This is a genomic window from Alistipes sp. An116 (genome assembly GCF_002161005.1).
In the GTDB taxonomy this organism is placed as follows: domain Bacteria; phylum Bacteroidota; class Bacteroidia; order Bacteroidales; family Rikenellaceae; genus Alistipes; species Alistipes megaguti.
In genome coordinates, this window is the sequence record NZ_NFLR01000003.1 from 1 (window position 1) to 57,671 (window position 57,671).

The window sequence follows — 57,671 nt, forward strand, 5'->3', positions numbered from 1 at the left end:
ACTCCCAAGTAGTACAAACTAGGTCCGACTTGAGCCAACTTTATACAAGTTGGACCTAGTCGGACCTAATAGTAATATTCTCTGTCAAATCAATACGGTATTCACCGGTTGCTTACGTTGATCTGAGAACAAGAATCACTTTTACCTATTGGGGAAGGTCGGCTCCACAAGCATATTAAATACAATCTATTTAATGGCGTAATAAATTACGAATGTGATTGGGTGTGGAGGCTAACCTTGAATTGTATTGGAGATATATCCATTTTATTTGCATTGATGAATGGATTTCTAATACGCCATATCTTGGGCCTTGTAGAGCGAATGTCATAAACTATATAGATGTAGTAATTCCTCCCTTTTTCTTTGGCTGTATTGAGTTCATTTATCGTGTAATAGAAAGACATATCTCCAACCTTTCCGGTTGTAGCTTTTACCTCTATGTATCGTTGAGAACCATCGTCATTTACAGAAAGAATATCATATCCACAACTGTCATCTGACCTTGACTTCTGAGCAAGTGCTTTATCAATTTGCTTATCTGTATATCCAAGTTCTTTTAGCCTTTTTCGTTCGGCAATCATTACTATATGCTCACCTCTTTCTCCGAGTTTTCGGAATTTTCTTGACTCTTTTTCATAATTGATCTTTCGATTGCCGCTTGTTGGTTGATGTGTTGGATCTTTTTCATCGGGTGTATTGGCTAGCCTTAAATTCTCGACGTATTCAAAATCTTCGATAGTAGGGAAATCTAGATCACCCTCTTTGCTATTGTTATCATTAGGAGCAAAATATGTGTATAGGAAATTGCTGAATATGTCATTACTCCAACTTCTCATGTCCTTATCCTCATTCTTAAAGCGTAGCAATGCTTCTCTAAGATAGACAGGGTCTTTTTTGATCAGTTGTTCAGTATCGAGATTAAATACCTTGAGGTAATGAATCAAGTGTTCCTTGGAGAAAATATTTAAGTATTTGTCTGGATAATATAATGATAGTATTTTTCCCTTAAACATCGTAGCTAGCTTGTTGCTTATGATGTTTTGGGTGTCATTGTTGAGGCCTGCATTTAGCAGGTCAAGAATTTGTGTTTTGATTGTTTCGAAAGCACGTTTGTAGTTATCTCCAAATTTTTTTGCAAACCAATAATCTCCGTTTTTAACAGAGTAATAGATCCCAAACATATAAGCGTAAGAGCCTCTGATTGAACCAAGACGATCAAGTTCTCGTTCGACCCAATAACAGAAACTATTCGTGTTGCCTTTTCCTTCGATATAATCCTCGATACTCATCCTTTGGATAAATTCAGGAGAAAATTCTGTAATGAACTGCTTTCTCAAGGAATAGAGTTGTGCCCGGCTCTTTTTAATAGCTTCAGGCGCATAGCAGGCTTTTGCTTCTTGAAGAGTTAAATCATTCATATCAATTTGAGTTTCATTCTTATAAAGATACATAAAAATTGATCTATTATCAATTCTCGGTTAGAGATTAGTCTGGAAAGAGACTGGTATTTCTTGATGTAGGCGCATGCTCGGGCGGAAAATCTTTGGATGGATGTTTAGGAACTGGTAATTTGGGGGTACTGTCTGGTATATAGTTCTCTGTTTTAGATTGTCGTTCGGAGAGAAATTTGTTGTTTGAGTTTGTGACAGATCCTTGAAATGAGACTTCCTAGTCTATGGATGCAGTTATGCATATAAGGTTCGTATTCTTTATATCTAAATTTGAGTTGCGTTTATTCAATTGAGAAATTGTGAGGAGTTTTAATCTAACGCTGCTTAAGAATAATTTTATCCTGTGTAAATAGATATATTTTGCGCAATATAGATTGTTGTTCGAATAAAAAATAGTAAATTGCATTAGAGCAATAATGTGAAACGGGGTTTTGTGTGATCGAAGCCTCTTCTTGGGCGATAAGGCGATCATTGGGATGACTACTTGAAGTTCAGATTTCTAGGGAACCTATACGCCGGTCAAATACGCAATAGTGAAAGTAAAATAGAGTCAATCTCAGAGTTGTAGATATATGGATGTCCTGACGCATTTTAGGAGCATAGAGGAGTTGACCAAAACGCTCTCACGTGAGCAAGGGTTGCTCAGTGAGATGTTTGAGAAACGGAAACTCATGAGGTTTCCGGTCGCACTTGCTATTGACCTAGTCGGAGGAAATGAAGCCAGGTTGCGGAAGTTGATTGACTATGGTGTGCTGGTGGAAGCTGGCAACATGGTAGAGATTGAGAGTGACTACCTGAACTTTTTCGAGGAGGTACTGAATGTCAACGAGGAGATCAGCGTGTTGAGTGTACAGGAGTGTATCAATACGTTGAAGGAGAATATCGGCTATTTTCTGCAGGAGACCAATCCCAGCCGTAAAGCGGGATATCAGGATAATGTCCGGCAGCTTCTCAAGAAGACCGGCTTCAGAACCTTGAAAAATGTGGTGGATTTGAAGCGTAATATGGATCATGCCTATAAGCAGGAGCCGAATTATGTCATCAAAAAGAAGAAACTGCAGAATCTGGACGAGAAGAGTCATAGCATTCGCGCCATGATACGCGAGTGTGAGAAGCTGATGGATAATGAGCATGCTTTTTTCATCATGGCCAATGACCCGCACATGGCAAAGACTTGTAGCGATGTGAAGCATGATTTTGTTGAGGCCTACCATGCGCTGATGGAGATTGACCGGCAGATCATCTCGTACATCAATCAGATAGACCAGCAGAATGAGCTCTACAGAAAGATCCGGAAGCTGAAATATTTGCAAGATCAGCTGCTTATCAAGAGTGAAACGAACCTCTCGAAGGTGCTGGAAGAGCGGAATCCGGTTTGGATGGAGTCCCGTCAATACAGCCGGATCCGCCTCTCCCTGGAGATGTTGCGAGGAAACGATCAGATTATCAAACTACTGAAGCGCGTCGCCGAGCGCAATGGAATCCAGAAAACGGCAAGAACAGCGGCCGAGCCTTTGACGGATGATGATTTGCAGGACCATGTCCAACTGTTGAAAGAGGTGAATCTTGCCGAAATATGGAATGCGTTCCTGGCATCAAGCTATAATCTGTTCGATTTCATCTTGAGATACGACTATAAGGTAAAACATAATATTGAGGAGTATGCCGCAATCTTCTGTCAGCTGGTTATTCTGCATCCTGATGAATGCCGGATGACCGGAGAATATGCCATCTACCAAAATATTGAATATCCAATCATTTATGCGAAATAATACCCAAAGAATATACGAGCGTTTAAGCCGGGGCGAATTCCTCTCGGTCGACAGCATCGACGCCTCTACCCGCCATCTGTATGAGGATATAGAGGAGAATCTGGAGGATTATACGGATTATTTTCGGGAGATTGGGCTGCAACTCGAAGCGGGGAATGGTTACTTCTATTTTTCCCGAATAGGGGAGAGTAAACAGTCCATTGAGCAGAAGTTGGACAGCTTCTCCAAATGGCTGGACTATCTGGACTTTCTGAAGTGTTATAACCAGTCCTTTACGGCCGGGTATCAGTTCCGTAAAAGCCATTTGATGGAGCAGATCAGCCTGGATATCGAGATGAAGGAGAAGGCGAACCATCTTTTCAAGAAATACGGTGCGGGGTCTCTTGTCGAGATTGTGAACAAGCTGCTTCAGGAGATGCAGAGTATGGGCTTTGCGGAGTGTGTCAATGAGCTTGACGAGACCTATAAGGTCACTTCGGCATTCCGTTATGTAGAGGAGTTGGTTGACATCATTCAAATTGCAAACGAAGATGAAGTACCTGAATAAAGTCATTTTTATAAATAGCGCGAATATCCCCTATGCCGAGATCGCTGTAGATGGGAATGTGCATTTTACGGGAACGCAGGGTGTGGGTAAAAGCACCGTGTTGAGAGCGCTCTTGTTTTTCTACAATGCCGACAAGCATCGTTTGGGCATTCAGCAGGGACAGAAGCCGTTTGATGAATTCTATTTCCGCCAGTCAAACTCGTATATACTTTATGAGGTGATGCGTGAAAATGGCGCATATACGATCCTTGTCGGTCGCTACCAGGGACGTGCTTCGTGGCGGTTTATTGATGCACCGTATAAGCGGGAATGGCTGATCACCGAGGACAAGCAGGTGTTGAGTGACTGGATCCGGATTCGGGAACGCATCGACAAGAATGTGGCAGTCTCCGCAAGAATCGAATCCGGTGCCATGTTCAAGGATATTATCTTCGGCAATACCCGCGATTCCAAATACGCACGTTATGCCCTGGTGCAGAGTTCGCATTATCAGAATATTCCACGAAGTATTCAGAATGTTTTTCTGAATACGAAGCTGGATGCCGACTTTGTGAAGAACACCTTGATACAATCCATGACAGAGGAGGATCTGCCGATTGACTTGCAGACCTACAGAAGACTTGTTACGGACTTCGAACGGGAGTATGATGAGATAGACTGCTGGTTCCGTCAGTCCCGTGATGGTAGTTTCCCCGTGCGTCAGCAGGCGATGAAGATTGCAGACCAGGGGCGCAAGATTATCGCGCTCGATCAGCAATTGCTGGACGTGTGGCATATGTTGAATGAAGCGGTTGCATATAGTGAACAACAGATTCCGCTTCTGGAAGAAAAAGCGAAGGAGGTAAAGAGCAGCATTGAGAAAGAAAGGACTCGGGAGCGGGAATTGACGGCAGACTACGACAAGGAGAGAGCCCTGCTCAATCAGGAACTCGGGGCCAAAAAGGGTAAATTGGCGGATATAGTGAAGGCGAGAAAAGAGTTTGATGCACTGGGGATTGGCCCGATCCTCGCTCTTGCCGACCGAGAGACCGCTATCCGACAGGAGACGACGGATAAACAGACGCTGTTGGATGGTTTACTGAGGACCCATGCATCGATAGAGGAGAAATACAAGGTATTAAAAGGGAATCTGAAGAATGCCCGACAAGCATTTGAGAACTCCCAGAAAGAGGCATATTATAACAAGCAGGCCGAACTTCAGCAGCAGCGCGTTAAGCTGGATGAGGACCGCACCCAAAAACGGAACCGGGTCATCGAGGTTTCCAACAGCTGGAGGCATGACTCGGACGAGCGGTGGCAAATGTTGCTGGCGGACCAGAATCGGGCAGAAGCTGTGCTGCGGGAGCTTCGTCAGTGGCACCCCATGGCCGATGCAATCAAGCAGGTAGATGAACAACTCCTGCAATTGAATCTGAAGGAGAGCGAGAATTCCGCCCAGCAGCGTGCGGTGAAAAGTCAGATTGAGCAGCTCGCCGCCGAGTACAAGATGCAAGAAGCGGATGTAAAGCAGACCTTTCAACGTGAGCAGGAACATCTTGAGGCGGATCGTTCCAAAATCCGCGAACAAGTTGCAAGAATTGATGGCTTGCTTGCTCACCTGGACGGCTCTCTTTACAAGTGGCTGTGTGAAAATACGGAAGGCTGGGAAAATACGATTGGTAAGGTCGTTGATGAGGAGCGGGTTTTATACGCTGAGGGGCTTGAGCCTCGGCTGTCCGGTGCCAGCGATGGACTGTTCGGCATCCAGTTAAACCTGGATAATATTGACTCGGTCCATCGTACTCCCGACGAGTATAGGGCGGAGAAGAAGCGGTTGGAAGAACAGGTGCAGCAGTTAGAGCACCAGTTGGCACAATTGCTTGCTACGCATGAGGATGAAATAGGAAAACTCCGTAAAAAATATGCTGCGTTGATTAATCCTCTTCGTCAAAGTGCAACCTTATTGAAGGTGGAGGAGGAACAGATCCCCGGCAAACGTCAGGAATTGCAAATCCAGCGGCATAAACTGGAGATGGAGGAACAGGAAGAGATTGCTCGGGAGACCGAAGTCCGTCAACGTGCTTGCAATGAGGCAGTTTTGAAGGTACAATCGGAGAAAGAGGCCCGTGAGAAGAATGAGCTGAAGAACAAGAAAGATTTGAAGGACCTTGATTCGGCATTCGACAAGGCTTCCAAAGCTCTTGATGCGGAGTTACGTGCCTTCAAGGCGTCACAAAACCTGGAGGCCGCCGCGCGCAATCAGGAGTTTGCCGATCAGAAGAAGCAACTTGACAAACAGCAGAACGAGGAGCTTGCCGGGAAAGGCGTTGATACGCACCTGCTTGAGCAATATCGTAAGGAGCTGGAAGATTTGCAGGGACTGTTAAAAAGAATTGATAAAGAACGACCGATAGTTATCAGATATCGTGATGCCGAAAAAAATCTCTTTGCCGTGGAACCGGAAATCAAAGAGGGCATGAAAGCTATTGAACGGCAGCTCTCCTCGATCCGGCAACACTATGATGAAAAACGGGAGCGTATTTTGAGGCGGTGCGCGGAGTTGGACGAGAGTCAGAAAAAACTCCTCAAGGAGCTGGAGCATAGGCGAGAGGGGCTGGAGCGTTATCGTCAGATGCTCGATAATGAGCATCTGGTGCCTGACGCATATCTCACGGATGACAGGAAGATGAAGACGCAACAGGATTGTCAGCAGCTCTTGAGCCAATTGCGGGGAGTTGTCAATCAAAAACGGGAATCAATCGAGAAATTGAAATCCGTCGTTGTCAGCTTCAATCGGAACTTTAAGCCTCAGAATGCTTTCCACTTCAACACAATGCCGGTGACGGATGCTGACTACATGCAAATTGCGGTTGATCTGCAGGACTTCATGGACAATAACAAAATCGAGGAGTTCCGCCGACGGACCAGCGAGCATTACAAAGACATCATGGGGCGTATCTCGGCCGAGATTGGGTCACTTATGAAGCGAAGAGCGGATGTGGATGGTGTGATACAGGATATCAACCGGGATTTCGTGGAGAAGAATTTTGCCGGAGTCATTAAGAGTATTGAGCTCCGGGCCGATGCATCGAGCGACAAGCTTATGCAGTTGCTGATCTCTATTCACGATTATACGATGGATAATGCGCTCACCATTGGCGAACTGAATCTTTTCTCGGATAATAACCAGGATGAAGTGAACCGTAAGGTCGTCGATTATCTGAAGAGTCTGTCGCATCAGTTGCAGAACGAGCCCAATCGTGCGACGGTATCCTTGGGAGATGCCTTCCGGCTACAGTTCCGTGTCAAAGAGAATGACAACGACACGGGCTGGGTGGAACGTATCAATAACGTCGGATCGGATGGTACGGATATTCTTGTGAAGGCGATGGTCAATATCATGCTCATCAATGTCTTTAAGAAAAAGGCGGCCAAAAAGAGTGGTGATTTCATCGTCCACTGCATGATGGATGAGATTGGACGCCTGCATCCCAACAATATAAAGGGGATCCTGCAGTTCGCCAACTCACGCAATATCTATCTTATCAACAGCTCACCTACGTCGTATAATCCTTACGACTATCGCTATACATACCTCCTCAGTAAACATGGCGTGAAGACGAGGATCGAGAAATTGTTGCAACGAATCAATTAGTCGGATGATATGGCGATAAATGCATCTATACAGGCATTGTTGGCCGGTGAACAAGTTGCAGGTTCGAAGCTAAACAGCCGGCTGCTTGACGAGCTGCTGGCGGAAGGCCTGCTATTGGTTCTGTCTCGCGGCTCAAGAAAATCGTATCGGGCTCGTGACCCGGAGGCTCTTAAACGGTTTCTCATAGACCGGGATGAAAGCTATCGAATCCTCGAAGTGGATCAACCGAATTCCCGTGCCTCAATGGCTGCGGAAACCGGGAACTCCAAACTTGTTATGGTTCGTTCCTGCCCGGGGTTCCCGGTGAATAGCTATGAACCGATTGCGTGTCATCTTGACGGGAAGCCTTTCGTGGTAAATCCGCAGGAGGGGAGTTTCCTCTTTGTCGCCGATTGGGAGCGTTTTGCAATTCCGGAGGATGTGGTGGTGATTGGTGTCGAGAATATGGAGAATTTCCGGATGATTCGTCAGCAACGAGTATTCTTTGAACAATATCTTCGGGCGCACGACCTCTCAACCCGCGTGCTCTTTGTCTCCCGATATCCGCAATCCACGGATCTAAGGAGATGGCTATGCGCTATCCCGAATCATTATCTGCATTTTGGCGATTTTGATCTGGCTGGAATAAATATATTCCTGGTTGATTTTCAGCAGTATTTGGGGAAAGAGCGTTCTTCGTATTTGATCCCGGACGATGTAGAATCGCGCCTGGAATCGGGCTCCAGGAAAAGATATGATGAACAGTATAACCGATTTAAGAGTATTAAATCCGAAGTGCCTGAATTGCAGCACTTGATAGATTTAATCCATCGCGAGCGAAAGGCTTATGATCAAGAGGGGTACATCTGTGAGAATCAGCCCTCTTAATCTCTGACAATAGGTCTTTTGTTTGAAGATTGACTTCAAATCTGAAATCGCCTTGTTGCTCAGAGCTATTCCTCGTGTTCGCAACGGGCTCGGAGGTCGCTCAATAGCTCGCCTTTATAGGTGAAATACTTTGCTCCTTGATATGCCCCCGAAGTATTGCGGCGCTCTTCGGGCATAAAGGTCCCGACGAAGGGCGAGAGTTTGTAGAGGCGGCCTTCGTATTCGATGTGGTCGTCGTCCGCGACCGTTACTTCAATTCCGGTCGGCACGAAAACCAGAGTTGCTCCAATCGGAATATGAACCATGCTGAACTTGAAACGAGCTCGTTTCTTCCCGTTCTCGGTGGGCTCCTCCGGCTCCTCCGGCTCCGCTTTCTTATTCCTAAGATGAACTTCATCAATCTCGGCATCGTCGAGCGTGGTCGATATGTCGCGCAGGATGTCCAACGCTTTAGCAGGAGGCACGTTGAAGAATTCCCGATTCTGACGAATCCGCAAATCGGTCAGCCGGTCGATGGTCTTGTGAATCAACTTCTCGACCTCTTCGTATTTCGAGGTTTTGAGTGTCGCATAAATCTCGAACGGCATAGGCACGGCCGTATTGTCCAACTCTTTCGAGCGAACATCTACTGGGCGGGAACTCTTGCCGATCTTCACCCAATCCTCCTTAAAGCTCGGATTGGTCAGAATATATACGTATCCTGCTTCTTTTTTCATTTGCATGATTTTGAGGATAAAGATACAAAAGAACGGGGATAGATACAATACCCTGTTCCCTGTACTGGCTTCCAACTTTACATCACAGCTCGCACCCTGGCCATTCAAAAGAAATGGCGAAAACGAGAAAGCCTCGTAAACACATCGTCTACAAGGCTTTTTTATCGCGTATCCCGACCCTTTATCGGTCTTTAGCGGAGCGTAGGGAAAATCAACGGACGTCAGCACTATGAAGATTCTCAGATGAGCGGTTGTAAAGCGTAGTTCCCCGATTAGGGTCATCACAATCGCATTAAATTATGTCTTGCTTGCCATGCGCTTTTTTACGGCATGAAAATAATCGTTCGAGAAAATGAAGATCCGTCTTTTGCCCTGCATACTTGCGATTTTTCGATAGAACATCCTTTCCTCAGGGGCACAGCATGGCTATATCGCTTTGGAATGCACTTCTCGCTGCAGCATGCTGATTACCAGTATCGTTCTGCCCTCATTCTTTTATCGGGAGAAGAGACTGAACGTAGTAATTTCATATCTATACAACCCAGTATCATATATATTCCATAACTTATTTCTATTTACTCTCTTCTTTGTTTTTCTATTCTGTTGAGAGGAAAACTTTTTACATAGACTCTTTGTGAATTATACGGGCTGCATAATCGGAATGTCTAACTATGATTCAAATATTAAGTGTACGCCGTAGCCATAGATAGATTTGGAGACTATAAAAATTTTATCATATTCGCTTTTAAAACCAGGAACCAATTGATATAATCTTGGATCCATATACGCGTCTTCCGGGATTTCTATACACAGCCACCACTGAGAAACAGAATCATTATTGCTTTTGTAATTTGCTATTTTTTTCTCTTTATCACTAATACACCGTCGAATCGGATCAATTTCTTTAATATTTACTGACTTTTTTTGGGGATCTTTGTTTTTTTGTTCGCTCCCTTCTGTTGTTGTCTCTTCTTTTTTAGCATTGCCCAACATCTCTACAACGGCATCAATTGTAGGTATCCAATACATCATGTCCGAATTGACTATGATTTTCGGATCATTTGGCGAATATATTCCTGAATGCCAGGTTTTTATATCTCGTATATATTCTCCGCTTGTATTGTTTCCATTGAGAATGAACAATTGAAACTCTTGTTTTAATTTTTGTTTGTCGTATCGCAAGTTGCCAGTCATTATGTCATGAGAAAATATCACCTGAATATGATCTATCCCTTTAATAGAATTTGCGACTTTCTCATCCTCCGTAATGGCTGTTTTGCATAATTTGATTAAATCAGAGTTGATTTGCGGACTATTGTATTTTTTTGTTGCATAGCATTGAGTTATCTCTAAACCTATTTTCGCAGACGATACATCATTTAGACTTATAATAAAATCAGGTTCTTCACAAAACGTGACATATAAATCCTTCTTTCCTGCAAATAGCTTTCTAACAAGAGGATTATTTAAGAAAAATGAGACTATATCAAATTCTCCTTCTTTCTTCTTTTGCTCCCTATCGCTATATTGATCCCAGTTATGAGGGTATTCACAATGAATATTTAATTCACATTCCTTTTTCATATTCTTCGCGGGTGATCGGGGTTTGAGGATCGACAATCAACACTTCATCGTAGGTTAAGCCATAGAGATGATAAACCATTTGATCAATCTGGTATTCTTCCAATGTGGTGTCAGCATTCCGATCCTTGTCCTTTGCGATCATAATTCTATCTACGTATGATATGATGCTATTACAAATGTCTTTATTTGACGGTTCGCAGATTGGAATTGAATCCAAAGGCTCTTTCTTTATTTTGGGAAATGTCTTTTTTGAATCACTATATTTTAGAGACCAATAATAATGTATTAATTTACTATTAATTAAGCCTAAAATATATTTGAGAGAGAGTCGGTTGTTCCATAAATATATGTTATAAATAGTATTTAAGGTATATAATCCTGAGGGACATATACACCCTTCAGGAAATGCTCCAATTTGGCGAACAACTATTCTTTCTTGATTGTATACTTGTGACTTTCCTCCACTTTTTATTGCAGAAGGAATAAAGTTTACAAATTCAGAACTTGGAATTAAAATATATGGCAAAATATTTACTCCATCTATAACAGGCAAATAATGTTCATCTTTTTTAATGTGTGAAACATATGCTTTCCTATCAATCGTTTGAATTCCAAAGTATGATTTGGCAAATAATCTTAAAGGGGGATTTTGCTCAACCTTATTTATTATAGTATTTCCTTTATTTATGTCTATTTCAAAATTATAAGACGGAGGCAGAATCGTATTTTGATATACAGATCCTGTTATTTCTTTTTTATATATAAGATTACTTAAGCAGTCTTTAATATCAATATAATTGATTTTAGATTTGGGCCTTATACCTTTTTCGCATATTAGAATAACATTGTCAACAGAAGCTTCAAATATAGGAATGAAGAATCGAACCAAAGTGCAAATTGTTGATTCTGAAACCAATTTGTGCCTTAGCCTGTTATTGTATTTATTTTTAAGAAATGAGATCGGTGTGATATATGTTAATATACCATTTTTATTCAATAGAGCCAACCCTTTCTCGTAAAAAAGATGATATAAATCAATCTTATATTGAGCAACATAATAATTGTTTGCGATATATTCTTTATCGGCAAATGACATTGGCATATTCTGAAGAAGAACGTAAGGCGGATTGCCAATAACAATATCGAATCCCTCCTTTACATCGAACATCCATTCGGAGTCGAAGAAGGGCGAAGAGGCGTTTTGGTCGAACATATCCCAGGAGGCCAGCACCGCAGCTTCACTTTCCCCAATGGCGCCCATCGAGCGGAGCAATTCGGCAATCTCTTGCCGGATGCAATTGACCGCCTCCTTGTATTTCCGTTTGGTTTTCACGGTTTTGGCCCCGAAGATCTTGTGCTTGGCAATCTTCAACTCCTCCTTCTTGGCAAGAATCTCGGGCGTGTCGAACAGTGAGGAATCTTTCTTGTCCAGTCCAATCAGCGTATTGGCAGCCACAAACTTTGCTTCGAGGTTCGGGAGCGGACGGATACCGAAATTCTCGGCCGGATTGTCGTTGGCCTTCTGATCGACCACTAAGGAGATAAAGAAACGCAGCTTGCTGATTTGAATGGCGATAGGCTGGATATCAACTCCGTAGATGCAATTCTCGATGAGATAGAGTTTGCGGGCATAGTCGGGGCGGTTGACACTTTCGTCGAAACTTCGCTCGATGTCAGCAATCATCTCCCGACGCTCATCGGATGATGCCGTGCGGTAAGCCTCCGAGGTTTCGTCGATAGCTACGTTGAGCATCATCTCCTTCCACATCTCGTTGTCGGGGTCGATACGGTTGAGGATATGCACCATCTGTTGCAGCATGCCCATTGGAAAGGCTCCCGAACCACAGGCCGGGTCAAGGACCTTGCAGTGGTAGAGCGACTGCATGATTTGTTTGCGCTGCGCGTCGGTCAGGAGAACCTCTTCGTCGGTATAGCGCATCAACTGGCGGTATTGTTCCTCGAGTTCGTCGCCCACGGTGCGTTTGAGGTGGGCCACCAGGCTCTCGTCGACCATGTATTGCACAATCTCACGCGGCGTGTAGAACGAGCCGGTCTGTTTGCGGGCCGTGGTCTGTGTCTCCGGGTTGTAGGATGCCAGCAGGTTCTCGAAAACCTTGCCCAGCAGCTCCGGGTCGAGCGAGACCTCCTGATCGAACGGCGTATTCTCCTCGACGGTGAAGTTGTAGCGTTTCAGGATGTCGATAATGCCGCTTGCGCAAACTCTCTTTTTCTTGTTATCGCCATACCAGCCGGAAAGGTCGAGGTTCTTCCCAACCTCCTCGCCAAAAAAGAGGTAGTCGGGGACGATCAATGCCTTTTTCACGGTTTCGCGGTCGGAGAATCCATCGATATAAACTCCGTTGTCCTTCTCGTCGAGGCAATCGAAAAGACCTCCGTTCAGGAAAGGAACGGTCCGATTGGCCAACTCCACGAAGAGTTGTGGATTCTTGAACATGGACTCGTAGCGCATGAGCTTGTTGTTGTCATAATCGCTGCGGCCGTTTCTGAAATGCCTCTCTGAAAGTTCCGTACTCCCTTCCGGGGTGATCGGGCTGTTCAGCATGGCAAAGAACAGATTCTGAAGAATGGCTTTGTAATATTTGCTCTCGTTGGATTTGGAGAACAGGTCCACTTTCGTATTGGGATTGAAGTTCTCGAGCAGATTCTCCCGGATATAGGTCTCGTCGAAAAACTCCTCGGGAATCAGGTGCTTCTGTTTGAGGAACCATACGAAAATCAATCGGGTGACCAATCGAATGGTACTTTCGGCATTGAACTTGTCGTCGTCGGTCGGGTCGTTCAGTTTGTTTGGGAAACGGACCACGTCGACGGCCCAGGCATACCAGTCGGACAACTCCTGGTAGAAGGCCTTGGTCAGTACCTCGACCGAGAAACGGCCAATCAGGTCCTTTTCATCTTTGACACGTCCTGCCTCGTTCAGGTACTTGTTGGGGGTATACCAGGCGATGCCCTCGCCCAGATAATAGGAATAACGCCGTGGGTTGGAGTAGCGTTTCAGCGTTTTCCCCTTTTCTGTCATATCCAAGTCGATGGTAATCAGCGAAAAACGATAATTGGCATCGTTATTCTCGGGGACAAACAGCACCAAAGCTCGTCCTTCCCACTCGTTGGCCAGAAAACGGAACGCCTCTTTTGACAGCCCGACACGGGCATCGTTCACGGAATTATGCCGCATCTCATAGACCAGCAGGTCGAGCGATTGGCACCGCCCCAGGCGGGTTACCAGACGGATGTAGGTTGTCTTGTGGTCGAAATGGACCTCTTCGATCTTTTCGGTAAAATCCTCCGGAAGGAAGGAACCCAAAAAACGAAGGAACTCGTGTCTGTCGTATCTCTTGTCAAAATTCATGGTATCAACTAATTAAATTGTTCGGCGAGAATCAGCGTTTCATCGCCCTCTTCCACTTTGTTCATTTTGTTTACCACCCGATTAAGGTACTCTTCGGGGATTCGTTCCAGCAGGTGGTTGACGTTTTTGGGTGTCAACTTGTTGATGAAGCGAATCTCCTCGCCGGTCAGACCGTCATTCTGGATGATTCGCAGCAAATCCTCCAGATAGTCCTGCGGCAGGACTTTCCCCTTCTTCCAGAATTTCAGTTTGTCGACGGCTTCGAGACGCGACTTCTCTTTTTCGTCGGTTGTCCCATTTCTGAAGAGGTGTTTCTTGACGTGCTGATAGATTTTGTCGAACTGGTCGTTTACGGCGACCGAGGCCTCCTCAAGCGTAGCCTCAAACAGATTGAGTGCCTCTTCAGAGGTCAACATGATTGGTTCACTAACCGTGTCGCTCCCCATCTTGAAGACAAAGTCGTTTCCTTTTTTGCCGAAGAGCAGAACTCCCGATTTCGGCTTCTCGACGGAGCGTCCGATGCGAGCCCGATGCGGGATTTGCAGCGCCTCGGCATAAACCTCCGTTCCTTTCAGTTCGTTCAGCAGATTCCGGTATCGGGTATCCCAGGAGCGCTCTTCGCTTTTAGCCAGTTCGGCCTGGTATCGCTCCTTGAAGTAGGCGTGCAATTGCTCATCGCTCGTCAGCGCCTTCGTATCCTCACCCATAATGGCGTGAATCATCGCCATCTTGAGGGTAGAAATCTGTTTAGTTCGCGTTTCAGCCTCGCCGATGTCCGTCGGGAAGTAGTTGTAGATATACAACTTGTCGAACATCTTCTTGTTGATTCGGTTGATACGCCCAATACGCTGAATCACGCGGGTGGGATTGTAGGGAATGTCATAATTGATAATCGTCCCGGCCCGATGTAGATTATATCCCTCGGATATGGCGTCTGTCGCAATCAGAATCTGATAATCGTCCCGTTGGTATTGAGGTTTCAATCCGGCGTCAAAGTTGGCGCGGATTGTCTCTTTATTGGCCGAAGAGGCCTCCTTGGAGGTGTATTTGAAAACGCCCAGATTGTCATTCTGCAACGCCGTGCCCAGGTAATTGGCCGTATCGGCAAACTCGGTGAAGACAATGATTTTGCGCTTCGGATCCTCCGTGCGCAACTTCTTCAGCAACTTGCGGAACGCATCCAGTTTATAATCGAATCGGATTTGAGGCTTCTCACCAAACCATTCGATTCGAATATCTTTCAGCAACTGCAGATCCGATTGAATGTCCGCCATGAACTTTTCGCGTTGAATGTATTTCATGTCGATTTCGAAAAATCCTCGTTCCTGGTATTTCTCGAACATGGCGGTTATCTCCTCGGTCAAATCATCGTCCGAAGTTTCATAAAAGTCTTCTACATCCGGCAGGATGCCTCTTTTGTATACCGGCACCTTGTCGCGCTTCTCAATCCAGGCCTGGATGCGCTCAAATGATTCAATCATCATCTTTAGAGATTCCTGAAATGCGGCGACCGAGCTTTCGAATCGACGTACCAATAACCGACGCATGAAATCGGATACGACTCCCTGTCGTCCAGCCAGCATATACAGTCCGGTTCCCATCTTTTCGTTGAGCTCCTTATCGAGTTCCTTCCGCAATTTCTCGTCGGGAACGATGTATTCAGTCGGTTTGTATCGAGAGGCTTTGAAATACCGGAATGCAGGATCCGCCTTGTGCTTCTCTTTGTCCTCGTCCGAAGGTGAAATCAGGTCGAGTGTCCGCAAATAGAGATCCTTGACCTCGTTCAGGTTGTAGCCCAGTTCGATAGGTGCTTCCGGGATGGTTGGATAAATATGCTGTCGTTTCAGATCTTCCCGATATTCCGGAATATCCTCCAGGTCCAACCGCGAACGGCGAACCACCAGCGGCGATATGATCGAGCGTATGCTTTTAGCTATTGCCTCGGCCTCCGCTTTGATCTCGGCCTGAGACAGCTTCTTTTTGCGTTGCGAATCAGACAGTTCCTTATATCTCGCAATCAGCTCCTTGAATGCCGTGCCCAGATTCTCTACGGTCTTAAGAGTCGATTTACTCGGAATCTGGAAGAGCTTCAGCATGGAGTAGATATCCTCGGGGCGATTGTTGAAGGGTGTAGCAGTCAGCAACATGACCTTGTTACCCATACAGAGGTTGTGCAGTATACTGTAATCGAGAATATACTCATTCTTGTACTTGTGGGCTTCATCCACAATAATCAGAAATTTTTCATCGGGTTTGGCAATCATCTGATAATGCTTCAAAGCCTCTTCAATCTTTCCCGAGCTGAAAACGGAAGCGGTAAAACCGAACTGATCCTTATACTCCTCCCATTGCTGTTTCAAGTGAGGCGGGCAAACGATGATTGTACGCAATCGTAAATTGCGGGCGACAGTTGAAGCAATAACGCTTTTTCCGAGTCCTACGACGTCGGAGATGATGACTCCCTCATGATTTTTGATCGAGTTCAGTGCCAGTTGCACCGCGTCGGTTTGGTATTTCAGATTGGAATAGGTGCCTTCTGTAATATCCGCCGGGGTCAGTATATTTTCATCTGTCGGGATGTTGAAGTATTCGTGCAGAACCCGCACAAACATTTTGTACGGTGCGTATAGTTTTTCAAACCAGATGTGTTTGATAACACGATCCTTGAACGTATCAATCGTATCGCCATCCACAACCGATATGGCTGTATCCCACAACTCGTCGAACACGTCCTTCCCGGCTTCATAATCCGTTTTATTGCGTAAGATAACATTTAGTTCCAGACGATTCCTCAAGCCTGTTACGGATAAATTGCTGGAGCCGGTAATCATAGTGCCGGGAAAGGTGCCCATGATGGTTTCGGACTCCATGTTCTGGAATAGATACATTTTGGCATGATTGGGTTCTGCGGTTTTCTTGATCTCTAGCGTCCCGTTGTCCAGCTTTTCTAAAAAGAGTTTGAATTTTTCTATCTGCTCTTCCGAATCGAAAAAGTCCGTATTGTTATATATATCAACGAAGCTATTGTAAAATTCTTCTCGAATTTGTCCTCGTGACTTCTTTTCGCTGACAAAATTTTCTACCTCCTTTATGCCGTTGATGATATTTCGTTCCACCTCCAGCCCAACAAGGATTCTCAACTTGATATCCTTCAACTGTTCGCATAATTCGGCAAAGCCGGAGAAATAAAAATATCCGACCAGGAAGTAGGCATGATTACACTTGGGTAGAATCGCGTTGATGATGTCCGAGAGTACGTTCTCTTTATTGGTTATGAATTGACTATCCATATTGTTTATTCGCGCTCGTCTTTGTCTGTTATTAAATCTTTCAAGTCTATCTGTAGGCTAGTTGCAACATTAGCAGATTATCCTATTTGATCTTCTCTGGGATAGGTATTTATTTACAAAGTTAATCAAATTAGCCGAATATGGGAGTAATTCTAGACTCATAGCTTTGTTGAATTTTTTAGTTTAAGATGATGATACGTAGAAGTGATTTGTGATATTTTACGTTGAGGTATGAAATCTCACTATAATGTCTGTGTTGTCGGTTAGCTTTAAGGTTAAATGGATTTATTTTAAGATACATGTGTTTGGCCCTCAATTTTCTGCTTAGTTTATTTCGGATGTATTATGGGTGGAACGACAACGGGCGGTTGTGAGTTCAGCTCCTTTTCATCCGGCAGCAAGGTAAGGGTCCGGAGCGAAATGCCAACCTCAGGCCCCGGTGGGGTTTCCGCAGAGAAAAACCTCTTTCGGTGGAGCCCTTTCCCCGCGGAAAAGGTTGTCGTATTCGCTCCGGCCCGCTTTTGAAGATGCTACCGATGGAAAGGAGAAAAACCATGCTTCGGCTGTGTGTCGTGACTCTCGTTCCCTGGCCCATCTTTCGTCCACCGTTCTCGATCCCCGTTGCTACCTTAGACCAATTTATTGCCCGTTTTTCTCGCGTTTGAGCCGCGATGAAATTCGGCGGCATAAAGTATGCTCCGCGGTGGTTTTTGAGGTGCACGGCCTGTTTCTGCGGTTCCTGCCGTGTGTTTATCGGGCCTCCGCCATTCGTGTATTGGCCAACCCATCTCAAGGCAAGAATGTGGACAACGGCCGAAGCCTTGTTGTCGCTCCAGCCCTATGTATCCAACTGGTATCCGCAAATCAATATGTCCGCAAAACAACAAAACAGAGAGCCTGCAAAACAGTACGTCAGTAAAACAACAAAACAGTGTGTCAACACAACAGCAAAACAACACAACAGTAAGACCGTGACTTCAGTCAGTCAGTACTTCAGTCAGTCAGTACTGACGTCAATCAGTCAGTCGGCCTTTTTGAATAAGACGCTCTGCGGGTCTTCCTTTTTTGATCGGTTTTGTTCCCGATGTCGACTTCGGGAACGGGCGGTTCGCCTCTTCAGATTGGCCGGCGAACAAGCGGGAACGGGACGTGATATTCGACCCGTTTTTGGGGGTCAGAAACATTATATGTTTTGCCCCCGGCAAGCTGTGTTTTCCGTTACGCGAAATATTCTCGGTAACGAAAACAGCTTGCCCGCAAGGGGGTGGAAAACTCCTCCGAAGTCGTCGTTTTTTACAGGGCACCCCATGTGCCGAGACCGGATTTTAACCGCCGAAGGGTGTCCGGCACCCTTCGCTTAAAAATGGGGTCCTTGGAAGGTATAATTGCGTCCTACGGGCAAAAGAAAAGGAGCAGACTTTCAAAGGCTGCTCCGACAAATGGGGGATATTATGTTTCGATTCTCGGATGAAAATCACATCGGTTTTCTGACTGTAATCACGAGATATGACGAACATTCAATGGCTTGTTCCATCTCAAATCGAGGCCGTAACACGACCCTTTCTTCATACACATAAGCAATGTAAGACAAAGGAATTAGCCGCCACAATGGCCTTCTCACACGCTCAATTCCATAAAAATTCTGTCAATTATTACCATGTTTTGCGGCGGTTAAGGACCATTCTTTTGTGCACAAAATGCCCTGGAAAACCGGCTTATGGGCACACCCAAATATGACCAAACAATTGCTGTCAGTGGAGGAAAAGTAGGTTGCACACCATTTATCGAGTTTATTTTTTGAGTAATTGCAAAGACATAGACTACCCAGAAAACAGCCCCAAAACCACCTCAGTTTTTGCCCAGGAAGAGAACTTAAATGAGAATGGTCGACGCCCGAGAATGTCACATGCAGCTCTGGCCTGGTTGGTAGGTATTACACCCGATGGTGTCAAATACCACTTGCAACGTTTGACTCTGCGGGTCTTTTCTCACGCGAAGACCAAGCTCGACATAATGTTTTATTGCGGTCTGATAGGACAAAGGAAACTTTTCCTCTCAGGCATGTCTTTAACCCTCAATCCGTGAACATCCCAGCCCCAGCTACCTGCTATATTCTGTCCGTGGCAGTGGTTGGCGTCGGTGTGGCAGTGGTTGGCGTCGCGTCCCCTTATACAACCAATGATTCCTCTCGGTAACTTTGCCTTGTGAAACATGACCGGACCAAATCCTTCCCCTCCGCACAGACAGAAGGGCAAAAACAGATCATTGTAGTCTGCAGGATATCGGTCCACATTAAACACAGAGGAGCTTCGTCTCCTCCATGCAAAAATGGATACTATGGAAGACCTAATTTCTCGCAGCAAACAAGGAAAACCGGGCAGGCCTCGCAAAGCCGATCCGGCAAAGAAATGCGTCATGGTCCGATTTACGGACGAAGAATACGCCCGTTTCCTGACCATGTTCGAGAAATCCGGTGTGCCTTCTATGGCTCGTTTCATCAAGGGACAGGTCTTTGACAAAGCATTTCGCGTCATCCAAATGGATCGAGGCGTGACTGAGATTGCAACCATTCTATCCTCCCACCATGCTCTATACCGTAAAATCGGAGTCAATTACAATCAGGTTGTAAAGATGCTGTACATCCATTTCTCGCAGAAAAAAGCACTCGCAATGCTCTATAAACTGGAGAATGAAACACGCAATTTGATTGCTGTCAGTGAGAAGATTTTTGCCACAGTTCAAAAATTAAGACAAAATGATAGCTAACATAACTACCGGAAAGAATGCGTATGGCATTCTGAATTACAATCAGTTGAAAGTCAACAAGGGAAAGGCTTCCGTATTGTCGACAAGACTGATATTTGAAGATCCTGACGGGAAATACAATGTCTCGAAGATGGCCGAAGAGTTTCACAACTCGATGCCCGAATGCATCAGGACTGAAAAGCCCATAGTACATATCTCCCTGAATCCAGACCCCAAGGATGAGATTGACGACGAACTACTGATCACGATGGCCGAAGAATACCTGGATGGAATGGGTTGGGGGAACCAACCCCATATCATCTACAAACACACCGACATCGAAAGGGTTCACATCCATATTGTTACAACACAGGTCGATATAACCGGGCGCAAGATCAATGACAGCCATCGCAACAGACGAAGCGTTGCCGTGACCGAGGAGTTGGAGAAGAAATACCACCTTCATCCGGCGAAAAAACAAAAACAAGTTACTCTATGGCAACTCAAACCCGTAGATTACCACAGAGGCGACCTGAAGAATCAGATCGCCGCCGTGGTTAAACCGGCACTCGCCATGTATCGGTTTCAGACCATGGGTGAATTGAGAGCACTACTCGCCCTGTATCGTATCGGTGTAGAAGAATTGCAAGGATCACGTGCAGGAAGGCCATACCACGGTTTGGTATATACCGTGCTGGATGAGAATGGGGAAAAAGCACCCGTGACGCCGATGAAAGCGTCCAGCCTGGGAGATGACGCCTCCTTGAAAAAGGTCGAGACAATTCTGGCAAGTTCCCCAGAAAAGATCAAGTCCGCCAATCTTCATAAAATGACATTACATCATGTAGAGGAGGCGCTGAACGAGGCGCCATCCGAAGAGGAGTTGCGCAAACGACTGAAAACCCATCACATCGATTTATTCCTGCGCCGAAATGATCAAAACCGAATCACCGGCGTCACATTCATCGATCACGAGAATCGCTGTGTGCTCAATGGTTACCGACTCGGGAAAAGGTACTCGGCAAACGCCTTCAATGAAAGGTTCGTCAAAACCAAGAAAAAAGAGACAGCGACTAAAAAAATATTGAAGAGAAAATTATAACCCCAACTCAATCTGAAAACGCAGCTGCCAGCGGTTGTAATTGTCGGGAATGATACGCGGATCACGTTCGGCATAGGTGTCGTACGAGAGATCGGCCTGCACCTTCAGCCTTCAGACCCCCAATCTTCCGCTGCGGGAGCTGCTCGACGAATTAGAGAATATTGCACCGATCCGCTGCTCAGTCAACCAGAACGTCGTCACGATCGGCAGACGATAGCCGTCAGACCCCATTAAAAACAACGCACCGGTTTGCGCCCCAACTCCAGCCCGCAGAGGACGTCGAGCGAACTGGGACGGCCGTCCGTGCGGAGGGCGTAGACGCTCTCCTCGGACAGCGAAGCGATGGTGTAGTTGCGTGTTTGGGCCGTTTGCCAACCGGTCCGGCGGGCGTTGCGGACGGCAAAGATCAGAATGCGCTGCTCGGCCAGCGCCTCTTCGACGGCGGGAGGGTAGCGACGGTAGAGGGCTCGTCCCAGGGCCCAGATCACCGGATGGCGGGCTTTCAGCAGAAGTTCAAAAACGGATTTTTCGAGCGGCGACTGGAAACCGCTGATTACGACACGGTCGGTTGCGCAACACGCCTCGGCCCAGCGTAGGGTCTGCTCCTCGACGGCAGGCGAGACGACGCGCGAGGCAAAGAAGGCGACCTTCCGACGGTCGAGCAGGGCGAGATTGCCCGTGTAATCGTAATCGAAAGCCATAAAAAACGTGGGTTGCCGCATTGACTTATCCCACACTCAGGCCTTCGCTGCCCACAACAGAAATAAGCAACACGGACAGCCCACGCGAAACGTGTATCATGCACATCGCAAGCCAAAGGCCTGCGGGCACAATACATGCGTCCACGAGGCGTCCAGTTACATCTCTTTCTGCTGTTCAAATTTGCGAAGTTTGAGTGTGAAAGAAAACGTAACGAAACGTTCGTAAATATGTCTGGCTCCGTCCGCAGAGGCACGGAACCAATTACAAAAATAGGAAATTAAATCGGAAAACCGCCAACGGCCGCCGATTTTTGCGGCAGAGTGCCTGTCGGGCGGTGTGTATCGTTGTAGTTTATTGCCGCAGGCGGGTCGACCCGCTTTCCGACTGTCGGCAAATTTCGTATCTTTGTCTTGGATAGGACGCGCCGAATGCCGTCCATAAACCGAAGAGAGCATGAGTACCCTGGAACGAGCCATCGAGATTGCCACCGAGGCGCACCGCGGCCAACGCGACAAGGCCGGGAACGACTATATCGGCCACCCGTTGCGGGTCATGGCCGCCGGTAAAACGACAGAAGAGAAAATTGTCGGAGTACTGCACGATGTGGTTGAGGACAGCAACTGGACCTTCAACTTGCTTGCTATTGAGCGGTTTTCTCCGACGATAATTGAGGCTCTGCGATGTTTAACACACGATCCTAGGGAGTCATATGACCGTTATATTGCTCGTGTGAAAGGTAACCCGTTAGCAGCGGCGGTCAAATTGAACGATCTGACTGACAACATGGATATCCGCCGCCTGCCGTACCTTTCGGATAAGGATGTCAAGCGGCTGAAGCGTTATTTGCGGGCCTACAAGCAGCTGACCGGTGAACCGACCTACTCGGTCTACGCCTGCCGCCAGGAGTATCCGAACGCCTATCTGCCCTGGACTGAAGAGGATGATCTTGAGCTTACGCGCATGTGGTGTGAAGGAATGACGGTGAAAGCGTTGTCCGCCCATTTCCAGCGCAAGCCCGGTGCCATCCGTTCGCGCATCGAGAAGCTCGATCTGGAGCGGCTCTATGGAAAACGGGCCAAGCGATCCTGACCGTACGCCGCAGCCTCGGGCGCCGTCTGCAAAGTGCGGCGAAACGATAAACTGATTCGCGATGATACTGAGCGTTAGCCGAAGAACCGATATTCCCGCCTTCTATGCGGACTGGTTTTACAACCGGATTCGGGAGGGGCAGGTGTGCGTCCGGAATCCGATGAACCGGCACCAGGTCAGCAAAATCCGGCTATCCCCGGATGTGATTGATTGCATCGTCTTTTGGAGCAAGAATCCAGCGCCGATGCTGCCGCGTCTGGACGAACTTGCGGACTACATGTACTATTTCCAGTTTACGGTCACTCCATACGACAGGGTGCTGGAGATGGGGCTCCCGCAGAAGGAGTCCGTGATCGAGACGTTCAGACGGCTGTCCGACCGGATCGGCCCCAAACGGGTCATTTGGCGGTATGACCCGATTCTGTTCTCGCAAGGCATGGACGTCCGCTATCATCTGCACGGTTTTGAGGCAATCGCCAAACGGTTGGCATCCTGTACCCAAACCTGCGTGATCAGTTTTGTGGATCTGTACCAGAAGACGCGGCGCAATTTAAGGGAGACAACGGTCCGGGAACCGAGTGCGGATGAAATCACCCGATTGGCTGCGGGGCTGGCGGCCATCGCGTCAAGCTATGGTATCCGGATTCAGAGCTGCGCGGAGCGGATAGACCTGGAGCCGATGGGCATCCGGCATGGCCGGTGCATCGACCGTATGTTGATTGAGGAGTTGCTGGGGTGCAGGTTGGAGGTCGCCAAGGACAGGAACCAACGGCCGGAGTGTGGATGTGTGCAGAGTGTGGATATCGGAGCCTATGATACATGCAGCCACGGCTGTCTGTATTGCTATGCCAACACCGATACGAAGACGGTGTATCGGAACCGGGTGTTGCATGACCCGTCGTCGCCGTTGTTGATCGGCCGTATGGAGGAGGGTGATGATGTAAAGGAGCGGGTGATCCACTCGTTTAAGGTAAGCGATGCGCTTTTTTAAGGGTAGATAATCCGGCCGCCCCGATGGGCTTGGGACCGGTCGGACCGATGCGTGCTGCTACCTCGGACGCCGTTTGCGAAGGACGAACTCGGTTGCCTCGCGATCCTTCTGTTCGGCGGTCCGCACGGGATTCTGCAGCAGCCACTGTTCGAGCTCCTCGCGCAGGAAGTAGACATTCTTGCCGTGGGGCTTGTAGTGGGGGATGCGGGCGCTGTGGGTGAGTTTGTACATGTAGCTCGGTGAGATGCCTGTGAAGTCGCAGGCTTCGGAAAAGTTCAGGACATTCTTCTGTCCGCGCAGCAGTTGTTCGATGCGGTCGAGGCGTTCCTCGACGGTTAGACTCATTTGCATAAAAACACAATTTAAAAGGTTTGACAAAGGCGTTGCGCAACGCACGGGCTTGTAATTACAGAGACAAAGAAACGAAGAAAAAAGGCTGGCGACATTGTCTGCCAACGTTCCCGCTTGTTTGGACAATCTTTCCCATCTTTTCCCGCGTACAGGCACCCTGCAAACACGACGGCGGAACCCTGCAAAGGGAGACTTCGTCCGTGCTTGTCGGTGTCTGTGGGCAGGCTATGACTGCGCGGCCTCCAGGGCCCGGATGCAGTCGAGAATCTGTTGCTCGCGTTTCGCGTCGATGATGTCGGCCATCTGCTTGGCCGCCGAGAGATCTTTGGCCGTAAGCGGCTTGCCCAGCTTCGAGAGGAAGCATCCTTTGGCTCCCGCCACGCGCTGCCACTTCGGGGTGATGAACCGCGCGGCACTCAGCGATTCGAGTAGCAGCGCCAGCAGCTTGTTGTGGGTCGTCTGCAACGGTTCCGGGAGTTGGCAGGCGAGCAGCAGTTCAACCTCCGGGCGGGTGACGTCGCGCCGGAAGAGGCCGATGCGGTTGATGTGTTCGGTCAGCAGGTCGAGTTGCCGGTCGGTAAGGCGCGGCGAGAAGTCCTCCGGCGTAGGGTCGAATCCCGTGCGGCTGCGGTTGATGGCACGGCGTTTCTCGGCCTGTGCCTGCAGGGCGGTTTCACGCTCCCGGGCCTGCTCCAGCTCCTCCTGCCGCTGCCGCGTGAAGCCGGCAATCTTCGCAACGGCGCTCTGCACCTCGTCCAGTTGGGTCTTGAGGTCGTCCCGAGCCGGGGCAGGGTAGCGGTTGTAGAGGTACGCGAAGGTCTGGTCGATGCGCCGCTGTTCGTCGCGCGTGAAGTTGCCGTAGGCCAGCCGGCGTTCGTAGTCGCGGTGCTGCTCGTCGAGGTAGCGACGGGCCTCCGCACCGGTGAGTCCGCGGCACTCGATCTCGCTCTCCAGGTAGTGGAGCGTGAAGCGGGGATTCCGGAAGAGGACGACGCAGAAGGTGAGCCAGCTGAAGAGGACGACCAGCGCGTAGAAGATCGACGCCGGCACCATCCAGATCCAGCCCAGCAGCCGGCTCCGACGCGCGAGCCGCATGCGCACGCTCCCGATCCATGCACGGACCCGGCTGTTGGCACGACGGTGCGAGTAACGGATGTATTCGATGCGGTTCATGGGCGGTCGGTTGCGGTGCGGGAGTGGAGGCCGGTGCCCCGTCTTCCAAAGATAATCATAATTCCGGAATCCGGTTCACCGCTTCGCGTTTCTTCTCGTCCATAATCTGCGCATAGACCTGCGTGGTCTTCAGCTCGCGGTGGCCGAGGAGCTTCGAGAGGGTGTAGATCTCGGTGCCGAGCGAGAGCTGGAGCACGGCGAAGGTGTGGCGCCCGCAGTGGAAGGTGATGTGCTTCGTGATACCCGCCTTCATGCACCATTCGCGCAGCGCGAGGTTGTGCCAGGCGGAGTATTTCAGCCCCGAGAAGACCCGCTCGTCGGCCCTGCCGCGCGGCCCCATGTAGCGCACGGCCTGCTCGGCGATGTCGAGATACTCCAGACCGCGGGTCTTCTTCTGGCGGAAGACCACGCGCGTGCCGCCGTCGAACTCCTGCACCTCGCCCCACGTCAGCTTGTTGATGTCGCTCCAGCGCATGCCCGTCAGACACGAGAAGATGAAGGCGTCCTTCAGTACCGGGTACGAGCAGTCGGTCTTGACCAGCCGCTGCAGCTCCTCGACCGTGAGGTATTCGCGGTGCACGTCTTCGGTTCGTGTGGCCTTGACCCCCATGGCGGGCGAGTGGGTGACGATCCCCTCCTCGACGGCCCGGTTCAACGCCGCTTTGAACTTCAGGAAGTAGCTGTTCTGGCTGTTGGCCGAGAGGGCGGTGCCGCTCTTCGTGCGTGCCCGCTTGGCGAGGTAGTTGCGGAACCCCTCGACGAACCTCCGGTCGACCCGCTCGAAGGTGGTCTGCGTGCCCGCGTAGGCAATCAGATGTTTCAGCATGCTGTCCCAGTTGCCCCAGTTGCCGGGCGAATCCTTGCGCTGCTCGATCATCCCGCGGATAAACTCGACCAGGTTGGTGCGGATCTTGAACTGTCCGGCGAACCCGTACTGTTCGTTCTGCTCGTCGAGCAGCCGTTTGGCCTTGACCTTCTCGGCCATCTCGAGGTTGATCTTGTTGTGGTCGCGCTCGGCTTTGTTGCGGGGCGTGGTGTAAAGGAAGTATTCGAGGGTCTCGAATCTGCGGCGGTGTTTGATCCGCCCCTCCTCATCGCGCGTGTAGCCATAGTAGTACTCCAGCACCAGCGAGGTGCGTCCCGTCGAGCGCTGCGGTTTCTGATGAAGTTTGATTTCCATGGTGTCGAGGTTTTGGTTCAGGGCAAAGATAGGAAAATATTTTTACACTTTTTTACACCTCGGCGTTTTCAAGGTGTAAATGGAGTGTAAAATTTACACCTCGACGGCAAAAACGAACTCTAGAAAATCGCTCGATTTTATAGAGTAATTCGTTGATTTATTGGTGATTATTCTGCATTTTGCTCGATTTTTCTCCGGTCGAGTTACTTTCCGATGCAGAACTTTGAGAAGATATTTGCCAGAACTTCGTTCGGGGCGATCGCACCGCGTCCCGTGATCTCGCCCAGGTGGCGGATCACCGGCCGGATCTCCTCGCTCAGCAGGTCGGCCGGAAGCCCTTCATCCAGTCCCCGCAGCGCCCGGCCCAACGACTCCCGGGCCGCCGTCAGCGCCTCGTAGTGGCGGCTGTTCGAGACAACCGGATCCCCATGGTACAACCCTTCGGTATCCACCGCCTCGCGCAACGCTTCGCACAACGCTTCGATCCCTTCGCCCCGTTTGGCCGAGATGCCGAGCGCCCCCTCCGGCAGCCGGAATCCTGCGGGGGCCGCATCCAGCTTGTTATAGACCGTCAGCTCCCGCTGATCGGGTCGGATTTCGATCTTGGGGTCGGCTTCGTCCGAATCTTCCGCCGCCTGTGCGTCGATCAACCGGACGATGATCTGCGCCCGGCGGATGGATGCCTTCGTGCGTTCGATGCCCATCTGCTCCAGCCGGTCGCCCGTCGTGCGGATTCCTGCCGTGTCCAAAAAACGGAACAGCACCCCGCCGATGTTGGCCCGCTCCTCGATGACGTCGCGTGTCGTGCCGGCAATCTCCGAGACCATGGCCCGCTCCTCGTTCAGTAGTCGGTTCAACAGCGTCGACTTTCCGACGTTCGGCGCCCCGACGATCGCCACGGCAACCCCCTCCTTGATGGCGTTGCCCAGCGCAAAGGAGCTCCGCAGGCGGTCGATCTCCCGCCCGATCCGCTCCATCGTTTCGCGCAGCGCCCGCCGGTCGGCAAACTCCACATCCTCCTCCGAGAAGTCCAGTTCGAGCTCCAGCAGCGAGGTGAGGTGCAGCAGCTGGTCGCGCAGCCCCTCCAACTCTTCGGAGTAGCCGCCGCGCATCTGATTCGTGGCCAGGGCGTGGGCCGCGCGCGTCGACGAGGCGATCAGGTCGGCTACGGCCTCGGCCTGCGAAAGGTCGAGTTTCCCGGCCAGATAGGCCCGGATCGTATACTCACCCGGCTGGGCCATGCGGCCCCCGGCGGCAATCAGCAGACGGAGAATTTCGGAGACAATATATGAGGAACCGTGGCACGAGATCTCGACCGAATCCTCGCCCGTATAGGAGTGCGGCGCCCGGAAGACCGTGGCCAGCACGTCGTCCACCACCCGTTCATCGTCCACGATGCGGCCGTAGTGGACCGTATTGGCGGCCGCCTTGGCCAGCGGCCGGCTCCCCCGGAAGATGCGGTCGCAGACCGCCAGCGCCTCGTCGCCGCTTACACGGACGACGGCAATGGCTCCCCCCTGCGCCGTGGCCGGGGCTACGATGGTATCATGATCCGTGCCCATTATCTACCCTCGATGCGCAGACGTTGGCCGATGCGGAGCTTGTGGGCGCTCTTGAGCTTGTTCCAGCGCATGAGCTGGGCCGTCGTCACCCGGTAGCGCCGGGCGATGGCTCCCAGCGTGTCACCCTTCTTGACCACGTAGATCGTCGTGCGCTGCTCGAGTTTTTTCTTGTCGATGTTTGCCGGGTTGATGTACTCCTTCAGGTACATCGAATCCTTGGCCATGATCTCCGGTTCGTGGGCGATGTATTGTGCCACGCAGCGTTGCGGCAGGACCAGTGTATAGGTCTTGGTCGTGGCCGGAATGATGTCCAGTTTGTACTGCGGATTGAGCTGTCGCAGGGTCTCCAGCGGGAGGTCGATCGTCGACGAGATCTGGTTCAGGTGCATCAGCCGGTTGATGTGCAGCGTGTCGACCGACAGCGGAATCGGTGCTTCGGTCGGCTCGATGTGGTGGAGCCGGTGGTAGGCATAGGCGTAGGTGGCGCCGATGAAGGCCGGGACGTAGCCGCGGGTTTCACGCGGCAGGTAGTTGTAGATCTCCCAGAAGGTCTTGCCGCCCGAACGGGCCATGGCCTTGTTGACGTTGCCCGGGCCGCAGTTGTAGGCCGCAATGGCCAGCGTCCAGTCGTTGTAGATGGCGTAGAGATCCTTCAGATAGCGGCAGGCGGCCTCCGTGGAGCGGAGCGGATCGCGGCGTTCGTCGACCAGCGAGTTGATCTCCAGCCCGTAGCTCTTGCCCGTGGTGGGCATGAACTGCCACAGCCCGACGGCTCCCACCGGCGAGACGGCCGTCGGCGAGAGGGCCGATTCGATGATCGGCAGCGCCCGCAGTTCGACCGGAAGCCCTTCGCGGAGCAATTCGCTTTCGATGATCGGGAAGTAGTACTGCGACATGCCGAGGATGCGGCTGATCGTTCCCGAACGGGGGTCGACATAGCGGTTGATGTAGCCCCGGACGATCGAATTGAAGGGCAGCTGGATCGGTGACGCCAGATTGCGCAGCCGCTGCGTGTAGATCGAATCGGGGGTCTGATCGACCACGGCGGTCGAATCCTCGAGGATGTAGCGTTTGAAGAATTCGCTGTAGGCATCCTGTCGCTGGCGTTCGCGCCACTCGGCCAGCAGCGAGTCGGCCTGTTCGGCCGTCAGTCCCAGCGTGATGTCGTTCACCGGCGGTTCGACGGGTTCGGGCCCGGCCTCCTCCACCGGTTCGGGACAGACCGTACGCAGCGAATCGGGCGTGAGGGTCTGCGTCTGTTCGGTTTGGGTTTTCTTCTTTTTCTTGTTCTTGGCCCAGGGCCAGCGGTCGAGCGCCGACGCCGGAGCGGCTACAGCCAGCAGCAGGGTGAATATCAGGAGTTTTTTCATCGTCTAAAAGTTGAGGCTCAGGTTGAACCCGAAGACCGGGCGGTTGCCCCGCAGCGTCGGTACGTAGGTGTAGTCGACCAGCGGCTCGAGATTCATCGACAGGTCGTCCGAAATATCGTAGTCCTTCAGATGGGCGTCGACGTGGGCGTCGATGATCTGCAGCACGTAGAGTGCACCCGAGAGGATGATACACAGGTCGCGGTTGCGGCGGTAGTTGTCCCTCAGGTTCTTGATGAAGTCGGCCGAATAGCGGCCCCGGAATTCGTCGGTCGGGCCGTTCGGATAGTTTTCGGGGTGTTGCTCGTAGTCGGCCAGCAGGGTGTAGGCCTTCTTGAAGCGCTGGAAGCCGCGGTTGTTCCAGTCGATGCAGTAGATCATCGAGGCGAAGCCGCCCACCACGAAGGGAACCTTCCAGTAGCTGCGGTTGTAGATCTGTCCGGCACCGGGGAAGATGCAGGCCAGCGTGGTGGCCTTCTTGACGGACGAGACGTCGTTGGTCGAGTAGCTCACGGCCGCATCGCCGATGAAGTAGATGTACGAGGCGATGGTGATGCCCAGATAGAGCTGTCGGCGCGTATTGCTGCGGATCATCTTCTCCTGCAGGGCGTCGAGTTCGGGCGTGCGCGTGAGGCTGACGTCCGTGTAGGAGTTGTACTGGCGGCGCAGGGGCTTGTAGGTCTTGTTTTCGTGGATATAGAGGCCGAGGCCCGTGCCGACCAGTCCGTAGAGGATCGGCAGTTTCCAGTACTGCTTGTTGTAGACCTGTCCGTATCCGGGCAGGACGGTGGAGATCCAGCACACCTTCGAGAGCGACATCGAGTCGCTCATGAACCACCCCTTCTTGTAGACCTTGCGTTTGGTGGTGGTGTCGATGCCGTGCAGGGCTGCGTCGTAGCGGGCCAGGGCCACGGAGTCGAGTTCGTGCAGGTTGTCCGTGCGCACGGCGGTGACGGCCATCGAGTCGAGCAGGTAGTCGGCCTGCAGGGCGGAGTCGATCTTCAGGGCGAGTTCCGCGAAACGGATCGAATCGCGCCGGGCACGCAGGGAATCCGGTTTCTGGAACATGCCGCCGCGCACGATGCTGCGGGCACTGCGCGGGAGTTGGGCCCGGGCGGCGTGCATTCCCGACGCGGCCGCCACGATGAGCAACAGGAGAAACCGGATCTTCGCCATGGTTTCAGCAGGGATTTAGGCGTGTTTCGTAAAGCGTTCGATGAATCGTTCGATGTCGCGGTCGTCGTTGAAGCCGATGACGATCTTGCCGCCGCCGTTCTTCGACCGTTTGATCGAGATATCCTCCGAGAAGTAGTTTTCGAGCTGTTCGACCAGCCGCGAGTAACTTTCGGGATACTCCTCCTCCTCGGCACCGGGAGCCGGTTTGGCCTGCGCTTCGGCCAGCATGCGGACGAGCTCCTCGACCTGGCGCACCGAGAGCCCCTTCTTGATGCAGCGCTTCAACACGCGCAGCTGCTGCTCCTCGGGGGCGCCGGCGATGGCCTTGGCGTGGCCCATCGAGATGAGTCCCTCCTTCAGGGCGAGCTGCACCTCGTCGGGGAGTTTGAGCAGGCGCAGGTAGTTCGACACCGACGAACGCTTCTTGCCCACCTTCTCCGAGAGGGCGTCCTGCGTCAGGTGGCACTCGTCGATCAGACGCTGCATGCCCAGTGCGATTTCGATGGCGTTGAGGTCCTGGCGCTGGATGTTCTCGACCAGCGCCATGGCGTGGAGGTTCTCGTCGTCGACCTCGCGGATGTAGGCCGGCAGGGTCTTCAGATCGGCACGCTGGGCGGCCCGCCAGCGGCGTTCACCGCTGATGAGGATGTATTTTCCGTCGGCGGTCTTCTTGACCGTCACGGGTTGGATAACCCCCAGCTGGCGGATCGAGTCGGCCAGTTCGTCGAGCGCCTCCTCGTCGAACTGCTTGCGCGGCTGGGTGGGGTTGGGGATGATGTCGGCGATCTCGATCTCGGTCATCTGGCTCATGGGTTTGAGCTTCACGTCGACGGGCTCGCTGCCGAAAATCGCGTCGAGCCCCCGGCCTAATCCCTTCTGTGATTTCATAGTCTTCTCCTTTTATATCATTGGTACGGAGCGGGCGGATGGTCGGGCGGTTGCCGTTGGCAGATCCCTTCCCCGACCTCTCGTTTTTTTTTTTTTCCCCCCCCCTATTTCCGGTCAGTTGCGTTTTTTGCGGTTGCGCTTCAGGAATTCGCGGGCCAGGTTCAGGTAGTTCTCCGAACCGACGGCGCCGGCATCGTAAAGCATGACGGGCTTTCCGTGTGAGGGTGCTTCACCCAAACGGATATTGCGCTGAATTATTGTGTCGTAGGCCAGATCGCCGAAGTGTTCGCGGACCTCGGTGACCACCTGGTTGTTGAGTCGGTTGCGCATGTACATCGTCAGCAGGAAGCCTTCGATTTCGAGTGCGGGGTTGAAGGTCGATTTGATCTTGCGGATCGTATTGAGCAGTTTGGAGAGGCCTTCGAGGGCAAGGTATTCGCACTGGACGGGGATCAGCACCGAGTCGGCGGCCGTAAGAATGTTGACCGTGGTGTATCCCAGCGAGGGGGAGCAGTCGATGAAGATGTAGTCGAAGCGGTCGCGCACGGCGTTGACGATGCGTTTCATGACGAAGTGGGCGTTCTCCATCTTGGGCAGTTCGGTGTCGGCGGCCACCAGGTCGATCGACGAGGGGAGGAGCCAGAGGTTTTTGACGTCTTCGCTGTGGAGGATCACCTCTTCGGGCTGTTTCTCGCCGGTGAGACATTCGTAGATGCCCTCGAGATTGATGTCGAAGCCCAGCCCCGAGGTGGCGTTGGCCTGCGGATCGGCGTCCAGCAGCAGCACTTTCTTACCCAGCAGGGCCAGTGAAGCTGCCAGATTGATGGCCGTGGTGGTCTTTCCCACGCCGCCTTTCTGGTTGGCTAAAGCGATTACCTTTCCCATTTTCAGATTCGGTTTATAAGCAGGCAAATTTACGCAAATAATATGGCCCGTGCAAATCCGGAGCCGAGCTTTTCGTAAAATGGCCCCTGGGGACGGGTGTGGCGCCGTACGGCCGTGCAGAGGCAAAGAATTTCGGGATGAGGGGGATGCATCCGCGAATTTTTCGTATCTTTGGAGGCTGTTGTACCGGCGTGGCCGGCACGATATGTGGGGCGCAGCGGACGGCGGGACTCCGACCGTTGCGGAGCGCCCGCAATGGATCAGATGGAAAACGTCATGCAGGAGATGAACGAACACAAGCAACAGGGGGAGTCCCGGACGGAGACTCCCGGAAGAGCGGCCGGCCCGGGTGTCGGAGCGGCCGAAACTGGGGGCGCGGCCAATACTGGGAAGGCGGCCGAAACTGCGGGGGCGGCTGAGACGGCGGGTGCCGCCGGAACGCCGGAGCGCGAGAGCACCGGAGCGGCCGAAGCCGCCGGGCGTGCTGGAGCTGCCGGTGTCACGGATGCGGGCCGGGCCTCCGAGGCCGCCGGTGCGTCGCAGGCGGGGAGCTGCAATGCGTCGCAGGCCGGAGCACCGAAACCGGGCGGGAGCCGTTTCCCGACCTTCGGCGATCTGCTGGCCATGCTGGGAATCGCCTTCGTGGCCCAGATCCTGGTCGGGGTTCTGGGGCGGTTCGTCCTGGTGGCGATGGGTTACGGCGGCGATGCCTCGACCCTGACGCAGGATGTCGTCGGCAAGATCATGGCCGTACTTTATTTCGTCTCGATGTGTGTGACGCTGGGCGGCGTACTCTATTATCGGCACGTGCGCGGGGGACGCGGACGCTGGGCCCGCTTCTCGATCCGCGGACTCAACCCGACCCTGCTGCTGTGGGCCTTCGTGCTGATCTTTGCCGTCGGTGTCGTCCTTGAGCCGTTGCTGCGCCTGCTGCCCGAGGTCTCGCTCGAGGTCGGACGCGGCCTGTGGACCATGGTCTCGCTGATCGTGCTGGCCCCCGTTTTCGAGGAGCTGCTCTGCCGCGGCGTGGTGCTGGGCAGTCTGCGCGAACGCTACGGCGTGACGGTGGCCTGGCTCGTTTCGTCGCTCTTCTTCGGGGTGCTGCACCTGCAGCCCGTCCAGGTGGTCAGCGCCACGGTCGTCGGACTGGTGCTCGGCTACGTCTGTCTGGCCACCGATTCGCTCTGGCCCTCGATGCTCCTCCATGCGCTGAACAATGCCGCGGCCTATCTGCTCATGATCCTCTTCGTGACCCCCGGCGAGAACACCTCCACGCTGCTGATCGATCTGGTGCAGAACCACACCCTCTATGGGGTGATCTACGGGGCGGCGGTGATCCTTTCGGCCCTCTCGGGCTGGATGATGGTCCGCACGCTGCGGCGGATGAAGGAGGCGGAGAAAAATCCCGCCGAGGCGTAATATTCCGCCCGCAAAGTGCGTTACTTACGAGTAAAAAACCTATCTTTGCCCTTTGGAAAATGAATTGGCGTGCGAAAATAACGGTCGCGGCCGGTGTGTTGCTCCTGGCGGGTTGCCGGGAGCTGCCGCGCTATTTTGCCAGCGACACGACCATTGCCCGGGCCGGAGGCAAGGAGTTGCGCATGCTTGATGTCCGTTCGGTGGTCCCCAAGGGTTTGTCGGGCGACGACAGCGCCGCCTTCATGAAGCTCTACGTCGACCGCTGGATCGTCAAACAGCTCAAGCTCAAGGAGGCCGAGACGCTCTTCTCCTCGTCGGCGGGTGATATCGACAAGATGGTCGAGGAGTACCGGCAGGCGCTGCTGATCAAGCAGCTGGACCAGCACTACGTCGACCGTTCGATCGACACGCTCTTCACCGAAGAGGAGATCGCGGCCTACTACAACGCCCACAAGGGCGATTTCAAACTCGACCGGACGATCGTCAAGGGGCGTATCGTGCAGTTTGCGGCCGGCTACCGCCAGGCTGCCAAGCTCAAGATGCTGATGGCCTCGAAGAACAGGGTCCAGCAGCAGGATTTCAGCGACATCTGCGAGAAGAACAACTTTACGGTCAGCGATTTCCGCCAGCAGTGGATCGACTTTCCGGAGTTCCTGAGCTACCTGCCGACGCTGCGCTCGCAGAACTACGATTCGGTGCTCGCCTCGACGGCCGTGCAGGAGATGCGCGACAGCCACAGCCGCTACTATTTCCAGATCGACGCCGTGATGCGGGTCGGCGAGCCCATTCCGCTCGAACGCCTGCGGAGCAACATCCGCCGCATCCTCTTCAACCAGCGCAAGGGGGAGATCATCCGTCAGCACGAGGAGGAGCTGCTCCGGCGGGCCGAGGAGGAGGGTAAGGTGAAGATCTTCGGCGGCAAGCGGAATCCGTCCGAGGTGCTCACCGACGAGACGCCCGACGGCGGGACCGATAACGAAAACGAAGCTAAACGATAACAAGAAACCAGGACAAGATGTTGAAAAAAGGGATATTGGCCGTGGCTCTCGCGCTGCTGTTTGCCGGAGCGCTGGCCCAGAAACGTGAGGTGATGCTCGACAAGGTGGTCGCCGTGGTGGGCGGATCGTCGATCCTCTACTCGGAGGTGGACGACTATGCCCGGCAGCTGGTCGAGCAGCGCCGCCAGGAGGGTTACACGTCGGACCGCGACCCGATGAACGAGGCGCTCGAGGCGCTTCTGACCCAGAAACTGCTCTACAACCAGGGGCAGATCGACTCGGTGACGATCAACCAGGGTGACATCGTGTCGCGTGTCGAGGAGCAGGTGCAGCAGATGGTCGACATGGAGGGTTCGATTCCGGCGCTGGAGGCCAAACACCACATGCCGATCTTCAACATCCGCGAGATCATGCGCCAGCGCTACGAGGAGCAGGCCTACGCGCAGTCGATGCAGAGCGAGGTGATGAACAAGGTGACGGTGATCCCGGGCGAGGTCGAGCGCTTCTACAAGTCGATCTCGCGCGACAGTCTGCCGACCATCGCCGACCAGTATGTCTACGCGCAGATCACGAAGTTCCCCAAGTCGATGACGGCGGCCAAGCAGCGCACCCGCGAACGGCTGCTGGACATGCGCGAACGCGTCATCACGGGCAACGCGAAGTTCGAGAACCTGGCCCGGATGTATTCGCAGGACGGCACGGCCATGCGGGGCGGAGAGATGGATCCTTCGCCGCTGGCGAGTCTCGATGCGTCGTTTGCCGCGGCGCTCGAGAACATGAAGCCCGGACAGATCTCGGAGGTGGTGGAGTCGCAGTTCGGTTTCCACATCATCCAGATGCTCGACAAGCGCGGACAGTTGTACCATTTCCGCCACATCCTGCTGCGTCCGGTCTATACGTCGGAGGAGTTGGGCGAGTCGCTCAACCTGCTGGACAGCATCGCCGATCTGATCCACAAGGACTCGATCACCTTCGAGCAGGCCGCGCTGAAGTATTCGGACGACGCTTCGTCGAAGATGAACGGCGGCATCGTTTCGAACCACGACATCCTGGAGCGTTTCAACGCCTTCGATGCCAAACTGACGGTGACGAAGTTCCTCAAGGAGGATTTCGGCCGCTTCAAGAGTCTCGATGACTACAACGCCCTGCAGCGGCTGAAGCCCGGCGAGGTGTCGGATGCCTATCTGACCGAAGACATGCTCGGCAACCAGATGGCCAAGATCGTCAAACTGGTGGAGGTGATCCCGACCCATACGGCTTCGCTCAACGAGGACTACCTGCGGCTGGAGGAGATGGCCCTGCAGGACAAGCAGAACCGCGTCTTCCGGGAGTGGCTCTCGAAGAAGATCGACGCCATGTATGTCTACATCAGCCCCGAGTTCCGCAACGGGGAGTTCGAAAACAAACATTGGGTGAAATAGGCCGTGCGCAGGCTTGTATCCATAGCCGCCGTGGTGTTGGCCGTCGCCGTGGTGACGGCCCGCAGCGGCATGCAGGCGCCCGGTGCGGCTGAAGAACAGGAGGGCGAGAAGAAGCTCATCGACCTGAAGTCGGATCTGATGGGGCCGGTGGCTCCGGGGGATTCGGTGGTCTTTCTGGTGGGCAACTTCGCGGCGCAGCACAACGGCGCCGTCATCACGTGCGACTCGGCGGTGCGCTACTCGGACATGCGCATCGAGTTCTTCGGCAACGTGCTCATCAACAAGAATACGACCTACATCTACGGGGACCGGGCCGAATACGACGGCAACGTGAACGAGGCGCGGGTCTATTCCGACATCGTGAAGGTGGTCGACGGCGACGCCACGCTCTACACCTATAAATTCCTCTTCAATACGAAGACCAATGTCGGGGAGTTTGCCGACGGCGGGGTGCTGACCAACCGCGAGAATCTGCTCGAGGCGGTGCGCGGCTACTACTATGCCGACACGAAGGATCTGGTGGCGGTCGATCAGGTTGAGATGCGCAACGACGAGTACGAACTCAAGGGCGACTCGGTGGTCTACAATATGGCCACGGACAACGCCTACTTCTTCGAGCAGACGAACATCTGGAACCGCGACGGCGACTACCTCTATGCCGACCGGGGCTCCTATGAGAAGTTGGACACGCTCTACATCATCACGCGCAACGGCTACATCCTGACCGAGAAGCAGGAGATCTGGAGCGACAGCATCGACTACTACCGCACGAAGAACCATGTCATCATGCGCCGCGACCTGCAGCTGGACGATACGGAGCACAAGGTGATCGGCTTCGGCGACTACGGTGAATACTGGAAGGAGCCCGGGAATGCCTTCCTGACGCGGCGCCCGGCTGTGGTGAGCTACGACCTTTCGCAGGGCGACTCGCTCTTCATGCGGGCCGACTCGATGTATCTGTTTACGATCAACGAGGCGCAGCAGCGCCGCGAGGCGGCGGCCGCCGCAGTCCGGGCTTTGGCCGATTCGCTGGCGCGCGTGCAGTCCGATTCGCTGGCACACGCCGGGCAGGGGGCGCTTTCGGAGGGCGATTCGTTGCGGCAGAGTCGGCGGCCGCAACTGGATTCGCTCGGGCGTCCCGTTCCTCCGGCCTTGCAGGAGGGTGCCGAGCGGCGCAACTCGACCCAATCTCCCGAGGCGGCCGATTCGCTGCGGACGGGGACCGACTCGCTGACGGCCGCGCCGGTCAATCCGCTCGATACGCTGGTCGGGGATGCCCGCAAGGCCTACCTCAAGGAGCAGGCACGCAAGGCCCGGGCCGAGGAGAAGGCCAAAAAGGCGGCGGCCAAGAAGGAGCTGCTGGCCAAGATCGCAGCCGAACGGCAGGAGAAGGCTACGGCCAAACTGCTGGCCCAGAAGGAGCGCGAAGAGGCGCGGCTGAAGGCACAGCGGCTGAAGGCCGAATCAAAACTCAAGGCCCGGCAGGCGCGGGCGGCCCGCAAGGGCAAACTCAAACCGATAGATCCGGGGGATCTGGCTGCGCTGCAGGAGTTGCAGGAACAGATCGACCGCAATATCCGCGAACAGGATTCGCTGATGATGCGTCTGGTGGATTCGTTGGCCGCAGCGGACTCGGCGGCGATGGTGATTCCTGCCGATTCGATCGACTCGCTGGCCGCACCGGCTGACTCGATCTACCGTCTGATGAAGGGCTTCCGCAACGTGCGGGTCTTCCGGTCGGATTTCCAGGCCGTGTGCGACTCGATGACGGCCATCAGCACCGACTCGACGATTCACCTCTATATCAATCCCGTGCTTTGGAACCAGTCCAACCAGATCACTTCGGACGTGATGGACATCTACACGGCCAACCAGCAGATCACCCATGCGGAGTTCGTCGGCAGCCCGATGATGGTCTCGCAGCTCGATACGACCCATTATAACCAGGTGGCCGGCAAGGAGATGACGGCTTGGTTCCGCGACAACGAGATCTACCGCGACGACGTGAACGGCAATGCCCAGACGATCTACTACATGCAGGACGGCGAACCGCCCCAGATCACGGGCATGGGGGTCATCGAAAGCGGCGACTGCTCGTTCTTCATCGAGGACAAGCAGATCGTGACGATCGTCTACCGCAAGGATCCCGTGTGGAACATCTACCCGATGGAGAAGATTCCGGCCGATCAGGATCTCTATCTGAAGGGCTTCAAGTGGGAGGGTTCGCGGCGCCCGTCGCAGACGGATGTCTTCGACCGTAGGATCCGGCCCTCGCAGCGCAGCGTGAAGTCGCGGTTGCCGCATCCCTCCTTCCCGTTGCAGCAGGTGCTCGAACAGCGCAAGAAACTCTATATCGAACAGGACCGTTGGTCGGACCGCAACGATCTGGTCGATCCGGCCACCGTGGAGTGGATGCACGCGCTGGGCTACGAGGTGGGTCAGCCGCGCGAATCGGGTCCCGAGCTCTGACCGGGAGCCGATGCCGGGGACCGTGAACTGCAAACCGGGAGTCGGGGCGCAGTACGATTCCGACCGGGGCGGAATCGAACAGGCTCGCCGAGTTTGTGAAAAATTTGAAAAAAAGGAAGAGGGCGAAGAACGCTTTCTTCCTTTTTTCGTTACTTTTGCGGCCGGTTAGTGAGAGAATCCGTTCGATGAAAAAGAGTCTTATCGCTCTGGCCTTTGGTACGCTGGCGCTCGGAATGTCGGAATTCGTGATGATGGGCATCCTGCCCGATATCGCCCGCAGCCTCGGTGTTTCGATCCCTATGGCCGGACATCTGATCTCGGCCTATGCGCTTGGGGTCTGCTTCGGTGCGCCGCTCATGGTGCTCGTGGCCCGCAAACGCCCCCTGAAACAGATCCTGTTGGCGCTGACAACGCTGATCATCCTCGGCAATACCTGCGCGGCGCTGGCCCCGAACTACTGGACGCTGCTGCTGATGCGCTTCGTCTCGGGACTTCCCCACGGAGCCTTCTTCGGCGTGGGGTCGATCGTGGCCGAACGGGTGGCCGACGAGGGCCGCCGGGCCGAGGCCGTCTCGATCATGGTCGTCGGCATGACCATCGCCAACTTGTTTGGCGTGCCGCTCGGAACCTTCATCAGCGGGGCGGTCACCTGGCGGGCCACCTTTGCCATCGTGGCCGTCTGGGGCGCCGTGGCCACACTGCTCGTCCGGCTCTGGGTGCCGGCGCTCCCGCCGCTTCCCGATACGGGCCTCAAGGGGCAGTTCCGCTTTCTGAAGCATGCCGGACCGTGGCTGGTGCTCGCCTCGGTGATGCTGGGCAACGGCGGTATCTTCTGCTGGTACAGCTACGTCAGCCCGCTGCTGATCCATACGGCAGGATTCCTGCCCGATCGGTTGACGCTGCTGATCATGCTTGCGGGCTTCGGCATGTTTGCCGGCAATCTGATCGGCGGCCACTATGCCGACCGCTTCTCGCCCGAACGGGTCGTGCGCTGCACGCTGGCCGTGGCGACGTTGGCCCTGGTGGGGATTTTCTTCGGGGCCCGCATGCCGATTCTGGCCGTGGCGCTGATGTGTGTCACGACGGGATGCCTCTTCTGTGTCTCGTCGCCACAGCAGTTGCTGATCCTCGAGAATTCGCGCGGCGGAGAAATGCTCGGTGCCGCCCTTGTGCAGGTGGCCTTCAACCTCGGAAACGCCCTCGGAGCCTACATCGGCGGACTGCCGATCGAACGCGGTCTGGGGTACGAATATACGACACTGCCCGGCGCCCTCTTCACGCTGCTGGGCATGGTTGTCATTGCCGTCTATATCCATAAATTCCCTCGTCATGCCACACGATAATCAGAAGGAGCTCTTCCCGGTGGTCGATGCCTCGGGACGGGTTGTCGGAAGCGCCACCCGCGGCGAGTGCCACGGCGGTTCGATGTTGCTGCACCCGGTGGTGCACCTCCATGTGTTCAATTCGCGCGGGGAGCTCTACCTGCAGCGGCGTCCGCTGTGGAAGGACATCCAGCCCGGACGCTGGGATACGGCCGTCGGCGGCCATGTCGACTACGGCGAGACGATCGACGAGGCGCTGCGGCGCGAGGTGCGCGAGGAGCTGGGAATCGCCGATTTCCAACCCGAGCAGGTTGCGGTCTACGAATTCCGTTCGGAACGCGAACGCGAACTGGTCCACGTCTTCCGCACGGTCTACGACGGTGAGGTGCACCCGAGCGCGGAGCTTGACGGCGGACGTTTCTGGTCGCCCCGGGAGATCCTCGACAACCTGGGCCGCGGGGTCTTTACGCCCAATTTCGAGGGCGAAGTTTCCCGAATCCTGAAATAGCACCCGTTTCGGCGCGGTAATTGCGTCGCAGAAGGGCATGCAAGCTCTTCTGAAACGTTGGACGCACGCCCTGCTCGAGTGGTTGGGCGTGACGTCGTCCTCCAGCGATGCGATGGACCGCTGGGCGGCCTTCGCTTTGGTCGTACTGGCGGCCCTGCTCATCGACCTCTTTCTGCAACTGATTGTCGTGCGGGGAATCCGGCGGCTGGTCGAGCGTACGCGTGTGAAGTGGGACGACCGTCTGTTCAGCGTCCCGGTGCTCAACCGTTCGTGTCATGTGGTGATCGCCGTGCTGTTGACGGCCGTGCTGCCGGTGATCTTCGACGAACAGTCCGTCGGGCGGATCGTCGTACTGCGCATGATGCAGGTCTTCATCGTCTTCACCTTCCTGCGGCTGATCAATGCGCTGTTGTGTGCCGCCTTCCACATCGTCTCGTTGCGCCCCGACTGGCAGAACAAACCCATCAAGGGGTTGCGGCAGACGGCCCAGGGCTTCTTTACGATCGTGGCCGTCATCCTGATCGTCGCCATCCTGATCGACAAGTCGCCCGTAAAGCTGCTGACGGGGCTCGGCGCTTCGGCGGCGGTGCTGATGCTGGTCTTCCGCGACAGCATCATGGGCTTCGTTTCGGGGATCCAGCTCTCGGCCAACAACATGCTGCAGGTCGGCGACTGGATCTCGGTGCCGAAGTACGGTGCCGACGGCACGGTCGAGGAGGTCTCGCTCACGACGGTCAAGATCCGCAACTGGGACAACACGCTGGCCATGCTGCCTCCCTACCTGCTGACGACCGACTCCTTCACGAACTGGCATGCCATGCAGCTTTCGGGCGGGCGGCGCGTCATGCGTTCGGTGTCGATCGACATGACCAGCGTCCATTTCTGCACGCCGGAGATGCTGGCCCGTTTCCGGCGGATCGACCTGCTGCGCGACTACATCGACCTTACCGAACAGCGCGTCGAGGCCTACAACGCCGCCCACGGCATCGCCCCCGGCGAGCGGAAGATCAACGGCCTGCACCAGACCAACCTGGGTGTTTTCCGCGCCTATCTGGTGCGTTATCTCGAGGCGGAGGTCCCGGTCAACAAGTCGATGACGCTGATGGTCCGTCAGCTGCAGCCGACCGAGACGGGTATTCCGATTCAGCTCTACTTCTTTACCGATACGGTGGTATGGACCGAATACGAGGGGATTCAGTCGGATGTCTTCGACCATGTGCTGGCGGTGATTCCCGAATTCGGGCTGCGGGTCTTCCAGAGTCCGGCGGGGTCGGACGTTGCGGCGTTGGGCGATTATCTGCAGGGGGATGATGCTGCCGGGGATCCGGGCGCGGATGCCCCCGTGGCGAATGATTCCGACCGTCCGGATGCGGAGGATTCGCCCTCTAAAGGGTCATCATCAGCAGGACCTGAATGATGATCACGCGCAGGAACATGCAGACGGGGTAGACCGTGGCGTAGGAGACCGACGGGTTGTCGCCTTCGATGGTGTCATTGGCATAGTTCAGCGCCATGGGGTTGGCCATGCTGCCGCAGAGCAGCCCTGCGACCGATCCGAAGTCGACCTTCATCACCCGCAGGGCGAAGAGCCCGACCAGCACCACCGGCACGAAGGTCAGCAGAAATCCCACGCCGAGCCACAGCGCCCCTTCGGGACGCATGACCGTCTCGAAGAAGTGCGCCCCGGCGTCGAGACCCAGACAGGCCAGATACATCGAGAGCCCCAGGGCGCGCAGCATGAGGTTGGCACTCTGCGTCGTGTAGGTGATCATGTGCAGGCGGGGTCCGAACGTGCCGATCAGAATGCCGACGATGATCGGGCCGCCGGCCAGTCCCAGCTTGACGGGGATCGAGATGCCGGGGATCGAGACCGGAATGCTGCCCAGCGTCAGTCCGAGGATCAGACCGACGAATACCGAGATGAGGTTGGGTTCGTTGAGACTCTTGACGGCGTTGCCGAGAATCTTCTCGACGTTGCGGATCGCCTGGGCCTCGCCCACGACCGTCAGCCGGTCGCCCATCTGCAGCCGCAGGTCGGGTGTGGCGAGCAGCTGTACGCCCGAACGGTAGACGCGGCTGATGTTGATGCCGTAGTTGTTGCGCAGACGCAGCTGCGAGAGCTTCTTGCCGTTGATTTCGGGCCGGGTGACCAGGATGCGCTGCGAGATGAGCTGGCTGTCGACGGCGTTCCAGTCGATGTTCTCCTTGTTCCAGTCCTTCTTCTCCTGCTCGCCGAAGATCATCCGCAGCGCCTCGGCATCGGCCGGGGTGGTGATGACGAGGATGACGTCATCCTGCTGCAGGGTCTTGTCCGACGTGGGGATCGAGACCTGCCCGTTGCGCCATACGCGCGAGATGACGAAGTGGTGGTGGCTCTGCAGGGCGATGTCATGGACGCTCTTGCCGAAGAGTGCCGGATTGGTGATGTGGTAGCTGGCGATGAAGACGTTCTTGCGGTGTTCGGCGTCGGGGCCGGGCAGGTCCGACGGCCGGACGAACAGTTTGCGCAGGAAGGCGATGGCCAGAATCACACCGACGACGCCCAGCGGATAGGTCACGGCACAGCTCAGCGCGGCGCCGCTGTCGTCCATGCCCAGCTGCTTGAGCACCTGTTGGGCGGCACCCAGTGCCGGGGTGTTGGTCGTCGCGCCGCACAGGATGCCTGACATGTCGGACATGCGGATGCCGAAGGCGTAGCTCAGACCGGCAGCCAGGAGCGTCCCGATGAGGATCAGGACGATGGCCGGCGAGAGGAGCCGCGTCCCCTCCGAACGCATCGAGCTGAAAAAGCCCGGGCCCACCTGCAGCCCTAAGGCATAGACGAAGATGATCAGGCCGAAGCTCTCGGCATAGGTCAGCATCGCCGGATCGAGCTTCAGCCCGAGGTGGCCGGCCAGAATGCCCACAAAGAAGATGAAGGCCGTGCCGAGCGAGATTCCCATGATGCGGATCTTGCCCAGTCCGATTCCGAGTGCGGAGATCAGCGAGATGACCACCACGGCCTGCAGGGCCGAGGGTTCGAAGAGCAGATCCTTGAACCATTCCATCTTGTGCGGGTCTTGAGCGGGTTATGCGGTTTGAAAACGGTGCAAAAGTAGGTCAAATTTTTCTTTTTGCCGCCTTTTCGGCCGGAAAAGTGCAGCCCGGGAGGCGCGTTTTGACCGAAGGGTCTGTATTCTGACCTGCAAAAAGCCCGGCTTTCGCGAGAAGGCCGGGCTCTGTGGCTGGGTGGAACGGGGTGCCTACCGGATGCGCAGGAACGAGTATCCGTAGCGCTTGACGGCGGCACGCTCCAGCTCCTCGCGCACCGACGGATGGGCGATTGCGATCAGTGCCCGGGCCCGTTCGGCGAGGTTCTTGCCGCGCAGATGGGCCACGCCGTACTCCGTGACGACGTGTTGGATCATGTGGCGCGTGGTGACCACGCCGGCGCCGGGCGTCAGCAGCGCCTTGATCTTCGACTCGCCCTTGGGCGTCATCGAGGGCATGGCGATGAAGGTCTTGCCCCCTTCCGAGAGGGCGCCGCCGTACATGAAGTCGTGCTGTCCGCCGACCCCTGAGATGATGCGCTCGCCGACCGAGTCGGCGCAGACCTGTCCCGTCAGATCGACCTCCACGGCCGAATTGATGGCCATGACCTTCGGGTTCTGACGGATGCGGAACGGATCGTTGGTCCACGCCACGTCCTTCATCACCAGATCCTTGCGGTAATCCATGTAGTCGTACAGCCGGCGTGAGCCCAGGGCTAGCGAGGCTACCGTCGTGCCGGGCATGACGACCTTCTGCGAGTTGTCGATCACGCCGCTCTCCAGCAGCGGCAGCACGCCGTCTGTCATCGCTTCGGTGTGCAGACCGAGGTGCTTGTGGTCCTTCAGCGCGCCGAGCACGGCATTCGGGATGCCGCCGACGCCGATCTGCAGCGTGGCGCCGTCGGGAATCAGCTCGGCGATGGCGCGTCCGATGCGCAGTTCGGTCTCTGTCGGTACGGCCGTCGGGACCTCTACCAGCGGGGAGTCGACCTCCACGGCCGCGGTGAAGCGCGACGAGTGGATCACGGCGTCGCCGTAGGAGAAGGGCATGGCCCGGTTGACCTGGGCGATCACCGTGCGGGCGCACTCCACGGCCGAGACGGCCAGGTCGGCCGAGATACCGAACGAGCAGTAACCCTCGGCATCCGGGGGCGAGACGTTGATCAGCGCCACGTCGAGCGGCAGGGTGCCGTCGCGGAACAGCCCCGGGATTTCGCCCAGAAAGGCCGGGATCGACTGCCCGTAGCCGTCGGCCAGCCAGCGGCGGATGTTGTTGGCCACGAAGAGGCTGTTTACGAGAAACGATTCGCGGTATTCGGGACGGCAGTAGGGGGCCTCGTGGGCCCCGACGGCAAAGGCCGAGTAGAGCTTCACGCCGCGCAGCTCCGCTCCGCGGTCGGCCATGGCGGCCACCAGCACCTCGGGGATCGACGTGCTCCCCTGGATGTAGACGCTCTGGCCCGGTTGGATGAGTTTTACCGCCTCCGCGGCTGTCGTGTATTGCATGGCAGGTTGAATTTTCGCTTACAGCGGGTGGTTTTCGGCAAAGGCCTTGAGGCGCTTGTCGAGCAGTTCGAACTGTTCGGGGCGGTTCATCTGCGAGACACAGACGCGGATGCCGTGCTGACGGCTGCCGGTCGACGAGAGCGAGATGGCGCAGACGCCGCACAGCAGCAGTTCGCTCAGCAGCTCGGCACTCGTCATCGTGCCGTAGCCGATCGTGTAGAAGAATCCGTCGCCGACCCGCTCCTCGCGGTCCTTGTCATAGACGATGCGGAAGCCGTGGCGCAGGAAGATCTCCTTGGTCAGCCGGGCCCTGCGGGCATATTCGGCCGTTTCGCCGACGAAATCCAGCCGGCCGTCGGCCGCCGCGCGGAACATCGCTGCCAGGGCATACTGCGCCGAGTGGCTCGTGCCCGAGGAGGCGGCGTAGAGGAACGTCAGCACGTAGGCGTCGCCCAGCCGGGCAATGCCGTAGCGCTGGCGCAGCGCCTCGTATTCGCGCTGGAACAACGTGTCGGAGATCGCCGCCACGGCGATGCGCTGTCCGGCGTAGCTGAAGATCTTCGATCCGGAGATCAGGACGATCCAGTTCTTCGTATAGCGGGCCACCGTCGCCTGATAGGGCGCCTCGAAGGGGCGCCCGAGCGGTTTGCGGAAGTCCATGCAGAGGTAGGCCAGGTCCTCGATGACGATCGTATCGTAGCGTGTGGCCAGTTCGCCGATCGTGCGCAGCTCCTCCTCCGTGAGGCAGACCCACGAGGGGTTGTTCGGATTCGAGTAGACGATGGCCGCTATGTCGCCCTGCGCGAGATAGCCTTCCAGTTTCGGACCGAGCTTTTCGCCGCGGTAGTCGTAGATGTCGAACGATTCGCTGGGGATGCCGAGGATGTGCACCTGACTCCGCTGGACGGGGAAGCCCGGGTCGATGAAGAGGATTCTGCGCCGTGCGGAGTCCAGCTGCGAGCACATCAGGAAGGCGGTGAAGCTCCCCTGCATCGAGCCGACCGTCGGGATGCAGCCCCGCGGCGAGATCTCCACGTCGAGGTAGGCCTTGATGAAGCGTGCGGCCTGCTCTTTCAGCTCCGGCAGTCCGTACATGTTCGGGTATTGCGAGGCGACCCCTTCGGCCAGCGCCCGGCGTTCGGCCTCGATGCCCACCTGCTCGGGCGGAAGCCCCGGAACACCCATCTCCAGATGGATGAACTCCTCGCCCGTCGCGCGTTCCATGATGCGGGCGATGTCGCCCGACTGGCGGATCGTCGCCCGGGCGATGTCGGCGATGTCCATCTGCTTCAGCGCCGATTCGAGATACAAGCGGTCGTAGGGTGCGTTCATCGTGCGGCCTGTTTTTTGGCGGTTTCGTACCCCGCACGGAAGGCCGCGAGGTTGGCCTCGACCACCGCCTCGCCCTTGCGGGCGAAGATGGTACGGATGCTCTCTTCGAGTTTCGCGGGCTCGATGTCCAGCAGCGGGGCGGCGGCGCCCAGCAGCGCCATGTTGGCCGAACGCGGCGACGAGGCTTCGCGGGCCAGGGCGTCGGCGTCGAGCCGTACGACGTGCGGCAGCGAGGCAAGCTCCGCCTCGAGGGCTGTCTGGTCGGGGTAGTTCGGAATGTTCACGACCGGAACGGTGTTCGTTACCACCCATCCGTCGGCCGAGAGCCACTCCAGGTAGCGCAGCGACTCCATCGGTTCGAGCGAGACGATCAGGTCGGCCCCGCCGCGCGGGATGAGGTCCGAGCGGATCTCTGACGAGGAGATCCGCAGGTGTGACTGCACGTCGCCGCCGCGCTGGCTCATGCCGTGAACTTCGGCCTGCTTGAGCTGCAGCCCCTCGGCGAGGGCGGCCCGGCCGATCACCGTGGCGATCGAGAGGATTCCCTGTCCTCCGACGCCCGAAAGTATGATATCTTTTTTCATCTCTGTGCGGTTTGGTTTATTTTCTGTACTTGGCGGCGGCATGGCGTTTGGCCGTCTGGATGCACTCGCGGCGCGGGATGATCACCGAGACGCCCCGGTAGGCGATCTCCTCGCGGATGACGCGTTTCATCTCCTCGCGGTTTTTGGGCAGGGGCACCACCACGCGGATGTGGGCCGGGTCGACGCCGATGCCGGTGCAGATCTGTTCGAGGCGTCCCGTGCCGGCCGAATCCTGTCCACCGGTCATGCCGGTGGTCAGGTTGTCGGAGATCACAACGGTGATGTTCGCCCCTTCGTTGACGGCGTCCAGCAGTCCCGTCATGCCCGAGTGGGTGAAGGTCGAGTCGCCGATGACAGCCACCGAGGGGTGTTGTCCTGCGTAGGCGGCGCCCATGGCCATCGTGATCGAGGCGCCCATGTCGACGCACGTGTCGATGGCGTGGAACGGGGCAAGCCAGCCCAGCGTGTAGCAGCCGATATCGCTGAATACCTTTCCGTTGGGGAATTCGCGCACCACTTCGGTCAGGGCGGTGTACATGTCGCGGTGTCCGCATCCCTGGCACAGGGCGGGCGGACGCGGCACGACGACCTCACTGGCGGCGTGTGCCCGATGCGGAGCCAGCCCCAGGGCGGCCCGCACGCTGTCGGGGGTCAGCTCGCCCGTTCGCGGGAGTTCGCCCGTCAGCCGGCCGCAGATCTTCAGCGGTGCGGGCAGTACGCCCCGCACGGCCTGCTCGATGAAGGGCTGTCCCTCCTCGATGACGAGCAGTTCGCCGCACTCCTCGGCCAGCCGCCGCACGAGCGCCTTCGGCAGCGGATACTGCGAAATCTTCAGCACGGGATAAGGACATCCGTCGGGGTAGTTCTCCATCAGGTAGTTGTAGGCGATGCCGCTGGCGATGATGCCCATCCGCTTGTCCGTGCCCTCCGTGTAGCGGTTGAAGCGGCTCGCGGCGGCCTCCTGCTCCAGACGTTCGTTGTCGGCGATGAGCTCCTTGCAGCGCACGCGCGAGTTGCCGGGCATGAGTACCCACTGGCGCGCCTTTTCGGGATAGCTCAATGCATTTTCGGGCTGCGGCTCTCCCACCTCGACGACGGCCCGCGAGTGGGCCATGCGGGTGGTCATGCGCATCAGCACCGGAATCTGGTACTTTTCCGAGAGGTCGAAGGCCGTGCGGATCATGTCGTAGGCCTCCTGCTGGGTCGAGGGTTCGAACGTGGGGATGAGGGCGAACTGCCCGTAGAAGCGCGAGTCCTGTTCGTTCTGCGAGGAGTGCATCGAGGGGTCGTCGGCCACCACGACAACCAGACCGCCGTGGGCGCCGGTCATGCCCGAGTTGACGAAGGCGTCGGCGGCGACGTTCAGCCCGACGTGTTTCATGCAGACCATGGCCCGTTTGCCGACGAACGACATGCCGAGGGCCTCCTCCATGGCCGTCTTTTCGTTGGATGACCACGTGCGGTGGACGTTGCGTTCGGCGGCCAGCGGGTGGCCCTGGATGTACTCCGTGATTTCGGTCGACGGCGTGCCCGGATAGGCGAAGACGCCCGACAGTCCCGCATGGAGGGCCCCCAGTGCGAGGGCTTCGTCTCCCAGTAAGAGTTCTCGTTTTGGCATAGTTCGCGGTTGGTTGGTTTTCGGTTTTTACAAAGTTACAAATTTTCAGCAGAATGACAATATTTCGCGTCGATTTATTAAAAAGGTGTGCCGTTTTATGAAAAATAACCTGAAGTGTCAACTTTTTTATTTAAATGTGTAAAACGGCTGTCGGCGTTTGTCCGGAGCCCGGTCTTTTGTTCGTGTCTCAGGGGCTTGCGCTTCGCAGGAATTTCCCGCGTCAACGGGGCGATGGAGCGACCTGTTTCCTCTCCGACAATCGGATTTCAGGGGTGTTGATTCCCCGCTTTTTTATGCTTCAGAAAAAAATGGTTCCGGAGGGCAAAAAAATTCGTTTTAATCTTGGTCAGTTAACCTTTTTTTCTATATCTTTGTGCGTGGTTCGAAATTGGTGTACCAGTTTGGTGATCCAGTTTGGTTGACCAAACGGGTGATTTCGGGACTTTGTAAGTGCCATATAATCAATAAACTAACCTATACTTAAAACTGCATTATGGCTAAAAATTACTTGCTGAAGTCGCTGATGCTGCTGGCTCTGCTGGTCAGCTCGGCAACTGTCCATGCGCAGAAAATCACGGTCCGCGGTGTGGTCAGTGATGAGAACGGCCCTCTGATCGGTGTCTCGGTGGTGGTCAAGGACCCCCCCCCGGCAACCGGAACCGCAACCGGTATCGACGGTTCCTATTCGCTCTCCGTTCCCGGAGAGGAGACGCTGCTCGAATTCTCGTATGTCGGTTATAAGCCGGTGGAGATCAAGGTCGGCAAACAGACCACGATCAATGTGAAGATGGAGCCCGAAACTGAGGCCCTCGATGCGATCGTTGTCGTGGGCTACGGTGTGCAGAAGAAGTCCCACCTGACGGGTTCGATCGCCAAGATCGAAGGCAGCGTGCTGGCCGACCGCCCCGTTTCGGACGTTACGACGGCGCTTCAGGGTCAGATCCCCGGTCTGACGATCAACAATACCACCTCCGAGGTGGGTGTCATGCCTTCGATCCGCGTGCGCGGTACGGGTTCGATCTCGGCCGACAGTTCGCCGCTGGTGATCATCGACGGCTATCCCGTTCCCGACGGTCTGCAGACGCTCAACCCCTCGGATATCCAGTCCATTGAAATACTGAAGGATGCCGCTTCGGCCGCCATCTACGGTTCGCGTGCCGCCAACGGTGTGATCATGATCACCACCAAGAGCGGCTCGTCCGAGAAGCCCCGCTATTCGGTCAAACTCTATCAGGGCGTCAAGTGGGCCTACCGGCTCCACGACCTGCTGACCGCCACGGAGTATCTCCAGTGGCAGGAGAGGGAGGCCGCGTGGGGAGGTCCGGCCGTCAAGACGCAGGACAAGGTGGCTGCCTGGATCGAGCAGAATATCGGTTCGACCGACTGGCAGCGCGAGGGTCTGCGCGATGTGGCCAGCGTTACCAATGCCCAGTTCTCCGTCCAGGGCGGCAAACGCGACATCCGCTACTATTCGTCGGCTGCCTGGACCCGCGATCAGGGTATCATGTTGCAGAACGAGGTGCAGAAGGTGACCTTCCGTACGAAGGTGGATGCCAACCTGTCGAAGGCCGTTACCTTCGGCGTGAACGTCTCGGCCAACTACCAGAAGGCCTCGCGCCCGCGCAACAACTTCATCGACTTCTACCGTACACCGTCGTTCCTGCCCGTCTACCACAACGCCTGGACCACGGCCCTGACCGGTTATACGGGATTTGCCCGCGGCAGCCACTTCAACAATCTCTATGCGCCGATCGGCGATCCGGACGAGTATGGCAACCCGACCTACAATACGACGGCCGTGTCGCCCTTCAACTCGGCCAACAACAACCCCCGTAGCGTGATGGCCAACACCACGCGCTGGAACGAGAACTTCCAGGGCATGGCCAACGTCTATCTGACGGTGGATATCTGCAAGGGCCTTCAGTTCAAGACCTCGAACGGCGTGAACGTGCGCTACCGCCCCTCGTACAGCTACGCCAACAAGAATGCAACGAAGGACGGTACGGCCAGTGAGGCCACCTTCACCAGCTCGCTCTATGTCGACATGCTGACGGAGAACACGCTCAATTACAACCGCACCTTCGGCCGTCACGACCTGGATATTCTGGCCGGTTATACGGCCGAGTCGACCCGCGTGCAGAACGTGGCCCTGAGCGGTACGGGCTTCCCGACGGACAACATCCAGACGCTCAACGCCGCCACGATCTTCGAACTGGCCTCCGAGAACAACGGCAATGGCAGCGGTACGGGAACCTTCCGTTACCCGAACGAGGTGCTCGAATCCTATCTGGGACGTATTTCGTACAGCTACGACGGCCGTTATTTGCTGTCGGCCTCGCTGCGACTCGACCGCTCGTCGCTCTTCTCGTCGGGCAACCGCAATGCCTGGTTCCCCTCGGTGTCGGTGGGCTGGCGCATCTCCGAGGAGCAGTTCATGAAGGAGCAGCGCGTCTTCTCGAACCTCAAGCTCCGTGCCTCGTACGGTGTGACGGGTAACAACAACATCGACTATGTAGCCGCCCTCGAGGTGCTCAATTCGGCCAACTATCCCACGGGCTCGGGCAACGGATCCCTGACCCCCGGTTCGGCCAACACCTCCTCGACGCTGGCCAACTCGAACATTACGTGGGAGCAGACCGACGAGTGGAACTTCGGTCTGGATGCGGGCTTCGTCGACAACAAGATCGCCCTGACCTTCGACGGTTACTATTCGGTGACCCGTGCACTGCTCTTCGAACAGCCCACGCAGTCGTTCACCGGCTTCCAATACTACTGGAACAACATCGGCAAGGTGCGCAACGCCGGCGTCGAGATCCAGCTCGACACGCGTCAGATCAACCACAAGAACTTCGAGTGGTCGACGACCGTCAACTTCTCGCTCACGCGCAACAAGCTGCTCGAGATCGGCGGCGAGGCGCAGGTCATCACCCAGGGCGAACGCTCCGAAAGCTACATCGCCCGTGTCGGCGACCCGCTGATCCAGTACTACGGCTTCAAGAGCATCGGCGTATGGAACTCGCAGGAGGAGATCGAGGCCAATCCGCACTTTGCGGGTGACGTGCCGGGCGGTCTGCGGCTGTGGGATGCCGACGGAAACGGCGAACTGAACGACAATGACCGCGTGGTGCTGGGTGATCCCTATCCCGATTTCACGTGGGGCATGACCAACAACTTCCGCATCGGCAATTTCGACGTGTCGTTCCTGCTGCAGGGCGTGCAGGGCGTGACGGTCTTCAACGGCGACGTCTTCTACAACGAGTCGCACAAGTACAACCGCGCCTACATGGAGAACCGCTGGGTGAGCGATACGCACCGCGGCGACGGCAAGACCCCCTACGCCAAGAACGGTTACGACATCATGCTCACGGACCTCGGTCTGCAGGATGCCTCGTACCTCTGTCTGCGCGACCTGACGGTCGGCTATACGCTGCCGAAGAAGTCGGCCCGCAAGCTGGGTTTGAACGGCCTGCGCTTCTACGTGACGGGTTCGAACCTCTTCTATCTGTGGAGCGACGACTACAAGGGCATCAACCCCGAGTCGCGCATGACTTCGGGCAACTACGCCAGCCCGCTGATCGACGGCTACCAGCGAGGAGGCTTCCCGCTGACGTCGACCTTCACGTTCGGCATCGACCTTAACTTCTAACACCCGGAACGAAGATGAAAACTACGCTCAAATATATCGGTTCGATGATCCTGACGCTCGCTCTGGGCGCCTGCAACCTGGATCAGTACCCCTATTCCGAAATTGCGGCCGACGAGTACGTGACGGATGCCTCGGCGGTCAACGACCTGGTGATCGGCACCTACAACGGCCTGCACAACGTCATGTATTACGAGTGGGCGCTCACGGAGCTGCGTTCGGACAACACGCGTATGCGTGTGAGCGGCTCCTCGTCGCAGGATACCAAGCTCATCGAGCAGCTCGACCAGGGGACTATCACCACGGCCCACACCTGGGTCGAGAACTACTGGAATGCCGCCTATGCGGCCATCGACCGCGCCAACAAGGTCATTTCGTACCTCGACGTGGTGGAGGATCCCACGCAGCGCGCCCAGTACGAGGGCGAGGCCAAGTTCCTGCGTGCACACCTCTATTTCAATCTGGTGCGGCTGTGGGGCCCGGTGTTCCTCGTGACGAAGAAGACCGGTGCCGACGAGGCCCGCTACATGCAGCGTTCGCCCGTGGAGGACATCTACGCGCTGATCGAGGGTGACCTGAATGCCATTATCGATCGCAACATGCTCCCCGAAACGTCGGCTTCGGGCGATGAGGGGCGTGCCACGATGCCCGCCGCCAAGGGGCTGCTGGCCAAGGTCTACATGACGCGCTATGAGGTGGGCTCGGAGCAGTACATGAAGGCGGGCGATTTGCTTCGCTCGGTGCTGGCTTCGGCCGGAAATCCGCAGAGCGGCGCCGATCTGGTCCCCTACGACCGGATCTTCGCTACGGACAACGAGATGAACAAGGAGATCATCTTCGCCGTGCGTTACCTCTCGGGCAACGTCGGCCTGGGCAGCCCGTTCGGCACGCTCTTCGGCCCGATGAACAACGGCAACAACGTGATCATGGGTTCGCCCAAGCACTACAACTATCCGTCGGACGATCTGTTGTCGGCCTTCAACAACAACGGTACGGCCGAGAATCCCGACAAGCGCAAGGCGGTAACTCTGAAGGAGAGCTACTACAACGCCACGACCGGTCTGACGGTCGAGGCCCGCTGGTGTGACAAGTTCCTCTCGCCGATCACCACGGAGTATGACGGTGAGAAGGACTGGCCGATTCTGCGCGTGGGCGACGTGGCGCTGCTGCTGGCCGAGTGGATCAACGAGACGTCGGGCCCGACGGACGAGGCAATGCGTTATCTGAACATGATCCGCGAGCGCGCCGGCGTGGCCACCTATACGACGACAGACCTCTCGTCGAAGTACCTCTTCCGTGAGGCCGTGCGCAAGGAGCGCCGCCTGGAGCTGGCCTGCGAGAACCAGCGCTGGTTCGACCTGATGCGCTGGGGCACGGCCGTCACGACGGTCAACAACTTCTTCGCCTCGGAGCTCTTCTACTCGGAGTACGACTATACGGTCAGCCCGATTTCGGAGTGGCAGGTGCTGCTTCCGATCCCCATCTCGGTGATCAACATCAACCCCGAAGTGGCTCAGAATCCCGGATACTAACCGATAACAGCAAAAACCTATGAAACGAATCTTGAATCGAATATGTGCTTTTGCAACGGCCGTCGGGATGCTGCTGGCGACGGGTTGCGACAAGACCTACGTGGACGATGTGACGCTCTATGCGCCGTTGATCGAGAGTTTCTCGCCGGCTTCGGCCCCCGTGGGTACGGAGATCATCATCACGGGTCAGCACCTGAGCGGTGTGACAAAGGCCTACATCGGTGACCAGGAGATGGTCATCAAGGAGAAGGTCTCGGATACGCGTCTGTCGATCGTGGCCGGAGCCAACGGCCGCGACGGGCGGATCATCCTCGAGAATACCCAGGGCAAGGGTGAATCGGAGAGCGAATTCACCTATTCGTATGCCGTTCCGTCGTTGAAGCCGGCCCTGCTGCAGGAGTCGGTGGTCATGGGCGAGCAGCTGCTCCTGACGGGTACGGATCTCTCGGCCGTCGAGGCGGTGATCTTCACGGCCGAGGGGCAGGAGAACGGCCACGAGGGCGATATCCAGGAGCAGAGCACCACGGAGATCGTGGCCCGCGTTCCCTATGTCGAGAACGGCAACGTGCGCATCACGCTGCGTTACTTCGACGGCACCTCGTCGGTGACCACGCCGCTCGACGAGGCCCCCTCGATCGAGGTGGTGCGCGTGGTTCCGGTCTTCGACCAGCCGGTGACGCTCGAGCGTACGGCCGTCGGCAAGTCCGTGACGCTGACGGGCGAGAACCTCGACAAGGTCGACCGCATTCTGGTCGGCGAGTTCGAGGCCCTGATATCGAAACAGCCCACGTCGCTGACCTTCACGGTTCCGGCCGGTGATTTCCAGGACGGCGACACCGAGACGACCGTTGTGGCCGAATACTTCGACGGCAACGAAACGATTACGCTCAGCGAAGCCTTTGTGGTCTACGTTCCCTACCTGATGTTCTGGGAGAACATGCGCGTCTGGGCCCAGGGCCGCGACGTGGAGTCGATGTCGTCGTTCTTCTCGCCCCAGACGGGCCGCGTCTATGCCAACTCCGACTGGCGGACGGTCATCGACCCGATCTCGTACCAGTATCAGGCTGCGACCTGCTCGGCAGGCAATACGCCCAACAAGGCGGTGATCACCGAGGAGCAGTACAATTCGGTCAACCCCTACTTCTTCTTCTCGGGCATGAGCGCCGGACAGCTGCAGGTCAACTCGCCGGCCAACTCGACGGGTCAGCTGCGCAACTTCTACTTCGAGAACAATTCGGCCGACGAATACCGCGTTACGGGCGTGAAGGGCGACTGCTACGGCACTCCGGTGCTGACGTTCCGCTACCTGGATTCTTCGAATGCCGCCGAGAAGGCGCTGATCGACCAGGTGAAGAACCAGACGCTGGAGCACATCGACGAGGAGAGCTTCCCGATCGACGTCGAGGCCAAGACCGTGGGCGGCATCGGCATCAGCTCGGCCAAGGGTACGCTCAACAGCGACGTCTGGGCCGCCGGCAAGTACACGGCCGGCACGGATGCCGCGGCGGTGGATGTCGACGCCGTGCTGATGGTGCTCTACTACGGTTACGACGGTTCGGCCGAGAATGTGGCCGCCAACATCCGCAGGATCGGCTTCCTCCACATCCGCACGGTCAACTTCAAGACCTACAACAACACGAAGGCCCCCTCGTCGAGTGACGTGACCTTCAACTGCTACTGGCAGAAGTACGATTACGACTACTCGAAACTGGCAAACCAACAATAACCTAAAACCCATTCGACGATGAAACGAATCACGAAATATCTGACCCTTCTTCTGGCGGGATCGCTGGCGGCGCTGACCGCCTGCGGCCCCGAGCAGAGTGAGGTCGATGCGCAGCATACGCCTTCGATCAATTCGACGACCCTGTCGCCGATGACCGACGAAAGCGGCAGCGTCCGTGCCTATATCGGTACGGAGGTTTCGGCCGGGGGATTCAACCTCGACCTGGTGTCGCACGTCACGGTGGACGGGGTAGAGGCCGAGATTACCGAGCAGACGATCAAGACGCTGAAGTTCAAGATTCCGGCGCTGGATCTCGCTCAGCAGGATGCCACCTATCAGGTGTGGATCGATGTCTACGATGCCGACGGCGAGAGCGTTATCTTCCACTATCCCTATTATCTGACGGTTCCGGTGACCGACGCCCTGATCACGGCGTATGCGCCGGCCGAGGGTATGGTCGGTACGGAGGTGACCCTCACGGGTCGCAACCTCGAGCAGATCACCCGTGTACACTTCGGTGAAGTGACGGTCGAGGCGGCCGGTTTTGCGGAGGTGACGGCCGAGTCGATCAAGGTGGCCGTTCCGGCCGGGGAGTATGCCGCCGGCGACAGTGAACTGGCCATCACGGCCGAGTGGGGCACGGCGACGATCGACGTGACGGGCGAGACGCTCTTCACATTGCACACGCCGAAGTTCGATGCCGCTTCGCAGAAAGAGGGCGAGCAGAACGTCCTTGGTGACGAGGTGACCTTCACGGGTCAGAACCTCGATCTGGTGAACGGCATGAAGTGGGGCGAGTACGATCTGATCGTGATGACGGCCGAGGCCGACACCATCACGGTGAAATTCCCCACGTCGATCGCTGCGGCCGATCCGGTTGTGGCCGAGGCCGCGCTGACGGCCCAGTGGGGTACTCCGGCTCAGACGACCACGGTCGCTTCGGCCTGGCGTCTGGATACGACGCCCGTAGGTCCGGCCAAACCCGAACTGATTTCGATGACGGCCCAGGACGGCGGTGAGGAGAATAAGTTCTATCTGGGCAAGACGGTGACGGTCAAGGGTGAGAATCTGGCCTCGATCGAGGGCTTCACGGTTGACGGCGTCAAGGCCGAACTGGTCGGCACGCCGACGGATGTCGAGGCGCAGTTCATCGTTCCGGACGGCGTGACGTTCACCGAAGCTAAGGAGGTTTCCGTGAAGGCGCTTTACAACGGCAGCAACGAAGTGGACTTCGGCACGGCCATGGTCTATCCGTTCTATTACTTCCCGAATATCGAGATGGGTATCGGTTCGAGCTCCAAGACTAGCTATCCGGACTACAACCGCGAGCATGCCTTCCTGCTGTTGGACAGCGGTGAGGTGATCTCGGCCGATGACTGGTACAACAATGCGATTGATCCCTATGCCAAGAGCGGAGATAATATCTTGATTTTCAGAGATCCTGATCCCGAAGTTACATCAAGCAATCAGTTAGCTGCATCAACAACGAAGGAACAATATTATAGTGTACAACCGTATCTTTTCCTCTCGGCATCGTCGAAGCATAAACTGGCATGGCAGTCTCCCGGTAACTCTCCTTCGCAATTAAAGACTCATTGTTATTTGCTTGATGGAATTCTAACAGCAATGCCGTCAACTTATGGAACTCCGATTTTCTACTTCCGGGTTCTCTCGTCCAGCAGTGAGCAGGATTTGAAAAATTCTGTTGTGGGAGGAACTGTGACGTCGGTCGAAGATTATAAGGCCATGGGTGGTTCCGCAGCTCCGGCCTTTGGAAATACGGAATCGTCGAGTGCCTGGACTCAGGGAAGTGTGATTGCTGTTCAGTATATCAACTATGCGCACGGTTTAGTTGGTGGCAAACCCGAGAGTGTAACTGATATCTGCCGTCAAGGTTTCCTGTATATTAAGGAGGTGACTTGTGGTGATCTTTCGACCGGTCTGGCCAATGAGGATCGTTCGGGACATATCACCTTCGACTTCTATTGGTCGAAAACGTTGAATGAATAATAAAAAACCGGTTTTTTAGTAGGTTAATTGGGGAACGAAACCGGAAATCCTCTTCCGGAATGACCGGAGGAGGGTTTCCGGGGACGTTTAAGAAGAAACTCAAGCATGATGC

Annotated in this window: 40 protein-coding genes (1 of these 40 running past the window's edge); 21 read left to right on the forward strand and 19 right to left on the reverse strand. The window is 55.4% G+C overall.

From position 1 onward, the window contains the following. Positions 1-206: 206 nt before the first annotated feature. Positions 207-1,418: a DUF3883 domain-containing protein gene (locus B5E60_RS02510; protein WP_162611584.1), complete on the reverse strand. Its 1,212-nt coding sequence runs from the start codon at positions 1,416-1,418 to the stop codon at positions 207-209. 605 nt (positions 1,419-2,023) lie between these two features. On the opposite strand from B5E60_RS02510, the gene B5E60_RS02515 reads away from it, so the two are divergent. From B5E60_RS02515 to B5E60_RS02530, 4 genes are read left to right on the forward strand one after another with little or no spacing between them, the layout of a single operon-like run. Next, positions 2,024-3,223, forward strand: a complete 1,200-nt coding sequence (locus B5E60_RS02515; RefSeq protein ID WP_087309323.1) for a hypothetical protein — start codon at positions 2,024-2,026, stop codon at positions 3,221-3,223. Beyond that, entirely contained in the window at positions 3,213-3,770 is a 558-nt protein-coding gene (locus tag B5E60_RS02520) for a condensin complex protein MksE (protein WP_087309324.1), read from the forward strand. Before B5E60_RS02515 ends, B5E60_RS02520 begins: the two co-directional genes overlap by 11 nt. After that, positions 3,754-7,404 (forward strand): ATP-binding protein, encoded by a 3,651-nt coding sequence (locus B5E60_RS02525; RefSeq protein ID WP_087309325.1) that lies wholly within the window; start codon positions 3,754-3,756, stop codon positions 7,402-7,404. The genes B5E60_RS02520 and B5E60_RS02525 overlap by 17 nt, the downstream gene beginning before the upstream one ends. A gap of 9 nt (positions 7,405-7,413) precedes the next feature. Next, a complete protein-coding gene (locus B5E60_RS02530; protein ID WP_087309326.1) occupies positions 7,414-8,271 on the forward strand; it encodes a DUF7281 domain-containing protein in 858 nt (285 codons plus the stop codon). A 65-nt stretch (positions 8,272-8,336) separates the two neighbouring features. Here the strand turns inward: B5E60_RS02530 and B5E60_RS02535 are convergent, their stop codons facing one another. The 4 genes from B5E60_RS02535 to B5E60_RS02550 all read right to left on the reverse strand — a co-directional run bounded on the left by B5E60_RS02535 (position 8,337) and on the right by B5E60_RS02550 (position 17,231). After that, positions 8,337-8,993: a GIY-YIG nuclease family protein gene (locus tag B5E60_RS02535; RefSeq protein ID WP_446697989.1), complete on the reverse strand. Its 657-nt coding sequence runs from the start codon at positions 8,991-8,993 to the stop codon at positions 8,337-8,339. Between the two features lie 663 nt (positions 8,994-9,656). After that, a complete protein-coding gene (locus B5E60_RS02540) occupies positions 9,657-10,571 on the reverse strand; it encodes a hypothetical protein (protein ID WP_087309327.1) in 915 nt (304 codons plus the stop codon). Beyond that, complete coding sequence (locus B5E60_RS02545; RefSeq protein WP_087309328.1) at positions 10,555-13,941, reverse strand: Eco57I restriction-modification methylase domain-containing protein; 3,387 nt, start codon at positions 13,939-13,941, stop codon at positions 10,555-10,557. The genes B5E60_RS02540 and B5E60_RS02545 overlap by 17 nt, the downstream gene beginning before the upstream one ends. 8 nt (positions 13,942-13,949) lie before the next feature. Further along, complete coding sequence (locus tag B5E60_RS02550; RefSeq protein WP_087309329.1) at positions 13,950-17,231, reverse strand: helicase-related protein; 3,282 nt, start codon at positions 17,229-17,231, stop codon at positions 13,950-13,952. A gap of 2,337 nt (positions 17,232-19,568) precedes the next feature. Here B5E60_RS02550 and mobA point away from each other — a divergent pair. The 3 genes from mobA to B5E60_RS13900 all read left to right on the forward strand — a co-directional run bounded on the left by mobA (position 19,569) and on the right by B5E60_RS13900 (position 21,295). Beyond that, positions 19,569-19,997 carry a conjugal transfer protein MobA gene (gene mobA / locus B5E60_RS02555; protein WP_087309506.1) on the forward strand — a complete coding sequence of 143 codons (429 nt, stop codon included), beginning with the start codon at positions 19,569-19,571 and terminating at the stop codon, positions 19,995-19,997. After that, on the forward strand, positions 19,987-21,078 hold the full coding sequence (mobB, locus tag B5E60_RS02560) for a conjugal transfer protein MobB (protein WP_087309330.1): 1,092 nt from the start codon (positions 19,987-19,989) through the stop codon (positions 21,076-21,078). The genes mobA and mobB overlap by 11 nt, the downstream gene beginning before the upstream one ends. 76 nt (positions 21,079-21,154) lie before the next feature. Continuing rightward, positions 21,155-21,295, forward strand: coding sequence for a hypothetical protein (locus B5E60_RS13900; RefSeq protein WP_162611585.1), 141 nt, complete (start codon positions 21,155-21,157; stop codon positions 21,293-21,295). Between the two features lie 13 nt (positions 21,296-21,308). On the opposite strand, the gene B5E60_RS02565 is transcribed toward B5E60_RS13900, so the two are convergent. Then, on the reverse strand, positions 21,309-21,779 hold the full coding sequence (locus B5E60_RS02565) for a hypothetical protein (RefSeq protein WP_087309331.1): 471 nt from the start codon (positions 21,777-21,779) through the stop codon (positions 21,309-21,311). A gap of 454 nt (positions 21,780-22,233) precedes the next feature. Between B5E60_RS02565 and B5E60_RS14005 the strand changes: the two genes are divergently transcribed. Next, positions 22,234-22,869, forward strand: coding sequence for a hypothetical protein (locus B5E60_RS14005; protein ID WP_204246433.1), 636 nt, complete (start codon positions 22,234-22,236; stop codon positions 22,867-22,869). Between the two features lie 61 nt (positions 22,870-22,930). Then, the gene (locus tag B5E60_RS02575) at positions 22,931-23,860 is read left to right on the forward strand and encodes a DUF1848 domain-containing protein (protein ID WP_087309332.1); all 930 of its coding nucleotides are present in this window, start codon (positions 22,931-22,933) and stop codon (positions 23,858-23,860) included. A 57-nt stretch (positions 23,861-23,917) separates the two neighbouring features. Here the strand turns inward: B5E60_RS02575 and B5E60_RS02580 are convergent, their stop codons facing one another. The 8 genes from B5E60_RS02580 to B5E60_RS02615 all read right to left on the reverse strand — a co-directional run bounded on the left by B5E60_RS02580 (position 23,918) and on the right by B5E60_RS02615 (position 32,442). Next, entirely contained in the window at positions 23,918-24,211 is a 294-nt protein-coding gene (locus B5E60_RS02580; protein WP_087309333.1) for a helix-turn-helix domain-containing protein, read from the reverse strand. 225 nt (positions 24,212-24,436) lie between these two features. Beyond that, positions 24,437-25,384, reverse strand: a complete 948-nt coding sequence (locus B5E60_RS02585; RefSeq protein ID WP_087309334.1) for a hypothetical protein — start codon at positions 25,382-25,384, stop codon at positions 24,437-24,439. 55 nt (positions 25,385-25,439) lie between these two features. Beyond that, on the reverse strand, positions 25,440-26,564 hold the full coding sequence (locus B5E60_RS02590; protein ID WP_087309335.1) for a site-specific integrase: 1,125 nt from the start codon (positions 26,562-26,564) through the stop codon (positions 25,440-25,442). 203 nt (positions 26,565-26,767) lie between these two features. After that, positions 26,768-28,126 carry a tRNA uridine-5-carboxymethylaminomethyl(34) synthesis GTPase MnmE gene (mnmE, locus tag B5E60_RS02595; RefSeq protein ID WP_087309336.1) on the reverse strand — a complete coding sequence of 453 codons (1,359 nt, stop codon included), beginning with the start codon at positions 28,124-28,126 and terminating at the stop codon, positions 26,768-26,770. Continuing rightward, positions 28,126-29,496 (reverse strand): lytic transglycosylase domain-containing protein, encoded by a 1,371-nt coding sequence (locus B5E60_RS02600; RefSeq protein WP_087309337.1) that lies wholly within the window; start codon positions 29,494-29,496, stop codon positions 28,126-28,128. Before B5E60_RS02600 ends, mnmE begins: the two co-directional genes overlap by 1 nt. A gap of 3 nt (positions 29,497-29,499) precedes the next feature. After that, positions 29,500-30,669, reverse strand: coding sequence for a DUF5683 domain-containing protein (locus B5E60_RS02605; protein WP_087309338.1), 1,170 nt, complete (start codon positions 30,667-30,669; stop codon positions 29,500-29,502). Between the two features lie 15 nt (positions 30,670-30,684). Continuing rightward, on the reverse strand, positions 30,685-31,557 hold the full coding sequence (locus B5E60_RS02610) for a ParB/RepB/Spo0J family partition protein (protein ID WP_087309339.1): 873 nt from the start codon (positions 31,555-31,557) through the stop codon (positions 30,685-30,687). 114 nt (positions 31,558-31,671) lie between these two features. Further along, the gene (locus tag B5E60_RS02615) at positions 31,672-32,442 is read right to left on the reverse strand and encodes a ParA family protein (protein WP_087309340.1); all 771 of its coding nucleotides are present in this window, start codon (positions 32,440-32,442) and stop codon (positions 31,672-31,674) included. 255 nt (positions 32,443-32,697) lie between these two features. Here B5E60_RS02615 and B5E60_RS02620 point away from each other — a divergent pair, with 255 nt between their 5' ends. The 7 genes from B5E60_RS02620 to B5E60_RS02650 all read left to right on the forward strand — a co-directional run bounded on the left by B5E60_RS02620 (position 32,698) and on the right by B5E60_RS02650 (position 41,996). Continuing rightward, positions 32,698-33,861 (forward strand): CPBP family intramembrane glutamic endopeptidase, encoded by a 1,164-nt coding sequence (locus B5E60_RS02620; RefSeq protein ID WP_239403181.1) that lies wholly within the window; start codon positions 32,698-32,700, stop codon positions 33,859-33,861. A 59-nt stretch (positions 33,862-33,920) separates the two neighbouring features. Continuing rightward, positions 33,921-34,859 carry a hypothetical protein gene (locus tag B5E60_RS02625; protein WP_239403183.1) on the forward strand — a complete coding sequence of 313 codons (939 nt, stop codon included), beginning with the start codon at positions 33,921-33,923 and terminating at the stop codon, positions 34,857-34,859. Between the two features lie 17 nt (positions 34,860-34,876). Continuing rightward, positions 34,877-36,280 carry a peptidylprolyl isomerase gene (locus B5E60_RS02630; protein ID WP_087309341.1) on the forward strand — a complete coding sequence of 468 codons (1,404 nt, stop codon included), beginning with the start codon at positions 34,877-34,879 and terminating at the stop codon, positions 36,278-36,280. A 3-nt stretch (positions 36,281-36,283) separates the two neighbouring features. Then, positions 36,284-38,749 (forward strand): OstA-like protein, encoded by a 2,466-nt coding sequence (locus tag B5E60_RS02635; RefSeq protein WP_087309342.1) that lies wholly within the window; start codon positions 36,284-36,286, stop codon positions 38,747-38,749. Positions 38,750-38,934: 185 nt separating this feature from the next. Beyond that, a complete protein-coding gene (araJ, locus tag B5E60_RS02640) occupies positions 38,935-40,092 on the forward strand; it encodes an MFS transporter AraJ (protein ID WP_087309343.1) in 1,158 nt (385 codons plus the stop codon). Then, a complete protein-coding gene (locus tag B5E60_RS02645; protein ID WP_087309344.1) occupies positions 40,079-40,579 on the forward strand; it encodes an NUDIX hydrolase in 501 nt (166 codons plus the stop codon). The genes araJ and B5E60_RS02645 overlap by 14 nt, the downstream gene beginning before the upstream one ends. A 37-nt stretch (positions 40,580-40,616) precedes the next feature. Beyond that, positions 40,617-41,996: a mechanosensitive ion channel family protein gene (locus tag B5E60_RS02650; RefSeq protein ID WP_087309345.1), complete on the forward strand. Its 1,380-nt coding sequence runs from the start codon at positions 40,617-40,619 to the stop codon at positions 41,994-41,996. Here the strand turns inward: B5E60_RS02650 and B5E60_RS02655 are convergent. From B5E60_RS02655 to B5E60_RS02675, 5 genes are all read right to left on the reverse strand, one after another. After that, positions 41,965-43,626 (reverse strand): putative transporter, encoded by a 1,662-nt coding sequence (locus B5E60_RS02655; protein ID WP_087309346.1) that lies wholly within the window; start codon positions 43,624-43,626, stop codon positions 41,965-41,967. The genes B5E60_RS02650 and B5E60_RS02655 overlap by 32 nt on opposite strands. A gap of 195 nt (positions 43,627-43,821) precedes the next feature. Beyond that, on the reverse strand, positions 43,822-45,114 hold the full coding sequence (locus B5E60_RS02660) for an acetyl-CoA hydrolase/transferase family protein (protein WP_087309347.1): 1,293 nt from the start codon (positions 45,112-45,114) through the stop codon (positions 43,822-43,824). 18 nt (positions 45,115-45,132) lie between these two features. Beyond that, positions 45,133-46,446: an aminotransferase class I/II-fold pyridoxal phosphate-dependent enzyme gene (locus B5E60_RS02665; protein WP_087309348.1), complete on the reverse strand. Its 1,314-nt coding sequence runs from the start codon at positions 46,444-46,446 to the stop codon at positions 45,133-45,135. Continuing rightward, positions 46,443-47,030 carry an indolepyruvate oxidoreductase subunit beta gene (locus B5E60_RS02670; RefSeq protein WP_087309349.1) on the reverse strand — a complete coding sequence of 196 codons (588 nt, stop codon included), beginning with the start codon at positions 47,028-47,030 and terminating at the stop codon, positions 46,443-46,445. The genes B5E60_RS02665 and B5E60_RS02670 overlap by 4 nt, the downstream gene beginning before the upstream one ends. A gap of 16 nt (positions 47,031-47,046) precedes the next feature. Continuing rightward, positions 47,047-48,648, reverse strand: a complete 1,602-nt coding sequence (locus B5E60_RS02675) for a thiamine pyrophosphate-dependent enzyme (protein ID WP_087309350.1) — start codon at positions 48,646-48,648, stop codon at positions 47,047-47,049. 493 nt (positions 48,649-49,141) lie between these two features. Here B5E60_RS02675 and B5E60_RS02680 point away from each other — a divergent pair, with 493 nt between their 5' ends. From B5E60_RS02680 to B5E60_RS02700, 5 genes are all read left to right on the forward strand, one after another. Next, a complete protein-coding gene (locus B5E60_RS02680; RefSeq protein WP_087309351.1) occupies positions 49,142-52,294 on the forward strand; it encodes a SusC/RagA family TonB-linked outer membrane protein in 3,153 nt (1,050 codons plus the stop codon). Positions 52,295-52,308: 14 nt separating this feature from the next. Further along, a complete protein-coding gene (locus B5E60_RS02685) occupies positions 52,309-53,823 on the forward strand; it encodes a RagB/SusD family nutrient uptake outer membrane protein (protein ID WP_087309352.1) in 1,515 nt (504 codons plus the stop codon). Between the two features lie 19 nt (positions 53,824-53,842). Further along, positions 53,843-55,549 (forward strand): IPT/TIG domain-containing protein, encoded by a 1,707-nt coding sequence (locus B5E60_RS02690; protein WP_087309353.1) that lies wholly within the window; start codon positions 53,843-53,845, stop codon positions 55,547-55,549. 18 nt (positions 55,550-55,567) lie between these two features. Then, a complete protein-coding gene (locus tag B5E60_RS02695) occupies positions 55,568-57,559 on the forward strand; it encodes an IPT/TIG domain-containing protein (protein ID WP_087309354.1) in 1,992 nt (663 codons plus the stop codon). A 108-nt stretch (positions 57,560-57,667) separates the two neighbouring features. Beyond that, positions 57,668-57,671, forward strand: the start of a protein-coding gene (locus B5E60_RS02700; RefSeq protein WP_162611586.1) for a polysaccharide lyase 6 family protein. It continues 1,406 nt past the right edge of the window; only the first 4 of its 1,410 coding nucleotides appear in the window; its start codon is at positions 57,668-57,670; its stop codon lies beyond the right edge, outside the window.

What these genes read in the sequence shown, in the direction of transcription:
- B5E60_RS02510 (WP_162611584.1), bottom strand. Translation starts at nt 1,418, where the DNA reads ATGAATGATTTAACTCTTCAAGAAGCAAAAGCCTGCTATGCGCCTGAA.
- B5E60_RS02515 (WP_087309323.1), top strand. Translation starts at nt 2,024, where the DNA reads ATGGATGTCCTGACGCATTTTAGGAGCATAGAGGAGTTGACCAAAACG.
- B5E60_RS02520 (WP_087309324.1), top strand. Translation starts at nt 3,213, where the DNA reads ATGCGAAATAATACCCAAAGAATATACGAGCGTTTAAGCCGGGGCGAA.
- B5E60_RS02525 (WP_087309325.1), top strand. Translation starts at nt 3,754, where the DNA reads ATGAAGTACCTGAATAAAGTCATTTTTATAAATAGCGCGAATATCCCC.
- B5E60_RS02530 (WP_087309326.1), top strand. Translation starts at nt 7,414, where the DNA reads ATGGCGATAAATGCATCTATACAGGCATTGTTGGCCGGTGAACAAGTT.
- B5E60_RS02535 (WP_446697989.1), bottom strand. Translation starts at nt 8,993, where the DNA reads ATGCAAATGAAAAAAGAAGCAGGATACGTATATATTCTGACCAATCCG.
- B5E60_RS02540 (WP_087309327.1), bottom strand. Translation starts at nt 10,571, where the DNA reads ATGAAAAAGGAATGTGAATTAAATATTCATTGTGAATACCCTCATAAC.
- B5E60_RS02545 (WP_087309328.1), bottom strand. Translation starts at nt 13,941, where the DNA reads ATGAATTTTGACAAGAGATACGACAGACACGAGTTCCTTCGTTTTTTG.
- B5E60_RS02550 (WP_087309329.1), bottom strand. Translation starts at nt 17,231, where the DNA reads ATGGATAGTCAATTCATAACCAATAAAGAGAACGTACTCTCGGACATC.
- mobA (WP_087309506.1), top strand. Translation starts at nt 19,569, where the DNA reads ATGGAAGACCTAATTTCTCGCAGCAAACAAGGAAAACCGGGCAGGCCT.
- mobB (WP_087309330.1), top strand. Translation starts at nt 19,987, where the DNA reads ATGATAGCTAACATAACTACCGGAAAGAATGCGTATGGCATTCTGAAT.
- B5E60_RS02565 (WP_087309331.1), bottom strand. Translation starts at nt 21,779, where the DNA reads ATGGCTTTCGATTACGATTACACGGGCAATCTCGCCCTGCTCGACCGT.
- B5E60_RS14005 (WP_204246433.1), top strand. Translation starts at nt 22,234, where the DNA reads ATGAGTACCCTGGAACGAGCCATCGAGATTGCCACCGAGGCGCACCGC.
- B5E60_RS02575 (WP_087309332.1), top strand. Translation starts at nt 22,931, where the DNA reads ATGATACTGAGCGTTAGCCGAAGAACCGATATTCCCGCCTTCTATGCG.
- B5E60_RS02580 (WP_087309333.1), bottom strand. Translation starts at nt 24,211, where the DNA reads ATGCAAATGAGTCTAACCGTCGAGGAACGCCTCGACCGCATCGAACAA.
- B5E60_RS02585 (WP_087309334.1), bottom strand. Translation starts at nt 25,384, where the DNA reads ATGAACCGCATCGAATACATCCGTTACTCGCACCGTCGTGCCAACAGC.
- B5E60_RS02590 (WP_087309335.1), bottom strand. Translation starts at nt 26,564, where the DNA reads ATGGAAATCAAACTTCATCAGAAACCGCAGCGCTCGACGGGACGCACC.
- mnmE (WP_087309336.1), bottom strand. Translation starts at nt 28,126, where the DNA reads ATGGGCACGGATCATGATACCATCGTAGCCCCGGCCACGGCGCAGGGG.
- B5E60_RS02600 (WP_087309337.1), bottom strand. Translation starts at nt 29,496, where the DNA reads ATGAAAAAACTCCTGATATTCACCCTGCTGCTGGCTGTAGCCGCTCCG.
- B5E60_RS02605 (WP_087309338.1), bottom strand. Translation starts at nt 30,669, where the DNA reads ATGGCGAAGATCCGGTTTCTCCTGTTGCTCATCGTGGCGGCCGCGTCG.
- B5E60_RS02610 (WP_087309339.1), bottom strand. Translation starts at nt 31,557, where the DNA reads ATGAAATCACAGAAGGGATTAGGCCGGGGGCTCGACGCGATTTTCGGC.
- B5E60_RS02615 (WP_087309340.1), bottom strand. Translation starts at nt 32,442, where the DNA reads ATGGGAAAGGTAATCGCTTTAGCCAACCAGAAAGGCGGCGTGGGAAAG.
- B5E60_RS02620 (WP_239403181.1), top strand. Translation starts at nt 32,698, where the DNA reads ATGGATCAGATGGAAAACGTCATGCAGGAGATGAACGAACACAAGCAA.
- B5E60_RS02625 (WP_239403183.1), top strand. Translation starts at nt 33,921, where the DNA reads ATGAATTGGCGTGCGAAAATAACGGTCGCGGCCGGTGTGTTGCTCCTG.
- B5E60_RS02630 (WP_087309341.1), top strand. Translation starts at nt 34,877, where the DNA reads ATGTTGAAAAAAGGGATATTGGCCGTGGCTCTCGCGCTGCTGTTTGCC.
- araJ (WP_087309343.1), top strand. Translation starts at nt 38,935, where the DNA reads ATGAAAAAGAGTCTTATCGCTCTGGCCTTTGGTACGCTGGCGCTCGGA.
- B5E60_RS02645 (WP_087309344.1), top strand. Translation starts at nt 40,079, where the DNA reads ATGCCACACGATAATCAGAAGGAGCTCTTCCCGGTGGTCGATGCCTCG.
- B5E60_RS02650 (WP_087309345.1), top strand. Translation starts at nt 40,617, where the DNA reads ATGCAAGCTCTTCTGAAACGTTGGACGCACGCCCTGCTCGAGTGGTTG.
- B5E60_RS02655 (WP_087309346.1), bottom strand. Translation starts at nt 43,626, where the DNA reads ATGGAATGGTTCAAGGATCTGCTCTTCGAACCCTCGGCCCTGCAGGCC.
- B5E60_RS02660 (WP_087309347.1), bottom strand. Translation starts at nt 45,114, where the DNA reads ATGCAATACACGACAGCCGCGGAGGCGGTAAAACTCATCCAACCGGGC.
- B5E60_RS02665 (WP_087309348.1), bottom strand. Translation starts at nt 46,446, where the DNA reads ATGAACGCACCCTACGACCGCTTGTATCTCGAATCGGCGCTGAAGCAG.
- B5E60_RS02670 (WP_087309349.1), bottom strand. Translation starts at nt 47,030, where the DNA reads ATGAAAAAAGATATCATACTTTCGGGCGTCGGAGGACAGGGAATCCTC.
- B5E60_RS02675 (WP_087309350.1), bottom strand. Translation starts at nt 48,648, where the DNA reads ATGCCAAAACGAGAACTCTTACTGGGAGACGAAGCCCTCGCACTGGGG.
- B5E60_RS02680 (WP_087309351.1), top strand. Translation starts at nt 49,142, where the DNA reads ATGGCTAAAAATTACTTGCTGAAGTCGCTGATGCTGCTGGCTCTGCTG.
- B5E60_RS02685 (WP_087309352.1), top strand. Translation starts at nt 52,309, where the DNA reads ATGAAAACTACGCTCAAATATATCGGTTCGATGATCCTGACGCTCGCT.
- B5E60_RS02690 (WP_087309353.1), top strand. Translation starts at nt 53,843, where the DNA reads ATGAAACGAATCTTGAATCGAATATGTGCTTTTGCAACGGCCGTCGGG.
- B5E60_RS02695 (WP_087309354.1), top strand. Translation starts at nt 55,568, where the DNA reads ATGAAACGAATCACGAAATATCTGACCCTTCTTCTGGCGGGATCGCTG.